The following is a 53600-nucleotide window of genomic DNA, read 5'->3' as shown; positions in this document are numbered from 1 at the left end:
TAAACCGTCTCGGTCGGGAAGGCGACGAGCTGACCGGCGGTTAGCAACTCTGCGGCTTGCGCAAGGCCTGCGGCATCCGGGGCAAGACGAAGGGCGGCGGCGGTCATGACGTGGCGTTTCGGTTGATGGGCGGCACCGGGCGGTTACCCTGCACCAAAGATTTCAATTGCATAGCCGCGGCCCGACGAATTGCCAAGCCGCGCATCAGACCAAGGACGATCCATGCCCTATCGCGCGCCTGTAGCTGATTTCCGTTTTCTGCTGGACCATGTCACCGGCTTTCCCGCTGTCGCAGAGACCGACACATTTACCGAAGCCACACCGGATATGGTGGATGCGATCCTGACCGAGGCGGGCAAGATGTGCGAAGAGGTACTGGCCCCGCTGAACCGCGCGGGCGATCTGCATCCGGCGGTGTTGGAGAACGGTGTCGTGCGAACGTCGCCGGGGTTTGGCGATGGTTATCGTGCCATTGCCGAAGGCGGCTGGATCGGGATGAGCGCCAGCCCCGAAGTTGGCGGCATGGGGCTGCCGATGACGTTGACCACGGCAGTGAACGAAATGATGTCGAGCGCGTGCCTTGCACTGCAGTTGAACCCGCTGATGACCCAGGGCCAGATCGAGGCGCTTGAGAATCACGCCGACGACGCCATCAAGGCGCTTTACATTCCCAAGCTGATTTCTGGCGAATGGCACGGCACGATGAACCTGACAGAGCCGCAAGCAGGGTCTGATGTAGGCGCGTTGCGGTCCAAGGCGGAACCGAACGGTGATGGGTCGTTCAAGATCAGTGGTCAGAAGATCTATATCAGCTGGGCCGACAATGATTTCACCGAAAACACCTGTCATCTGGTGCTGGCGCGGCTTCCCGAAGGGGGACCGGGGACCAAAGGCATCAGCCTGTTTATGGTGCCCAAGTTCATCCCCGATGCAGAGGGCAATCCGGGTGCGCGCAACAGCCTGCGGGTGGTCAGTCTGGAACACAAGTTGGGCCTGCATGGGTCACCCACGGCGGTGATGGATTATGACAACGCCACCGGCTGGCTGGTGGGGCCTGAACACGGCGGAATGGCTGCGATGTTCACCATGATGAACAACGCACGCCTGGGTGTTGGCGTGCAGGGTGTGGGTGCCGCAGAGGGCGCGTATCAACACGCGTTGAGCTATGCGCAAGAGCGCAAGCAGGGTCGCGCGAGCGGCAGTGGTGCGATCATCGAACATGCGGACGTGCGCCGGATGCTGGCCGAGATGAAGGCTGACATCTATGCCGCGCGCGCAATTGCGCTGATGAATGCGGTGGCCATTGATATGGCCGCAGCCACGGGCGATGAAGCCTGGACCGCGCGGGCGGCCTTGCTGACGCCGATCTGCAAGGCCTTTGGCACCGATACCGGGATCGCGGTCGCCAACGCGGGCGTGCAAGTACATGGCGGTATGGGTTTTGTCGAGGAAACCGGTGCCGCGCAGTTCAGCCGCGATGTACGGGTGACGGCGATTTACGAGGGCACCAACGGCATTCAGGCGATGGACCTTGTCGCGCGCAAGATGATGGATGGTGGCGAAGCTGCTTTCCGTCTGATCGAAGATATCGAACAGGGCGCAGAGATCGCCAAGGCCGCCCTGCCCGATCTGGCCGAAGCGGTCTGGGGTGCGGCGGAATCACTGCGCGAGACCACCGAATGGCTGGTTGAACAGGACATGACGGACCGCTTTGCCGGTGCGGTGCCATATCTGCGCGCCTTTGCGCGGGTGCTGGGGGCGCATGTGCATCTGACCTCTGCCATTGCGGGTGATGAGGCACGAAGGCGCCTGGCGACGTTTTATATCAATCGGCAATTGCCGGAATTCGCAGGCCTTCTGGCGCAGGTGCGCGAAGGCGCGGATGATGTCATGGCCATCACTCCCGAAGATCTTGTGGCATAAAGCAAATTTTCGACGAAGATTTGGGGGCGAAGAATTTTCGTCGAAAATTCTTGGTGCCTGAGGCAAGGTCCGACCATGATCAAAACTCCGTATCAAGACATCCCCGCAGAGGGTGCTGCAATTGAAGTGGCCCCCGGTGTACTGTGGTTGCGCCTGCCGCTGCCGATGGCACTGGATCACGTGAATATTTACGCCTTTGACGAGGGCGAAAGCTGGACCATCATCGACACTGGCTTTTCCACCAAACGCACCAAGGCGATCTGGGACAAACTGCTAGCGGGGCCTTTGCAGGGTAAGCCCATCAGCCGGGTCATTGTCACGCATTATCACCCCGATCACATCGGGTTGGCAGGCTGGTTCATGGCGCAGGGGGCGGAGCTGGTGACCACGCGCACATCTTATTTATGGGCGCGGATGCTGGTGCTGGATGAACAGGCACTGCCGTCGCCCGAGGCGCTGGCCTTTTATACCCGTGCGGGTATGGACCCGGACATGCGGGCCAAGCGCGCGACCGAGCGGCCGTTCAACTTTGCCGATTGTGTTGACCCGATCCCGCAGGGCTATACCCGCATCAAGGATGGTGATCGGATCCGTTTTGGCGGGCGGACATGGGACATACGCTGTGGCGACGGCCATGCGCCCGAGCACGCCACATTCTGGAGCCGCGATGACAATCTGGTGGTGGGCGGCGACCAGTTGCTGCTGTCGATCAGTGCCAATATCGGTGTCTATCCGACCGAGCCGGACGCCGACCCTTTGGGCGAATGGCTGGCATCCTGTGAAGCGTTCAAGGCCCATGCCACGGACGATCAACTCATCCTTGCCGGGCACAAGGCGCCCTATACCGGTTTGCCGCTGCGGTTGATCCAGATGATCGAAAACCACGAAAGCGCGTTAACCCGGCTTCTGGAGCATCTGGACAGGCCCCGCAGCGCCGGAGAGTGTTTTGTCCCGCTGTTCAAGCGCGAGATTGACGGTGGTGCCTATGGTCTGGCGCTGGTCGAGGCTGTGGCGCACCTGAACCACCTGCATCAGACCGGTCGGGTCACGCGTACAACAGGCGTAGACGGGGCGTATTTGTTTCAGGCTGTAGCGGGCAATTAACCCTTTTGGGCTAGACCGCCCGCATGACATTTCAACTCTATCTGGGTGATGGCCGCCACCGACCGTCAACGACCCTGCGGATGAGCCAGATTCTGGCCCCGCTCAGCCATGCACTGGATATGACAGAAGGCCAGCCACCCGGCCATTGTGTGCGCTGCTGCTATGTTGGTACCCGTTTGGGCCAGCAGCTGGGCATGGCGGGTGAGGCGCTTTCGGACCTCTACTACACCCTGCTGCTGAAGGATTTGGGGTGTTCGTCCAACGCGGCGCGGATTTGTGCGCTGTATCTTACCGACGACATCAGTTTCAAACGCGATTTCAAGACGATTGACGGGTCGCTGTCGTCCGCACTGCGGTTCGTCTTTTCCAAGACCGGGTTGGAATCGGGCCTGTCAGAGCGATTTCGGGCCATCGTCCACATTATGCAGAACGGCGGCGACATCAGCCGCGAACTGATCGACACGCGCTGCCAGCGCGGGGCCGAGATTGCCGCAAAGATGCGGTTTTCCAAGGCGGTACAGGCGGGGATCATGGCGCTTGATGAACATTGGGACGGTGGCGGCAAGCCAGAGGGTTTGGCGGGAACTGCGATCCCTCGGGCGGGTAACATCGCGTTGCTGGCGCAGGTGCTGGACGTCTTTCACCGCGGCGACGGGCGCGATGCGGCGATGACAGAGGTGCGGCGACGGTCGGGCACCTGGTTTGATCCCGACCTGGTCAGCGCGATGGAAAGGCTGGCGCGGGATGCGGGGTTCTGGGCCGATCTGAACGATCCACATATCGCCGACATCGTATTTCAGTTGCCACCAGCCGAAAACGAAACGCCCGTGACAGAGGGGTTTCTGGATGACGTCGCCACCGCGTTTTCAGACGTTGTTGACGCCAAGAGCCCTTATACGGCGGACCATTCGGGGCGCGTGACGCTTTATACCGATATGATCGCGGAAGAAATGGGGCTTAGCACGCGGCACCGCCGGTGGCTGCGGCGGGGGGCCTTGTTGCATGATCTGGGCAAGCTAGGGGTCAGCAATCAGGTTTTGGACAAACCCGCCAAGCTGGACGATGCGGAGTGGACGATGATCCGGCATCACCCGACCAATGGCGCGCGTGTGCTCAGCCAGATTGACGCTTATGCCGATATCGCCCCGATTGCCCATGGTCACCACGAAAAGCTGGGCGGGGGTGGCTATCCGCTGGGTCTGGGTGGCGAAGAGATCAGCCTAGAGGTGCGGATGGTCACGATCGCAGATGTGTTTGATGCGCTGTCTGCTGAACGCCCCTATCGCGGACCAATCCCGATTGCGGATGTTTTTGAAATGATGCGCAAGGAGGTGGGCAGCGCCTTTGACGGCGCATGTCTGGACGCGTTGGAATGCGGCATGGCGCGGTTCAGCCAGACCCGGCATTAGGCCGCGAGTGGCACCATCTGGCAGGCCGCACGGTCCAACCTGCACAGAGTGTCGGTTGGGATCATTGTCCAGCGATCTGCCGTGGAACACAGCGGTTCAGAGGCCATTGCGCGGCCCCCGCTATCAAGAGCGCCTGACAGATACAGTGTAGGTGCCGCCCCGGACGAGGCATGGCGAAAGCCAAAGAGTCGGTCGCCATCCGTCATGCAGCATGTCAGCTTGACCGGCGCGTCGACCTGCGGCCCGATCTGAGCCAATGTCGCGGCAAGTGCGGCCTGAGGGTCATCATCCAGCCCGTTGGCAAGCAGGGTCAGAAAGATCACCTCGCTGTCCGTGGTGCCTTGGCGCGCGGCATAGAGGTCATCAGGAAGGGCCTGTTCCATGCGACGGCGGATCTGTGCGAAATGCGGGATTTGGCCGTTGTGGCAGAATGACCAGCGCCCGTGGGTGAAAGGGTGGCAGTTCACACGGCTGGTTTCGCCGACGGTTGAGGCGCGGACATGCGCCAGAAACAGCGGGCTTTGCACCATGCGGCAGAGGTGCGCCAGGTTGCTATCGGCCCACGCAGGCAGCACATCGCGAAAGAGACCAGGTGCGGTCCCGTCGCCGTACCACGCAAGCCCAAAGCCATCACCGTTCACTGCGATCTTGGCCTCGGTCGCGTGTTGGCTTTGTTCCAGCAGCGAATGCTGCGGGGCGGTCACGATGTTTTCCAGCGGGATGGCCGGGCCGATATAGCCTGCAATGCGACACATCCTAGTGCCGGTTGCTGATACGTGCGTGCAACCGCTGCAGGATGCGGCTTGCGGTTGTTTCACAAAGCGCCGGGATAAAGGCGTGGACCAATGCAGCCCCTGCCGCTACGGCCAGCCAGAAGCTGAACCCAAAGGCAAACCGCATGTGACCAAAATAGGTCTCGTTTACCGAAGCGGGGTGATCCATAAATACACGCGCAAAAAGGCCCCTGTTGGTGGTGGTGTGAGTGGTGGCTTCGGACATCTGAACGCTCCTTGTTCCGGCATTGATGAGAAAGTATCGCATGCCGGGTGTCGGCGGGTCCCAAATAACGTTGTGCATTCGCTAACTGTTGGGATACCATCCCAAGTATGACCGATAAGATCGACGAAATTGATCGCCGTATTTTGAAATTGCTTCAGATCGACACCACATTGAGTGTGGATGAGATCAGTGAAAGGGTAGCACTTTCGCGCAATGCCTGCTGGCGGCGGATCAAGCAGATGGAAAAAGCGGGCGTTATTCGCGCGCGGGTGGCATTGGTTGATCCCGGTGCCGCGGGATGTCCCCTTACAGCGATGGTGTTGATTCGCACGAATGCCCATGAAACCGGCTGGATCGAGACGTTTCAGAACGTGTTGCGTCAAATGCCAGAAGTTGTTGGCGCGTACCGGATGACCGGTGATCTGGACTATGTGCTGCGGGTCAGGGTTGCGGATGTGCCGGCCTATGATGCGTTTTACAAACGGCTGACCTCACGGATTTCTGTATCGGATATCTCGGCCAGTTTCGTTATGGAAGAGATCAAGGAAACAACAGCGGTACCTCTATGACCAACCCGATGAACACAATCGACACCAGCGCAGAGATTGTCGAAAACGCAGCGATACCTGCCACGCAAGAGGTACATTGCGGTGGGCCGGTGCAGACACCGCTGTCGCTGCCGCCAGCGTTGAAGGAATCACCCAGCGGCAAGAGCCCCGCGCAATGGGCCTATGAGCGGCTGATCAACTATATCCGCAACTTCGAAGAGGGGCTGGATGCCGATCACGAGGTGGGCATGGGCCTTGTCGGAGGTGAAGGCGGGATGATTACCATTCAGGGCTTGGGCTATTTTGACCCAGATCTGATTACCTTTTACGGGCGCACCGATCGCGGTGCGCGCACGCAATTGGTGCAGCATGTCAGCCAGTTAAACGTCATGCTGGTGGCCGCCCCCAAGCCTGCCGATCATGCAGAGCCGAACCGGATCGGTTTCCAGTTGGCCAAAGCGCTTGAACGCGGCGGCGATGCGACCGCCTGACCCCGTGACAGGCCGCGCGTTATCGTCTAGACGATGCGCAACATCTGATTTGAGGACATGACCATGGCAGATCACAAACACGGCGAAATGGATATCAGCGTTCAGGAAAAGACGTTTGACGGGTTCATCAAGATGACCCAGCGCGCGGTTATCCTGATCATTGCTGTCCTGATCTTTATGGCGCTCGTCAACGCCTGATGCAGCGCCGGGCGTTTCTGGCCGGGGTCGCCTGCACAGGGCTGGCGGCCTGCGGCAGTGGAGAGCCCGTCTGGGCCCCTGACGATGTCGTCCGGGCCAAGGCGTTTCGCGGCACAGGCCCGAAATCGCTGACCCTCTACACGATGAAAAGCACCGATTCCGGCAGCGGTGCGCATACCGCGTTGCTGGTGGACGCCAGCCAGCGCGTGATGTTCGACCCTGCAGGCACATTCGGCCACCCCACGATCCCAGAGCGCAACGATGTGCTGTTTGGGTTCAACCCAAGGGTTGAGCAATACTACGCGTCTTATCACGCGCGCGAGACCTTCTATATCATCAGCCAAAGGGTGGTTGTGTCACCGCAGGTCGCAGAACAGGCGTTGCAACTGGTGATGAGCAATGGCCCCGTGGCCAAGGCCAATTGCACACGTGCGACCAGCGCAATTCTGCGCCGATTGCCGGGCTTTGGCGGCTTGCCGCAGACCTGGTTCCCCAACACCTTGTCCGAGGGGTTTGCGCAATTGCCGGGCGTCGAAACCGCCGAGTACCGCGAAAGCGACAGCGACGACAAAGCCCTTGCCGCGCAGCAGATCGACATGCAGATCAGAGCTGCCCAGTCGCAATAAGGCCCGCGTAGAACGCCACCGCCCCTGCCACGATCCCCCAAAGCGCATTCTTGCGCCACCAACTGACCACCAGCACGATGATGATTGCCACAAGGCGCACCGGCTCTGTCTGGCCGCCGGTTGCGTCGGGGAACAGCGCCAGCGGGGCGACCATGCCGGGCAGGACCGCCACCGGGGTAAACCGCAGCAGCTTCAACACCAGCGGCGGCATTGGGCGGTCGCCGATCAGGCCCAGAAATGAGAACCGGATCAGATAAGTACCAAGCGCCATCAGGGCGATGATAAGCCAAATCTCTGCCTGAGAATAATTCATTGGCGCTCCATCCATGTTTCGACCGCCGCACCGACGCCCATCGCACAGAACGCCGCAACGATCAGCCCCATGCCAGACGGCAGCCCCAGCAGCGCCAGCGCCACCGCGCAAGAGGTGAGCGCAGCCGCCACATGGGCCAGGGACTTGAGCATTGGTCCGACCATCGCCATGAACATGATCGGCACAACAAAATCGAGCGCCCATTCCGGCGGGATCGCCTTGCCGATCAAAGCGCCGACCACCGTTGCGATCACCCAGGCCGGCGAGATCAGAGAGGCAACGCCCAGAAAGTACCACGCCTTCAATGACGGCGAGAGGTCGGGGCGTTTTTCATATTCCATCATGCTTTGCATGTAGCTTTGATCGAAGTTGATATAGGCGACCAGCGCCCGCTGCCAAAGTGGTGCTGCCCCAAGGTGCGGCACGAGGGCGGCAGAATACATCGCCATACGCAGATTGACGGCCAGTGCGGCCAGCAGCACCAGTGCGATGGCCGCATTGTCGATCATCATTTGCAGTGCTGCGAACTGCGACGCACCGGCGATCACCAACAGCGAAAAGGCGAAGATCTGCGCCAGTTGCAATCCGGCCTCTGCCGCCGCAACACCAAAGAAGGTGGCAAAGGGCAAAGCCATCAGCAGGAACGGCGCGCCGTCGCGCAGGCCCTTTTTGTAGACGGATTTGACGGTAGCAGCGGTCACGAGATTAGCCTAGCTTGGAAGTGCTGGCACAAGCGTTACCGCGATGGGCACAGAGGTTCAATTTGGCACGTCTTGAAAACGCATCAGATTATGTGATCGCCCCCGCCCCGGGTGCTGATGGGCTGACGCGCGCGGTGCATGGTTTTGACCAGACCGGCGCGCCGGTTGATCTGCATGTGATCGAGGAACGGCCACTGACGATCTACCTCAACCGGCGCGAAATCGTCACTGCGATGACGATTGGGGATTACCCGGAATATCTTGCGCTGGGGTTTCTGCGTAATCAGGGGATGCTGCTGGACAGTGACGAAGTGACGGGCGTCGATTTTGATGCCGAGGTTGAAACAGTTGTCGTGCGCACCGCACGCGAGACGGATCACGAGGAAAAGCTGGCCAAGAAGACCCGCACAAGCGGGTGTGCGGTCGGCACGGTTTTTGGCGACATGATGGCAGGGCTGACGGGTGTCACCCTGCCTGCGACATCTGTGCGGACCTCTGATCTTTATGCGCTGGCGGCCAAGATCAACCGCACACCAAGCCTTTATCTTGAGGCGGGTGCCATCCATGGCACGGTGCTGTGTCAGGGCGCGCAACCGCTGGTCTATATGGAGGACGTGGGCCGCCACAACGCGGTCGACAAGATCGCGGGCTGGATGCACGCCGAAATGGTCAGCGCGGGTGATAAGTTGCTTTACACCACCGGGCGGCTGACGTCCGAGATGGTGATCAAGACCGCACTGATGGGCATCCCGGTGCTGGCCTCGCGATCAGGCTTTACTGCCTGGGGGGTCGAGATCGCGCGACAGGTCGGGCTGACGCTGATTGGCCGGATGAAGGGGCAACGGTTTGTGTGTCTGGCGGGCGAAGACCGGTTGATCCGCGACATCGACCCGGCAGATGTGCCCGACGAACCCCACAAATCCGCGCGAAAGGCGGCGGAATGATCGTCCTTCTTCTGGCCAAAATAATCCCGGGGGTCCGGGGGCTGGCCCCCGGTCGGTTGCCAAGATGAAACAACCCTTGGGTGTCATTCTGGCCGGTGGACAGGCCACGCGGATGGGCGGCGGCGACAAGGGGCTATTGCCACTGGGGCCGCAGCCGATCATCACCCATGTGATCGACCGGCTGGATCCACAGGTGGCGCGGCTAGCGCTGAATGCCAATGGCGATCCCGCGCGGTTTGCGCATCTGGGATTGCCTGTTGTGGCCGATAGCATCGCCGGTTTTGCCGGACCCCTGTCTGGCGTGCTGGCGGGGCTTGATTGGGCCGCGACGCAGGGCGCGGATCACATCGTCACGGCTGCGGCGGACACGCCGTTTTTGCCTGCCGATCTGGTGCCAAGGCTGTTGCTGGCGGGGGGTGACAAAGGGCTGGCGCTGGCGGCCTCGCCCTCGGGGCGGCAGCCGACCTTCGGGTTGTGGCCCGTGGCACTGCGCGATGATCTGCGCGCAGCGCTGGAGGGCGGGCTGCGCAAGGTGGTGCAATGGACCTCAGGGCACGGGGCTGGCACGGCGGAATTCCCCGACGACATCCAGTTCTTCAACGTCAACACGCCTGATGATCTAAGCAAAGCGCAGGCAATGCTATGAACGTCTTTGGCATCGTCGGGTTCAAGAATGCGGGCAAAACCGGGCTGATGGAACGCCTCGTGACAGAGATTGCCGAGCGCGGGTTCAGTGTGTCGACGTTGAAACACGCGCATCACAGCTTTGACGTCGATCAGCCAGGCAAGGACAGTCATCGGCACCGCGTGGCGGGGGCCAATCAGGTGCTCTTGGCCTCTGGTACCCGCTGGGCGCTGATGAGCGAGCTGCGTGACGCAGCTGAACCGACCTTGGCGGATCTGCTGACCCGGCTTGATCCGGTCGATCTGGTGCTGGTCGAGGGCTACAAGCGCGACGCCCACCCCAAGATCGAGGCGTATCGGCACGCGACCGGGCATCCGCTGCTTGCACCCGGTGACCCCACCGTGCGCGGCGTGGCAAGTGACGCCGCTGTCAATGTCCCCTGCCCACGATTTGATCTGGATGATACGGTGGCAATTGCGGATTTCATCCTGCAAGAGGTCGGATTGTGAGCTTTGACACCGTGATCATGGTGGATTGGTCGGCCGCTAACGGCTTTGGTCCGAAACCACGCAGCGATGCAATCTGGGCAAGTATCGCGCGAGATGGGAGCGCAGACGATCCCGTTTATCTGCGCAACAGACAGGTTGCGGAAACATGGATCAAGGATGCCATTCGTACTGAACGGGCGCAGGGACGTCGCATCCTTGTTGGTTTTGATTTGTGCTTTGCCTACCCGAGCGGTTTTGCCACGCAGATTGTCGGCTCTGAGGATGTTTTTGACCTTTGGGATTGGTTCGAGCGCGAAGTCGAAGACACTCCAAAGGCAAACAATCGGTTTGATGTCGCCGCAAAGCTGAACCGTTTCTTTGTGGGTGAAGGCCCGTTCTGGTTCAATGGGCTGAAGCGAGACATCCCTGATCTTCCAAGGAACAAGGACAACTATCAATCTCAGCCGTTCTCGGAGTTTCGGCAGGCCGACAAGGCCGCGTCTGGCGCACAGTCACCCTTCAAGCTTGGCGGGGTTGGTGCTGTTGGCGGACAGGTGATCATGGGGCTGCCGATGCTGTCGCGGTTGCGGCAGACGTTCGGCAAGGACCTGAAGGTTTGGCCGTTTGAGGCGGCGGATACACCTGTTGTACTGGCCGAAACCTATTTCTCACTGCTGGACGATCCGCTGGACGGCCATCCGATCAAGGATGCAGCACAGGTCGCGCTATATGCCGCGCGGTTTTCGGCCCTGTCGGCAGATGATTGGGCAAAAATGCTGGACCGACCCCCAGATCCAGAGGGTTGGGTCTTGGGGCTGGGGCAAGAGGCCCTGTTGGCCAGGCGTTTGACACCGCCGCCTTTGCGCAACGATTGTTTTGCGATGCCGCAGGGGGCCTATTGGACGCCGGTCGATGATGCCATGGCGCATCTGCGCAACCACCTGACACCTGTCGTTGGCACCGAAGACATTGCCGTGACGGACGCGGCTGGCCGCATTCTGGCCGCCCCTGCCAAGGCGCAGCGCAGCCATCCACCTGCGGCAAATGCAGCCGTGGATGGGTATGCTTTTGCCGGACCCGCCGCAGAGGGGCCGCAACACATGCCACTGGTCGCTGGACGGTCGGCGGCAGGCGCGCCCTATGACGGCGTGGTGCCTGCGGGGCAGGCTGTACGCATCCTGACCGGGGCAATCCTGCCCGCAGGTGTGGACAGCATTGTGCTGCAGGAAGACGTCAGCGTCACTGCACACCACATCGCCTTTCACGGGCCGCTGAAGCGCGGGGCCAACGCGCGCAAGGCGGGTGAGGATATGGCGGCGGGCGATCTGGTTTTGCCCATCGGCCGGGTGCTGACGCCTGCCGATCTGGGGACGCTGACAGCGGTGGGCATCGGCACGGTCCGCGCGCATAAGCGGCTGCGGGTCGGGGTGCTGTCAACCGGGGATGAGTTGCTGGCACCGGGCGCGCCCGCCACAGACGCGCAGGTCTACGACGCCAATGGCCCAATGCTGCGCGCGACGCTGGCCCGCTGGGGGTTCGCGGTTGTTGATCTGGGTCGTGCGCCAGATACGCGCGATGGGCTTGCCGCCCTGCTGGATGATGCAGCACAGCGCTGCGATGCGGTGCTGACCTCTGGCGGGGCGTCAGGGGGTGACGAAGACCACGTATCAGCCCTGTTGCAGGACAGCGGGTCCTTTGCGCTGTGGCGCGTCGCGGTCAAGCCGGGCCGCCCGCTGGCCATGGGGCAATGGCGGGGGATGCCGGTGCTGGGCCTGCCGGGGAACCCGGTTGCGGCACAGGTCTGCACGTTGATATTTGCGCGCCCGGCCTTGCATCGACTGGCGGGCGCGGGATGGGTGGAGCCGGTCGCCTTTGACCTGCCTGCAGGCTTTGCCAAATCCAAGAAAGCGGGCCGCCGGGAATACCTGCGCGCGCGAATCACCGAAGGGCGAGTGGAGGTTTTCCCGTCCGAAGGGTCGGGGCGAATTTCGGGGTTGAGCTGGGCCGCCGGGCTGGTTGAGCTGCCTGACGCCGCCTGCACAATCTCGCCTGGCGATCCGGTGCGTTTTCTGCCGTTCTCTGGGTTTGGCCTGTGATCCTGCAAAGCCCGGTTCCAGACGCGGATATCCCAGAGGCCGCAGCACTTTACTGGCAGGCCTTTGCAGCCAAGCTGCATATCGCCCTTGGGCCTGCGGACAAGGGACAGGCCTTTGTCACCCGCGTATTTGACCCGACCCACGGGATCAGCATCCATGCGGACGATGGCACCTTGCTGGGCGTTGCAGGGTTCAAAACTGCCAAAAGCGCGCTTGTTGGCGGTGAATTTGCCGACCTGAAGGCAATCTATGGGTTGTGGGGGGCGACGTGGCGCGCGGCGCTGTTGCACATGTTGGAACGTGACACGGAAAACAGCCGCTTTTTGATGGACGGCGTCTTTGTCGCTGAACGTGCGCGGGGCCAAGGCGTTGGCACGGCACTGCTGCGGGCGATTTGCGCTGAAGGTGCGCGGCGCGGCTATGCCGAGGTACGGCTGGACGTGATTGACAGCAACCCACGGGCGCAGGCGCTTTATGCACGCGAGGGATTTGTGGCGACCAAAACCACCGCCTTGGGCCCACTGCGCCACATCTTCGGTTTCAATGCCAGCACGACGATGGTCAAAACTCTTTAGGCGCGGCACGGCGATCCTGACAGGCCCTGACGCTTGCGAAAACTAAACTGATCGGTTTATATAGAGGCTTTCTTGGGCAGAGGTGCAAATGCCGGACGGTGGCAGCGAAATTAAGCAGGGACGCAAGTTTGATCAGGTGCTTTCAGGCGCGCGTGAGGTGTTCATGCGCGACGGGTTCGAAGGCGCATCCGTGGACGATATCGCCCGCGCGGCAGGCGTGTCCAAGGCCACGCTGTACAGCTATTTCGCCGACAAGCGCCTGTTGTTTATGGAAATTGCCCGGCGCGAGTGCAACCGACAGGCCGAACAGGCGATTGGTGCGATCGACATGGACGCGCCCTTGGCGGAAATTCTGCGCGCGGTGGGCTGGGAGTTTGTAAACATCATCACTTCTGACTTTGGACAACGCATTTTTCGGATCTGCGTGGCTGAGGCTGACCGATTCCCCGAGTTGGGCCGCGCGTTCTATGAAAGCGGGCCCAACATCATGCGCACCCGGATGATCGAGCTGCTGGAATGCGGCGTGGCGCGCGGCGAACTGGCGATCGACGATATGGAACTGGCCGCTGATCAATTCCCGGAGCTGTGCAAGGCCGATCTGTTCCCGCGCATGGTGTTCAAAGGTGTGGACAGCTTCACGGACGCGGAAAAACAGCGCGTGATCGAAGGGGCCGTTGCCACCTTCATGGCGCGGTACGGGGTCTAGTCGAGCCGTTGCACCGTCAGATGGTTGCCATTTGGGTCCTTGGTCACGGTGAAGCGCTTTGTTTCGATCAACAAGCTGCTGAGTTTGGCAGACCCAAAGGTGCGTGGGTCAAAATCCGGGTTGGACCGGGTGATGTATTGGCCGAGTTGTCCCAGCGAATAGCTGACTGCGTCAGCGTCTATGTTGTTCATCGCCTTCAACACCAGAGGAATCACATCCTTGGCTGGTTTCTTGCCTGACATCTTGGCCGAGGCCTTGGGAGCGGATTTGTCGACGTCCTTGCCTGCCTCAATCAGGTTTTCGATCAGAATGAAACGGTTGCAGACGTTGCGCAGGCTGACAGGAGCCTTGCTTTCGCCAATGCCGATCACATCGACCCCGTCTTCGCGCAAACGGTTGGCAAGGGCCGTGAAGTCGCTATCGGAGGAGACCAGCACGAAACCGTCGAACCGGCCCTTGTGCAGGATATCCATCGCATCAATCACAAGGCCGATGTCGCTGGCGTTCTTGCCCACGGTATTTGCAGTTTCCTGATTGGCGACCAGCCCCAGTTCCAGCACAACTTTGCGCCAACCGTTCAGGTTGCTGGACGACCAATCGCCATAGACCCGCCGCAGCGCGGGTTCGCCATATCGGGTGATTTCCTTGAGGATCGCACTTGCGTGTTTGGCAGGAATATTGTCCGCGTCGATCAGCACTGCCAGTAGCATCCGCTCGTTTTGGGCCATGTCATTTATCCTTTCAGCGCCGCGATTGCGGTCAAGATTTGTTTCTCGGCCGGACCGAGCGCGTCGCTTTCATCGTCCATCGCCACACCGTTCAGGGCATAGGCAAAGGCTAGGTCAGCCTCTGCATCGTACCAGACGCCGCCTTTGAAGCCGTATGCGCTGCCGAAGTGGCCGACAAGGGCGCGAGGATAGAAAGCCGGAGTGCGCAGCATTTGGACACCGGGGCCGTAACGGTCAAACAGGTGATGCGGGTCGTCCATCTGCCCCATCTCGGGCGACCAGAGCACGGGCAGTTCTGCGGTCTTGAGCGCGCGGGCCAGCCGCAGCATCCCCCTCAGGGACATGCGCAAGCCCCCCTGAGGCGAGAAAAGCGCGGGGTTGCTGCCCAGCGCGTAGCCGCCCAGATGATGGGGCTGGCCTTCGGAATCCAGAACGCCCGACGCTGCCACATGGCCGTCGATCATTGGGGCAAAGCCATCTGCGCCGCGCCGGTAGGTTGGGATGGCACGAATCCGATGCGCCGAAGAGACGCCCGACCAGTTAAACCCGCCCAGGATCGACAAAGGGGCCAATACATAGGCACGCGCGCGCAGATCAAACCGCGCCTGCCCCAGCTTTTCTACGCAGGCGGCCAGAAGGATGTACCCCAGATTGGAGTAGTCGAACCCGCTGCCGGGGCGCCCGGCATCAAAGATATCCGCATCATGCGACGCGACCCATGTGCGCAAGTCGGTTTTGGCCGAAATTGCATAACCGGCTTTATCCGACAGGCTGCTGGCATGGCTGGCCAGCATCGCAAGCGTGATTGGCTGATCAGGGTGATGGGGGTTGCGCAACGGCCAGCCCAGCACGTCAGAGGCATCTGTGTCCATGCCATGCGGCAGGTCGGCGCGGCGCAGAGTTTCGACAAACGCAAGTCCCGTCACGATCTTGGACACCGAGGCCACGCGCATCAAAGAAGTGTCTTTGCCGGGGATATTGGGGGCGGTCGCGACGTGAAAGCTGTCGTCGCCCCCCTGCGAGACGGCGATCCCGCAGAATGCAAAAGGCCCGGCAAGCGACCGGGCCAATTGATCAAGTTCGGGACGCATTAATAGGTGACAACGGCCCGAATGGATTCGCCTGAATGCATCAGATCAAAGCCTTTGTTGATGTCATCAAGCGGTAGGGTGTGGGTGATCATCGGGTCGATCTCGATCTTGCCGTCCATGTACCAGTCGACGATCTTGGGTACATCCGTGCGGCCCGATGCGCCGCCAAAGGCGGTCCCGCGCCACGACCGTCCGGTGACAAGCTGGAATGGGCGTGTTGAGATTTCGGCACCCGCTGGGGCCACACCGATGATAATCGATTCGCCCCACCCCTTGTGCGCCGCCTCAAGCGCTGTGCGCATGACCTGCACATTGCCTGTGGCGTCAAAGGTGTAGTCAGCGCCGCCGCCGGTCAGTTCGACCAGATGCGCGACCATGTCGCCGGACACATCTGATGGGTTCACGAAATCGGTCATGCCGAATTTCGTCGCCATCTCGACCTTGCCGGGGTTGAGGTCAACACCCACGATCTGATCCGCGCCCGCAAGCCGCAGACCTTGAATGACATTGAGGCCAATGCCGCCAAGACCAAAGACAACTGCGCGGCTGCCAATTTCGACCTTGGCGGTGTTGATGACTGCGCCAATACCCGTGGTCACGCCGCAACCGATGTAGCAAATCTTGTCAAATGGCGCGTCCTTGCGCACCTTGGCAAGTGCGATTTCAGGCAGAACCGTGTGGTTGGCGAAGGTCGAACAGCCCATGTAGTGCAGGATCGGTGTGCCATCGAGCATCGAGAAACGGCTGGTGCCGTCAGGCATCACGCCAGCCCCTTGGGTGGTGCGAATTTTCTGGCAAAGGTTCGTCTTGGGGTTCAGGCAGTAGTCGCATTCACGGCATTCCGGCGTGTAAAGCGGGATTACGTGATCGCCGACTTCAAGGCTGGTCACGCCCTCACCCACCTCGATCACGACGCCAGCACCTTCGTGCCCCAGGATCGCGGGGAACATGCCTTCGGGGTCCGCACCTGAAAGCGTGAATTCATCGGTATGGCAAATTCCGGTGGCTTTTATCTCGACCAGAACCTCGCCTGCTTTGGGGCCATCGAGGTTGACCTCCATCACTTCGAGGGGTTTGCCCGCTTCGAGGGCGACGGCTGCACGGGTACGCATGTCTTGGACCTTTCAAATTGTATTGCACAAAGCGTCTGCGAAATGCGCTGCAATTACAAGTATTCCGATTTGGTTGCTTGCAATGACAGCCCGACGCGCGGCAATGTGCGGACATGAAGTATGCCTTGATGATTGCCTGTGTTGCCCTTGCGGGCTGTGCCACCGCCCCCACCACACCGACACCCGGCGGGCCACCGCCCGGCGGATCATTTCCCACTGGTCTGGACAATACCTGCGACGGCGAGCGTTATGGAACGCTCGTCGGACAAGATGCCACGGTGCTGGAACGTGTCATGATCCTGGGTCAGGTGCGGGTCGTGCGCCCCGGTTCGGTCGTCACACAGGATTACCGGCCAGAGCGGATGAATTTCAACATTGGAAACGACGGACGGATTGCGTCGATTACCTGCGGTTAATTCTGTGTGGAAAAGTCCCCCGGCGCTGCACACTGGGTGGGGGCAATAAACATGCAACGCCGGGGTAGCACTTTTGCTATGGGCCCAATCTGGGCGCCCACTGTGTCCAAGTCGCGGATGACAAGCGGCAGTGCAGAGGTCATTTTGAGGCAAATCAAAGGCGGCGCTTGATTTGGCAGGCGAATGGGGCAAATCTGGGGTTATGAACATGCTGAATGGCCCCGACATGCTGACCCCCGCGCAGGGGCAGGTGTCTTTTCACCGCACAGAGCTGGCCCCTATTCTGACGCTCTACGGACGTATGGTGGCGGCAGGCGAATGGCGCGATTACGGGATATCGTCATTGCGCGATCTGGCGGTCTTTTCGGTGTTTCGGCGCACCGCAGAACATCCGCTTTATCGGATCGAAAAGCGCCCCAAACTGCGGTTGCGGCAGGGGCAATATGCGGTTGTGGGCATGGACGGGCAAATCCTGAAGCGCGGCAATGACCTGCGCGTGGTATTGCGCGTGTTGGAACGCAAGCTGATCCGGGCGGTCGATTGATCTGGGGCGCAATTTTTTTGAAAAAATTGGGGGCCAGCCCCCGTCAGCAAGCTGACTCCCCCGGCATATTTTCATTCAAAAGAAAGAGGCACGCGCTTATGGGCCAGCAGGGGGCCATCGCCCTGTGCGGCAATCCGGGTTGTTGCTGCCTGAATGGGTTCATAGGCCACGGCCATGTGGTGAGCATTGGCGTGGATCATCACGTCAGGGTCGACCATCATGCCCACGTGGCCTTTCCAGAAAAGCAAATCACCTCGCTTGTATGGGCCGGATGCATCTGCGCCCAAACTTTCACGCTGCAGATCGCTGTCGCCCGGGCAGCTTTGACCGCAGGCCAGAAGGGCCGCCTGAATCAGGCCAGAGCAGTCAATGCCACGGGTTGAATTGCCGCCCCAGAGGTAGGGCACCTGGAAGTGCAGCTGCGCGATGGTCACCGGATCGGCAAAGGGTCGATCCAGCGGGCGCAGGTGTTTCTTGGGAACAAAGCCAAGTGGCGTTTCAAAGAATGTGCGGCGTTCATCCGTCACAGTAACTTGCGCGCCAAAGGGCAGTGCTGTGGCCTCTGGCGATTTGAAGTCCTCAGCCACATAGGCGTGTGTCGCAAAGCTGGCGACGCGGTGGGTGGGTACTGGATCATCGGCGAGCGGATCAATCCCGGCGTCAACATAGCCGCAGTAGCCATCGGCCTGCGCCTGGACAAAGTGCCAGCCTGCGTGGGTTTCGAAAACGGTAACACCGGCGCCCAGCAGCAATTGCCTGTCGCGCGGACCATCGGGTGTGTGGCAAAGATCGACAACGGCCTGACTGACGCGCCCGGCCCGCCCGACGGCCCCGGGCCCCACACGGTCATTGACCGGTGTCAGCCGCCGGTCGGTCAAAGGTTCAACATCTGCGGCAGCGCATCCAGAATTGCGCGCGCGCCCATCCCCACGCCGCCTTTGGGACGGGCGGGTTTGGCACTGGGACACCAACCGTAGATGTCAAAATGCATGTAGGGGCTTTCAACAAAGCGGCGCAGGAAAAGGGCCGCGGTAATACTGCCCGCCATGCCACCCGCAGGCGCATTGTCCAGATCCGCGATACCCGGTTCGATCACCGCCTCGTAGGGCGCGTGAAACGGCATCCGCCAGACCGGGTCAGCGACCCGGGCCGCACTGGCGGTCAACGCCGCGGCGTGGGTGTCGTTGTCAGTATAAAAGGGTGCCAGGTCGGGGCCAACAGCCACGCGAGCCGCACCGGTCAACGTCGCCATCGAGATCACGAGGTCTGGGTCATCCTCGTCCGCCAACGTGAGAGCATCGGCCAGCACCAGACGCCCTTCTGCATCGGTATTGTTAATCTCGACGGTCAGACCCTTGCGGCTGGTCAGGATGTCTTGCGGGCGAAAGGCGTTGCCGTCGATGCTGTTCTCCACCGCCGGGATCAGCAGACGCAGGCGGAGCGGCAAGTTCAGCGCCATGATCATCTGCGCAAGTCCCAGCGTTGTCGCGGCCCCGCCCATGTCCTTTTTCATCAGGCCCATCGACCCGCCCGGTTTGATATTCAGCCCGCCCGTGTCAAAGCAGACCCCTTTGCCCACTAGCGTCAATTGCGGCCCTGCCTTGCCCCAGCGCAGGTCCAAAAGCCGCGGTTGCCGGGTCGAAGCGCGGCCTACCGTGTGGATCATCGGAAAGTTTGACGTGATCAGATCGTCACCGGTGATCACGTTAATGTCTGCGTCAAACTGGCGGGCAAGGGCGCGTGTCTCTTCTTCCAGCTCGAGCGGACCCATGTCAGAGGCCGGCGTGTTGATCAGATCGCGGGTCAGAGCCTCGCCGGCTGCAATGGCGGCAACCCGGTCCGCGTCGATGCCAGCGGGCGCCACCAGGCGCGCCGCATCGCGTTTGGGTTTGCGGTAGCGGTCAAAGTCGTAGGATTCCAAGAGCCAGCCCAGTGCTGCCTCTTCCAGTTCAATCTGATCCAGATCGGTAGCGATGGCATAGGTGCCGGCAGGCAGTTTGCGCGCGGCAGGTGCTGTCAGGAAACGCCCGCGCGCGCGGCTGGATGCCCCGCCCCGCCCGACGAGAGCCATCGCAATGGTGCCGTCAGCACCTGGCACCGTCAGGACAGTACCAGCGGCCCCTTTGAACCCATTTTGTTCAGCCCAGTCGCGGGCGTTGTGAGGGATCGTCGCAAGGTCATCGGCATTAATAATATGAAGCGGGGTCGCATCACCGTCAGCGGAAGCAAATGTCAGTGTCATCGGGGGCCTTTGGTCAATCAATTTGACCTTACCCTAGTCCCGCGGCCTCAAACAACAAGGCCACGCAGGTTATGACACGTGGTCAACATCCCAGATCTGGCAGATGGCAGCATCAAAGCCCCGTTCTAACCGCCGGATCGTCGCTTCAAGCGCGATCGGGTCGGATTGACCGGCGGCTGTCGCCACATGATCTGCCGCTTGCGACACCTCTGTCAGGCCGATCTGGCGGGCCACGGCCCCGATACGCATGGCAGGGCGCACCAGCTCCTTGAATTGGCAGGCGCGGCGTTGGTCCTGCAACCCATTCATCCGGCGCGCAATATCTTCGAGTACCCGGCAGATCGTATCTTCGGCCACCTCTGCCCCCATCTCTGCGTAGATGGTGCTAAGGGGGGCCGGATCGATCCGAGGCGGTGACCCGCATTCCAGCACGGTAACCTGTGATGGCGTCACGGGAGTGGACGGGGGTAATGGCATGACATGTTTCATGCCGGTGGTCTACGCGACCGATGGTTCCCAGAAGGTTAGGACCGAGGGCAGAAATCTCTCGAAATTCGTGCAAATGCGACCTATTGAGCGATGCAAAGACCAAAAGGAACACCATGAAACACGCTCGTCCTTTGCCCGCATACCTTGTCACCCGCTATCAAGGTTGGAAAGCCACCACATTTGCCGAAAATGCGACATGGTTTCACAAACTGGCCAGCGAAGGGCAGCACCCGCGCGCGATGATCATTTCGTGCTGCGACAGCCGTGTGCACGTCACGTCGCTGTTCGGTGCGGATCAGGGGGAATTCTTTATTCACCGCAATATCGCAAACCTGGTGCCGGTCTATGGTCCCGATGGGGGCAATCACGGCACCTCGGCGGCGGTGGAATACGCGGTTACTGCGCTGAAGGTGCCGCACTTGGTTGTCATGGGGCACTCAAGTTGCGGTGGGGTGAAGGGGTGTTACGACATGTGCAGCGGGCAAGCGCCCGAACTGGAAGAGGACAGCAGCTTTGTCGGGCGGTGGATGGATATTCTGCGCCCGGGCTATGAACGCCTGCCAGAAGGTGATGAGGCAACGCGCCGCGCGGCCCTGGAAAAAGAGGCGGTGCTTGTGTCGCTGGAAAACCTGATGACCTTCCCCTTTGTCAAAGCTGCCGTCGAAGAAGGCGCTCTGTCGTTGCATGGTGTCTGGAATGATATCGGGTGTGGCGCGCTAGAGGTTTACGATTCCGACAGTGGCACGTTCAACGCGCTGTGACAGGAATGACGTCGATCTTTCGCGGGCTGTCTGCTTTTCCAATCACCCCAACCGACCCCGCCGGTCGGGTGGATGTCGCCGCATTGACGGCGCTGGTGAAACGGTTGCGGGTTTCCGGAGTGTCATCGGTTGGGTTGTTAGGCAGCACAGGTGGTTACGCCTACCTAACGCAGTCAGAGCGGCAGCGCGCTGTCGTCGCTGCCCGCGACGCCATAACGGATGATCGCGCGTTGATCATCAGCGTGGGCGCATTGCGCACCGATGATGCCATTGCCCTTGCACAGGACGCTGCAGAGGCCGGGGCTGATGGGCTGTTGCTGGCACCGATGTCTTATACGCCACTAACAGGAGATGAGGTTTTTGCCCATTTCGCAGCGGTCAGTGCGGCCACATCGCTGCCTCTGTGCATCTACAACAACCCTGGCACCACACATTTCAATTTTGACGCAGCCCTGCTAGAGCGGGTCGCGGCACTGCCGACGGTCGCTGCGGTCAAGATGCCATTACCTGCGAAAAGCGATGCCGCCGCAGAGATGGCTGACTTGCGGCCCCGTCTGCCCCCTGACTTTGTCATTGGGTATAGCGGTGATTGGGGCTGTGGCGTGACCTTGCAGCAGGGTGCGGATGCCTGGTTCAGCGTGTTGGGAGGGATCTTGCCAGCGGAGGCTGTGACCTTGTTGAACGCCGCGCGAGATAGCGATGGAACCGAGTTTGCGCAAGCGCAAGCGCGGCTTGCGCCGCTGTGGGAGATGTTTCAGGCATTTGGCAGCATTCGTGTGGTCTATGCGATTGTGCAGGCTCTTGGACTGACCAGCGCGCTGCCTCCCTTGCCTATCAAGTCTTTGGATGATGCTGCGAAGACGCGCGTTGCGGCGATTTTGTCGGCATTGGGTGCGGATAATTGAACGTTTGTTCATTTATTTCCCCAAATTCCCTTGCAGCCGCCAGTGGTGACGCTAAGTAAGCGCCAAGCAGAGGGGCAATCATGACCGAAATCTTTGATCTTGCGGCCAGTAACCTTGTGTCACCGATCATCCTGAGCTTTGCGCTGGGGTTGGTTGCTGCATTGGCCCGATCCGACCTGACAATCCCGGAAGCCGTGGCAAAGGGGATGTCGATCTATCTTTTGTTCGCAATCGGCTTCAAAGGCGGGGCGGCTGTGGCCGCAAATGGTATAGATTCGACCCTGTTGATGGCGGTGGCCGCGGGGCTGGTGCTGTCGTTTGGTCTGCCGTTCATCGCTTTTGCGTTGCTCAAAATCATGACCGGCATGGACCGTGTGGATGCCGCAGCCGTAGCCGCACATTACGGGTCGATCAGCATTGTGACCTTCGTCGCAGCCACATCCGTGCTGGAAGGCAGCATGATCAGTTCCGAAGGCTATATGGTCGCCGTCGCCGCCGCGATGGAAGCGCCTGCAATCCTGTCGGCCCTGTGGCTGGTGGCGCGTGGTGGTACGGGAACCAAGATGGACGGTGATCTGATGCGCGAGATCCTGTTGAACGGTTCTATCGTTTTGCTTGTGGGTGCCTTCATCATTGGTGCGGTCACCGGACAAAAAGGGCTGGATGAAATCGCGCCCTTTATCGTGACCCCATTCAAGGGTGTGCTGTGCCTGTTCCTGCTGGATATGGGCCTGATCGCGGGGCGTGGTTTGCGCAACGTGCGGGGCACGCTGGGCATTGGCGCCATCGGCTTTGCCATTCTGATGCCGCTGATCAGCAGTGTCGCAGGGCTGATGCTGGGGATGTTGATCGGGCTTTCACTGGGCGGTGTTGTGCTGATGATGGTGCTCAGCGCCTCGGCCAGCTATATCGCGGTGCCTGCTGCGATGCGTGTGGCCCTGCCGCAGGCGAACCCGTCAATCTACCTGACCTTGTCGCTGGGCGTGACCTTCCCGTTTAACCTGACCCTTGGCATCCCGCTATATCTGGCGGTGGCCCAAATGATGAGTGGAGGCTGATATGGAAATGCATGACGCAAAGCGCGTATCCATCGTGATCGAGGCACCGTTAGAGAGCCGGCTGAGTGACGCCCTGCTTGAGGCCGGGGTGACCGGGTTTACCATCATGCCAGTCCTTGGCGGGTCTGGCCGGTCCGGACGGTGGAGCCGCGAAGGCCAGTTGGGCCGGTCGGGCATGGTCAATTTCATCTGCCTGATCCGCCCCGAACGGCTTGATGGCCTGCTGGAGGCCGCCTTTGCCGTGGTCGAACCGCAGATCGGTGTGGTCAGCGTGACCGACGCCAAAGTGCTGCGGGCCGAGCGGTTCTAAGACAAAGAGGAAAGCGCGAGCAGCAACAGAAAAGGCCCGCCGCAAACGCGACGGGCCTTTGGTATTCTTCGGACCTCAGAGGGTGTGTTCAGGCTTTCTTGCGGCGACGCTTTGCCGCTGCCAGACCACCCAGACCCGCAATCAGCATCCAGCCTGCAGCGGGCAGAGGGACATCTGTCAAGTTGCCGCCATTGGGCACCAGGTTCACGTTCACATCGCCCTGTTTGTTGTTGAACGCACTGGTGAAGTCATACTGCGCGTTCGAACACACATCACATATTGTGTAGAACCAGTTCGACATACCGAAATTGCCATTCTTGTCGTTCGCACCCGTGCCGATCTGAGCCGCCATGATGCCGTTTGAAGGCTTGCGAGTCACATCAAGCTTGATGCCGCCAAGTTTGTCACCAAACCCGGTCAGTGTCCCACCGGTCATGTTCAAGAAGAAAATGTCCGGGTTCAACGTCCCGCCCCAGACACCGTTGGTGCCGGGGACCGCGGAACCACCGGTCATGCCGCCTCCGCCATTCTTGAACGCGCCAAGGCCGGTTGTGTCGCCATCATAGTTGAAGGACACCTGAAAGCCATTCGTGCTGTCATTGGCCGAAGTCACCGTGCCAAGAAGTTGGCCCCAGCTTGTCATATCGGTGTTGAACAGACCGCTTGGATCGAAGTGGAAGTGCTTTCCCAGTGGAGCGCCCAAGCCGCTGAACCAAAGCGAGTGACCGCCCGGTGCATAGGACGTCGCATCATACGAAACGTTTCCGGCTGAAGCGGTAGATGCGGCGATTGCCAACGCCACAGCAGATGCAATTGTCTTGAGATTTTTCATAACATTATCCTCGTAAACACAAAACTTAACCGTTCTTTTACCTTAAATCGGCCGAAAACGGAACACTTTTGTGCCGCATTCAAATTGGCCACAAAAAAGGGGCATGCCGCAGCACGCCCCTTTTTGAAATCAATGGCTTAGGTTGGGTCAGCCCTTTTTCAGGCACTCGCGTCCCAGCACTTCTGCGATTTGCACGGCGTTCAGGGCCGCACCCTTGCGCAGGTTGTCCGAGACGCACCACAGGTTCAGGCCATTTTCGATAGTGCTGTCCTGACGGATGCGGCTGATAAAGGTGGCATAGTCGCCAACGCATTCGACCGGTGTGACGTAACCGCCGTCTTCGCGCTTGTCGATAACCATGATGCCGGGTGCCGTGCGTAGGATGTCGCGGGCTTCATCTTCGTCAAGGAACTCTTCGAATTCGATGTTTACGGATTCAGAGTGGCCGACCATCACAGGCACGCGTACGCAGGTGGCAGTCACCTTGATTGCCTTGTCGACGATCTTTTTGGTCTCGGCCACCATCTTCCATTCTTCCTTGGTCGAGCCATCGTCCAGGAAGACGTCGATATGCGGGATCACGTTAAAGGCGATCTGCTTGGTGAATGTCTCTGGGTCTTTTTCCTGACCGGGGACATACATGCCCTTGGTCTGGTCCCACAGCTCGTCCATGCCCGCTTTGCCGGATCCCGACACAGATTGATAGGTGCTGACCACTACGCGCTTGATCGTGGCGCGGTCGTGCAGGGGCTTGAGTGCCACAACCATCTGCGCGGTCGAGCAGTTGGGATTGGCGATGATGTTCTTCTTGGCATAGCCGTGAATCGCGTCGGCGTTCACCTCTGGCACGATCAGCGGCACGTCGGGGTCATAGCGATAAAGCGAAGAGTTATCGATGACCACGCAGCCCGCCTTGGCCGCAACCGGCGCGTATTTCTTTGTGGCTTCCGAGCCCACGGCAAACAGCGCCATGTCCCAGCCGGTAAAGTCAAAGGTATCAAGGTCTTTGGTTTTCAGGGTTTTGTCGCCAAATGTCACCTCGGTCCCCAGCGAACGGCGGCTGGCGAGCACGGCAATTTCATCCACCGGGAACGAACGTTCCGCGAGGATATTCAGCATTTCGTGGCCCACGTTGCCCGTGGCGCCGACGACGACGACTTTATAACCCATTTTGATACTCCTTGGTGAGTCCGCGCCTCTTACAATGCAGGTGCGGCATTGGGAAGGGCAGCGGGCCGTAATCCTTGTGATATGCGGCTTTGCGGTTGGTGATGGGTGCGCGGGTGCGGGTGGCCTTACGTTGTGGCGGCCATTCTGCCACAGTGTGGGGATGACAGTGACGATCCCCGAGGTCCGCGACGCGGCCCCCCGCAAGTTGTGCACCGATTGTGGCGTGTCGCGCATGGCAGACCCAAGCGCCTGCGGCACAGCCTGCCAATTCATCAAACCCGACTACCCCGCGCTGGAAAAGCAGGTGCATGGCCGCGCGGCGGCAGATGGGGTCGAGGCGTTTTTCGGCGTCAATTTGGTGATGCACCGTGCCGCGATGCGCAGACCAGCCGAAGGGGCACAGTGGACCGGGATCACCACCGCGTTGGCCGCTGATCTGCTGACGCGGGGCAAGGTGGACGCTGTGCTGTGCATGGTGCCTGACACAGCTGACCGCTGGGCACCGCGTCCGGCAATCATCACGCAGGCCAGCGACATGGCACAGGCACGCGGGATGCGCATGGGTTATGCCCCGCTGCTGGCCCTACTGGAACCGGCGGTGGCAGCGGGCCATCGGCGCATCGCATTGATCGGCATCCCCTGTCAGGTCTATGCCCTGCGCGCGCTTGAGGCCAAGCTGGGACTGGACCGGCTTTACGTGATTGGCACGCCCTGTTCGGACAACACCACGACCGAGAATTTCCACGGCTTTCTTGCGCGGTTGACCGACACACCCGATGACGTGACCTATCTGGAGTTTCGCGCGGATTACCGTGTGGAACTGCGGTTCAAGGACGGACGCAAACGGTTCATTCCATTTTTGAAGCTGCCCCTGTCGGACCTGCCACGCGATTTCTTTCCGCTGACCTGCCGCACCTGTGTCGATTACACCAACCGGCTGGCTGACATCACGGTGGGCTATATGGCGGGCGAAGGGGATCAATGGCTGATCGTGCGCAATGCGCGCGGGGCCGAGATGTTGGACGGTCTGGGGGATCAGTTGCATCTGTCCGCGCCGGGCAGCGCAGGCAATCGCACCAATGCCGTGAAAGGATTTATCGAAAACACCCGGCTGGCGGCGGGCGGTCTGCCGCTGCGGCGGATGCCGAACTGGTTGCGCCCGCTTATGGCGTGGTTGCAGCCTCGGATCGGGCCGCGCGGCACCGAATTCGCCAAGGCCCGGCTTGAGATGAAGGCCGCTGAAACCGTCCTGCATCTGCGGCGCGAAGAGCCGGCCAAGATCAAGAATATGGTTCCTGCCCATGTCTGGGCGTTAACCAAGCGCTATGGGTTGGCACCGACACCGGACGAGACAAACGACGGCTGATCGTCTCTCAACGCGCGACAATGGGCGCCAAAGGGGCTATTGTAGGAATAATTTCGGTTAATGCGAAAACGCAGCCGTTGACAACACCTTGTGCCAACCCGCTATCTTTTGACGACCGGTGGGGCTGAGAAGGTTATTTTTGACGATGGAATTTTTTGCAGTACCCCTTTTGATTATGGCAGCAATCGGGCTGCTGTTTGTAGACGATGGCAGCGCACAGGATGGCGATGACGCGGGCGGTGATGATCCAGCGCCTGATCCGCAGGAACGGCAGGGACCGCTGAAGATGCAGGCCTTTGGTGTCGGCAGCGATAACGTCATCGGCACTGACGGGCGCGACCAGCTGGAACTGGGTGATGGTGACGACATCGCAGACGGCGGCGCTGCCGACGACCGGTTGTTCGGCGAAGAGGGCAATGACCAGATCTGGGGTGGCACCGGTGATGACCGCATTTTCCTAGGCGAAGGCAACGACTTTAACTATTCGGTCGAGAACCCCCAAGCTGAACAGGTTGCGGGCAACGATTTTATTCGTGGTGGCGATGGCGAGGATTGGATCGTCGATTTTCTAGGGTCCAACACGATCTATGGCGATCTGGGCGCGGACATCGTTGACGGCGTGGATGGCAATGGCGAAGCGGAAAGCCCCGATGCGCTGTATGGCGGGTTCGGCAAGGACATTATCGCCGGTGACAACGGTGACCTGATGTCTGGCGGTGCCGACATGGACGCCTTTTTTGTGGTTTTGAATGCGGGCCCCGTCGAGCCTGCCGTGATCACTGATTATGAAAAGGGCGAAGGTCTGTTTGTGACCGTCCCGCTGGCGTTTCAGAATCAGGACGCCGAACTGGTGCAAAGTGGTGGCGGTCTTGATCTGTTACTGGGGGGCGAGGTGATCCTGCGGGTCGAAGGCGTCAGCGACCCCGACGATGTAGACCTGTTCTTCAGCGCGATGGATGTCGCGGATCAGACCATAACGCCGGGCCAGCTGGTGCTTGGCACGCAAGGCGATGACCAGGTGAGCACCGGCAATGGTGATGATGCTGTTTTTGCCGGGCGTGGCGACGACGATATCAGTACCGGCAACGGCGAGGATTACATTTCTTTGCGAACATCCTTTCCTTTTGCGCCAGAGGGTGCGTTGGGCTGGGGTGACAACACGGTCAATGCGGGCAGCGGCGATGACCGCGTGCTGGGCGGTCTGGGCGATGATCATGTGCAGGGTGGCAAAGGGAACGACCTGATCGAAGGCGGCGGCGGTGCCGATGTACTGGCGGGCGGCGACGGCAATGACTTTATCGATGCCTTTGACGTCGACAACCCGGCGGCAGACCGGCTGTTTGGCGGTCAGGGCGACGACCGGATGTTCGTCAACGACGGTGATGTAGTGACGGGCGGGTCAGGGCGCGACGTGATCGACATCGAGGAATTCCAACCCGGCGATGCGGCCGTGCGCGTGACCGACTTCAACCCTGCGCAAGACACGTTGCGGGTCGCTGTTGACGGCGGCGACACGGCTATCACCGCAGAGGCATCCGGCCAAGACACCCGCATCTTTGTCGGCAACCGAGAGGTTGCCATTCTTGAAGGATTGCGCCCCAGCCAGATTCCGGCCCGGGCGATACAAGTCAGCCGCTACGCTTAAACTGCGGCTTTGCGGCTTTCGTCCAGATAGATCTCGCGCAGGCGCGCCGCAACCGGTCCGGGTGTGCCGTTGCCAATTTCTGCGCCGTCGATTTCGACGACGGGCATCACAAAGGTGCTGGCCGAGGTAATGAATGCCTCGTCCGCCTCTTGCGCCTCTGCGATGGTGAAGGGCCGTTCTTCGACCTTCATCTGCGCCTCTTGTGCGAACCGCAGCACCGCGGCACGGGTAATGCCGTGCAGGATGTCGTGCGACAATTGCCGGGTTATGATGGTATTGCCTTTGACGATATAAGCGTTGTTAGAGGTGCCTTCGGTCACGGCGCCGTCCTCGACCATCCAGGCATCATCACAGCCTGCCGCCTTGGCCATCATCTTGCCCATCGACGGGTAAAGCAGTTGCACGGTCTTGATGTCGCGGCGGCCCCAGCGTTGATCGGCGATGCTGATCACTTTCATGCCTTTTTGCGCCGCAGGGCTGTTGGCCAGCCCCGGCTTGTTCTGGGTGAACAGCACGATGGTTGGTTCTGTGTCTTCAGGCGGGTAGGCAAAGTCGCGGTCACCCGGCGCGCCGCGGGTGATCTGGAGGTAGACCATGCCTTCGTCAATCTCATTCACGCGCACCAATTCGCGGTGCACCTCCAGCAGGTCGTCCTTGTTGATCGGGCTGCGCATGTCCAACTCATCCAGCGACCGCTGCAGGCGCACGGCATGACCGTCAAAGTCAATCAGCTTGCCGCCCAGCACGCTTGTGACCTCATAAACGCCATCGGCCATCAGAAAACCGCGATCAAAGATCGACACTTTGGCTTCGGTTTCGGGCAGGTAGTCGCCGTTCAGGTATACAGTGCGCATGGTCATCCCCATAGTGCGGCGGACGGGGCGTGCACCCCGGCGGCGTCAAAGATCAAAGGTTCCGCGCGGTCTTCGGCCAACAAGAGCGGGCCGTCAAGGTCTGTAAAGGCCGCGCCTTGCGCAAGGATGGTCGCGGGCGCCATCGCAAGCGATGATCCCACCATGCAGCCGACCATCACGGCGTAACCTGCGGCGAGCGCCTCGGCCTTGAGCGCGAGCGCCTCTGTCAGGCCGCCAGCCTTGTCCAGCTTGATATTGATCATGTCGTACTTGCCACGTAGCGCCGGCAGGCTGGCGCGGTCATGGCATGCCTCGTCCGCGCAAACCGGCAATGGGCGCGCAATCTCGCCCAACATGTCGTCGGCATCGGCTGGTAAGGGCTGTTCAACCATCTTGACACCAAGGCCAATCAGATGTGGCGCCAATTCGGCATAGATATCGGCGGTCCAGCCTTCGTTGGCATCAATGATGATCGGTGTGTCGGGCGCGCCGCGCCGTACGGCTTCCAGACGGGGCATGTCGTCTGGCGTGCCAAGCTTGATCTTGAGCAGGGGCCGATGTGCGTTCTGAGCCGCCTGCCGCTGCATCGCCTCGGCGGAAGCCAGCGACAAGGTATAGGCCGTGATTTCAGGCAGCGGTGTGGGCAAATCCAGCAAGTCCCAGACACGCTTGCCTGCCATCTTGGCCGCGTGATCCCACAGCGCACAGTCCAGTGCATTGCGCGCAGCACCAGCGGGCAGCTCGTCTTGCAAGTCGCACCACCGACCCGAAAAACCGTTGATCTGCTCCGTCACACTGTCCAGCGTTTCGCCATAACGCGCATAAGGCACACATTCGCCCTGCCCTAGATGCCCGTTGTGCTGCGCCGTCACGGTCAGCACTTCGGCCTGTGTGCGCGACCCTCGGCTGATCGTGAAAACCTGCGCCAGCTGGAACACATCGCGGGTCACATCAATTTTCATGCCCGGCCTTTCTTTTGAACTCAAATATGCCCGCCGGAGGCACGATTATTCGTCGAATAATCGCCACCCCGCTCAAGACGCGCGCAAACGTCCCTAGATCGCGTCCAGCGCATCCACCAGACGTGCCGCACCTTGACGATAAGGATCAACGGCTGGCAATCCCATACGATCTTCCACCTCTTTGAGGTAGCCCTCAAACGTCGCGTCATCCAGATGTTGCGTATTCACGGAAATGCCCGCAACAACGCAATCCGGGTTGGCAATCTTTGCAATCGGCAAGGCCGTGTCGCGCAAAGCCTCAAGCGACGGCAACCCATAGCCTGGCAGACCGCGCATATGCGTCCGCGTCGGTTCATGTGCCAGGATCAGCGCGTCGGGTTGACCGCCGTGGATAAGCGCCATCGTCACCCCGGAATAACTCACATGGAACAGACTGCCCTGCCCTTCGATGTGGTCCCAGTGATCGGCGTCATTGTCGGGCGTCAAATACTCGACTGCGCCAGCCATAAAGTCCGCAATCACGGCATCCAATGGGACGCCGCCACCCGTGATCAGAATGCCGGTCTGCCCGGTCGGGCGGAACGTCGATTTCATCCCGCGTTTCTTCATCTCGGCGTCCATGGCCAGCCCGGTATACATCTTGCCCACCGAACAATCGGTGCCGACGGCCAGACAACGCTTGCCCGTGCGCTTGATGCCATTGGCAATTGGGTATGCGACGGATGGGATGCGCACGTCAAAAAGGCTCATCCCGTTGACACGCGCGGCAGCGACCAGCGCATCTTCATCCCGCAACAGGTTGTGCAGGCCGCTGGCGATGTCAAAACCCATGTTGAGCGCCTGAACCAGCACCTCTTTCCAGGCGGCAGAGATCATGCCGCCACGGTTGGCGACACCAATCACCAACGTCTTGGCGCCCGCGTTCTTGGCCTCTTCCAATGTCAGATCAGTTAGACCCACATCAGCCCCGCAGCCGGGCATCCGGAATTGGCCGACGGCGGCCTCGGGGTTCCAGTCCTTGATCCCCTGCGCCACCTTTGCGGCCAGCTGGTCAGGCGCGTCGCCCAAGAAAAGAAGATAAGGTTTCTGGATCATGTCGCGGTCTCCGGCAAAGAATCAGGTGTCGCGCCATATTCCATCGCCATGCCGCGAATGTCCTCGCGTTTCATTCGGACTATCCCGCATCTGACGCACGAAACGTGCATCACTTCGGCGATTTCCGGGAGATTCCACGCGCTTCCCATCTGGAAACGAAAAGACCCGGGCGCGTGGTGCGCCCGGGTCTGGGAGTTGGCTAAGGGGAGGAGCTTAGCCTTTTGTGAACTCCGGATAGGCTTCCATGCCCAGCTCTGCGTTATCGAGGCCGGAGATTTCAGCCTCTTCGCTGACGCGGATGCCCATCGTCGCCTTGAGGATGAACCAGACCACGGCACTGGTGACCACCACAAAGACACCCACGATGATGATCGGCAGAAGCTGACCCATAAAGGTCGCATCAGGGTTCGTCAGCAGAACGGCCATCGTGCCCCAGATACCCGCAAAGAGGTGAACCGGGATCGCACCAACCACGTCGTCGATCTTGAGCTTGTCAAGGAACGGCACGGCGAAGACCACGATCACACCACCCACGGCACCGATCAGCGTAGCAGCGCCAAGCGACGGTGTCAGCGGTTCGGCGGTGATCGACACCAGACCGGCAAGCGCGCCGTTCAGGATCATCGTCAGGTCGGGCTTCTTGTAGAGGATCTGCGTCAGGATCAGTGCGGCAATCGCACCACCGGCTGCAGCAGCATTGGTGTTCGAGAAGATGCGGCTGATGTCAGCCACGTCGCCCACCGACCCCATAGCAAGCTGAGAGCCGCCGTTGAAGCCGAACCAGCCCATCCACAGGATGAATGTACCCAATGTCGCCATTTGCAAGTTGGAACCCATGATCGGGATCGTGCGGCCGTCCTTGTACTTGCCGATACGCGGCCCAAGGATGATGGCACCCACCAGAGCGGCCCAGCCACCCACAGAGTGGACAACAGTCGACCCAGCGAAATCAAGGAAGCCGTACTGGCTGTCAAGGAAACCGCCGCCCCACTTCCAGGAGGCCTGGATCGGGTAGATGATGCCGGTCAGAACGATCGTGAAGATCAGGAACGGCCACAGCTTGATCCGTTCGGCCAGCGCACCTGACACGATAGATGCGGTCGCCGCGCAGAACATCAACTGAAAGAAGAAGTCCGACCCGGTCGAGGCATAGCTGTAATCATCAGCGCCCTCGGCAGTCACGCCAACGGCCTCTAGAACACCGGGGCCCCAAAGTGCCGACAGATACCCGCCAGTTTCGTCCGACCCGATCATCCAGTCGCCCAACGGGTACATCAGGTTGTAACCGATCAGGTAGTAGAATATCGCGGCCAGCGAAAAGAGGCCCATGTTCTTGGTCATCTGCATGGTCACGTTCTTGGAGCGGACCAAACCCCCTTCGAGCATGGCAAAGCCTGCTGCCATCCAGAAGACCAGGAAGCCACCGATCAGGAACAGCAGCGAGTTGAGAATAAAGACCGAGTCGGTCGGCACAGCCACTGTCGCATCCTGCGCCGCGGCCAGCGTCGGTAGCAGCGCAAGCGTGGCCCCGAACATGATTGATTTTGTAAGTTTCATCGTTTTTCCCTTGTCCCGGTCACTGGTTACAGTGCGTCGTCGTTCAGCTCGCCGGTGCGAACCCGCAGGGCGCTTTCAACGTCGAGCACAAAGATTTTGCCGTCGCCGATCTTGTCGGTCTTGGCCGTCGTCGCGATTGTCGTGACAACCTGTTCGGCCACGGCATCGGGCACCACGATCTCAAGCTTGACCTTCGGCACAAAGTTCACGGCGTATTCGGCACCGCGATAGATTTCGGTATGTCCCGACTGAGAGCCAAAGCCCTTGATCTCGGACACCATCATCCCGCGCACACCTGCGGCGGTCAGCGCCTCGCGAACCTCCTCCAGCTTGAACGGTTTGATTGTTGCAATGATGAGTTTCACGTGCTGTTCCCTCGTCTTTCTTCACTTGCGACCCGCAGCCCGTTGCCGCGCGGTTGAACAGAGAAAGCGCAGCGCAGGCGCGGGTCACAAGCAATGAGAGGTGGAAAACAGGGTGTGAATCCTGATGAATTGCACAATTTTTGCACAAATTGCACCGTCTGCTTAATTATTCATCAGATCAAAAAGGGTGGCAGATGCGCATCTCGACACGGGACAAGCTGTGCGACAGCGGCTAGTATGCGACAAAACGACAAGAACGATTGAGAAGCAGATGACCGGACAAGGCGGGAAACGCGGGCCACTTGTGGCCGACAAACGTTATTCCAAAAGCACGTCTAAACCCACGCGCAAGGCAGCACCCGCACGTAAGGCCAAGCGCCGCGCGGCCCCGCGCAAGAAGACGGCCAAGCGGGGCTTGATCGGCTGGTTGTTGTTTCCGTTTGTCTGGCTGTTGCGCCTGATCTGGCGGTTGACCTGGCGGCTTGGGCTGGTTGTCAGCGTGCTCGCTGGTCTTGGCGTCTTCTATTACACCACGCAGTTACCCCCCATCGAAGAACTCGTGGACGCTCGGACGCGCGGATCAGTGATTTTGCAAGACCGTGAAGGCGCGCGCTTTGCGTCGCGGGGTGAGTTGTTTGGCGGGATGATCACGGCAAGCACAGTCAGCCCACATTTGCGCAACGCCGTCGTCGCGACCGAGGACAAGCGGTTCTACCAGTTTTGGCACATAGGTGTGGACCCTTACGCAACGGCGGCGGCGATGTACCGCAACTACAGCCAGGGACGGAACCCGCTGTCAGGCGCAGGTGGTTCTTCGATTTCCCAGCAGACCGCGAAGCTTTTATGCAATGGTGTCCCGTTTGATCCAGACAGATGGGAAACCGAGCGCGCTTATGAAACAGATTGTCGCCGCACGACCCTGTGGCGGAAGATCAAGGAAGCGGCCTTTGCAATGGCGCTGGAAGCCAAATTCTCAAAGGACGAGGTGCTGACGATCTATCTGAACCGCGTCTACATGGGCGGCGGCGCGCGCGGCGCCGAAGCAGCAGCGCAGCGGTTTTTCGGCATCTCAGCGCGCGAGGTGAACCCGGCGCAAGGCGCGATGCTGGCAGGTGTAATCCGGTCGCCGTCACGGGATAACCCCCTGTCGAACCTTGAACGCGCTCAAAGACGTGCGGCGACGGTGGTCGGCCTGATGCGCGATCAAGGTTATCTGTCCAACAGTGCCGCTGATGAGGCGCTGGCGAACCCCGCCGTACTGGGCCGCGCAGCTGCGGCCAACGCTGGTGGCTATTTTGCCGATTGGGCCTTGGGCGGAGTTCCGGATTTTCTGACCGATGGCACGACCGAAGACATCATCGTCAAGACAACATTGGATCAGGACATCCAGACCGCCGCAGAAGAGGCGTTGCTGTGGGTCTTTGAAAACAAGGTCAAGGAAGGGTCAGAGGCGCAGGCGGCGATTGTCGTGATGTCGCCCGACGGCGCGGTGCGCGCGATGGTCGGCGGGCGCGATGTGCGTGCCTCTGGCGCGTTCAACCGCGCGACGCAAGCCAACCGGCAAACCGGGTCGGCGTTCAAGCCCTTCATCTATGCCACGGCGCTGGAGCTTGGGTTTTCACCCAACGACACGATCAACGATGAACCGCTGACTATCACAGTGCCGGGGTCTGGCCCGTGGGAGCCGCAGAATTATGACCGCCAGTTCAAGGGGCCTGTAACCCTGACCCAGGCACTGGCCGAAAGCCGCAATATCCCGGCTGTTGTTCTGTCCGAAGAGGTGGGCCGAGAGCTTGTGCGGCAGGTCGCGCAGGGCTTTGGCATCGACAGCGACCTTGCGGCGGGCCCGGCGCTGGCGCTGGGTGTCTCGGAAAGCACGCTGATCGAGATGACGGGCGCTTATGCGGGGTTCCTCAATGGCGGGTCTTCGGTCACGCCTTATGGGCTGACCGATCTGCGGCTTTTGGGCGATGCAGAGCCGCTGATGACCAATGCGGGTGCTGGGATCGGCGAGCGGGTGATCAACGAAAGTGCGGCGCGGCAGTTGAACTGGATGCTGACCCAGGTGGTCGAATACGGCACCGGCACACGGGCGCAGATAGAGGGCTGGCAAATCGCAGGCAAATCCGGCACCACCAATTCGCAGCGCGACGCTTGGTTCATTGGCTATACCGGCGACTACGTGACCGGTGTCTGGATGGGTTACGACGACAACCGCCCGATGTCAGGCGTCACAGGCGGCGGTCTACCCGCTGACATCTGGCGCGAGGCAATGACCCGGATCACAGCGGGCTGGCAGCCCACGGGCCTTCCGATTGAAGCGCCCGCCAGACAATCCGGCGCGGGCATTATCTCGGGCGGGGAAATCGTGGCCGATCAGGAGATCCTGAACGTGCTGGACAATATTCTGGGCGGACTGGGGGAATAGGCGCTATTCGGGCGCTGAACAGGCCTCGTAGGCAAAGGCATATCCGTCCCACAGCATGATAATGCCGTCACCCTCTGCCGGTTTCATCATCATGGCGCGTTCGGTCCAAGCCTGATCCTCGCCAGAGCATTGCATGGTATAAAGCGTCGCGTCCATGTCGATCACGTTCACCGGTCGGGTCATGCGGCACTCGACCTCGACCCCGTAAAAGATGCCTTCACGAATCTCGAGTGCGCCACCATCAACGCCCACCAGACTGCATTCGGCATTGGCCGTTTGTTTGTAAATACCATCGTAAGGTCCAGCGGCGAGAGCACCGGGAACACACGTGGCAATGAAAATGGCCCGAACGGCAGGCAGCAACGACATAACAAACCCCAATCAACTTGCGTTAATCATGTGACCCTACAGGCTAGATTCTCAAATAACATGGATTTGCGCGTGATTGATCCCGCGATTGTCGCTAAACCGGGCACAATAACAGTCAGATAGACCCATCAGGGCAAACGGACGAACAAAGATGGCAGACCACCAGACCAACGAGGGCCGCGCAGAGCTGGCCGCCGCACGCCGCGAAAGCCGCCACCTGTATTGGATGGTCGCCGTTTTCAGCCTTGTGGTGAACCTGCTGATGCTGACCGGGCCGCTTTATATGCTCAACGTCTATGACCGGGTGCTGGGCAGCGGCAGCCTTGAGACGTTGATCGCGCTCTCGGTGCTGGTGGCGTTTCTATATGCAATGATGGGCATTCTGGATTTCGTGCGCAGCCGGGTGATGGCGCGTGTCGGCGCGCGGTTTCAGGCGCGGCTTGATCGGCGGGTCTTTTCGGCGGTTCTGAAGGCCACAACACTCAACCGCGCCCCGCAAGAAGCCGCGACTGGCCTGCGCGATCTTGAGGCGGTGCAGCGGCTGATTACCTCGCCCGCGCTGATGGCGGTGTTTGACCTGCCCTTTGCGCCCTTGTTCTTTCTGGGCATTTTCATTTTCCACCCCCTGATGGGCATTCTGGGATTGGTGGGCGGTGTGATCCTGATCATCATCGCCGTGGCCAACCAGTTGACCACGCGCAAACCGCTGGAGCGGGCCAATGCCGCATCGTTCCAATCGGAATCGCTGGGTGCGCAAATCCGCAACGAAAGCGAGATGGTGCATTCTCTGGGGATGCGCACGGCCGCCTTTGATCGCTGGCAGGTTGCGCGCGGATCGTCACTGGACGCGACCATCGGGGCGGCGGATTCCGCAGGCACGTTCACGTCTCTGACCAAGGCGTTCCGGCTGTTTTTGCAATCTGCGATGCTGGGCTTGGGCGCGTATCTGGTTTTGCAGGGCGAATTGACGCCGGGTGCGATGATCGCGGGTTCGATCCTTCTGGGCCGCGCGCTGGCCCCGATTGAACTGATCGTGGGCCAATGGGCGAATTTTCAGAAGGGCCGCGAAGGCTGGTCCCGGTTGTCCGTGCTGCTGGGCGCAGTCCCAGAGGATACGCCACGCACGGCCTTGCCTCAGCCTGCCGCTCGGCTGGTTGCTGATCAGGTGACGGTTATCCCACCCGGTGAACAGCAGGCCGCACTGCGCATGATATCTTTCGAGGTGCTGCCCGGTCAGGCCGTGGGTGTGATTGGCACATCGGGCGCGGGCAAATCCACATTGGCACGGGCGCTGACGGGGGTGTGGAAGCCTGCTGGCGGCAAGATCAGGTTGGATGGCGCGGCGCTGGATCAATACGACCCCGATGTGCTGGGGCAGCACATCGGCTATTTGCCGCAGCGGGTGCAGTTGTTTGACGGCACGATCAAGGACAACATCGCGCGGATGTCCAAGACCCCCGATGATGCTGCCGTGGTTGAAGCCGCCAAAAAGGCTGCAGCACACGAGATGATCCTGAAGCTGCCGGAAGGCTATGACACCCGTGTCTCGGCCACCGGCGGGCGGTTGTCGGGCGGGCAGATTCAGCGCGTCGGGCTGGCGCGGGCCATGTATGGTAATCCGGTCATTCTGGTGTTGGATGAACCCAATTCGAACCTTGATAACGATGGCTCTGTCGCGCTGAACAATGCCATCAGGATCGCCAAGTCCGAGGGCAAGGCCGTCTTTATCATGGCGCACCGGCCCGCGGCCATTCAGGAATGCGACATGCTGCTGGTTATCGAAAACGGCGCAAAGCGCGCGTTTGGTCCCAAGGACGAGGTGATGCGCGAGGTCGTCAAGAATGCGCAGGCCATCACCGAAAGCGCAGGCAAGGCCGGAGGTGTGTCATGACCGAAGATCACAAGAAACGCTGGTCGGCGACGCGGCCGATGACGCTGGGGCTAATTGCGCTGTTGATCCTTGTGGGCGGCTTTGGCACGTGGTCGGTGATGGCCCAGATCACCGGCGCGGTCATCACATCCGGCCAGATCGAGGTGGACCGCAACAGACAAGTGGTGCAGCACCCGGACGGTGGAGTGGTGTCCGAAATTCTAGTCGATGAAGGCGACACCGTGGCCGAAGGGGCCATGATGATCCGGCTCGATAGTTCGATCCTGACGTCCGAACTGGCGGTGATCGAGGGGCAATTGTACGAAATTCTGGCCCGCACTGCGCGGCTAAAGGCCGAACGCGACGGCGAAGGCACGCTTGATTTCGATGCCATCCTGCAAGAAGGCGGTGAAGACGCGGCGGAATTGATGGATGGGCAGTCGCGGCTGTTTGAGGCGCGCAAGGATTCCATCGCACGCGCCACTGAACAACTGACGCAACAACGCGCCCAGATCGCCAGCCAACTGTCGGGCATTGAGGCGCAGCAGGTCGCCCTGCGGACCCAACGTGACCTGATTGCCGAGGAATTGGCCGATCAGCAGTCCTTGCTGGATCGCGGTCTCGCGCAGGCCAGCCGCGTGCTGGCGTTGCAACGCGAAGAAGCAAGCCTGCTAGGCCGTGTAGGTGAATTGACCGCTGCTGCGGCACAAGCCAGCGAGCGCATGACAGAGATCGAAATTCAGGTTCTTGGCCTGACCACCACACGCCGCGAAGAAGCGATTACCGAATTGCGCGACCTGCAGTACACACAGTTGGAACTGTCGGAACGCCGCCGCACCCTGCGGACACAGCTTGAGCGGCTGGACATTCGCGCGCCGGTGGCGGGCATCGTCTATGGCATGACCGTCTTTGCCCCCAGGTCAGTGATCCGGCCTGCCGATCCAGTGCTTTATATTGTCCCTCAGGATCGCCCGCTGGTGATCGCGACGCAGGTGCAACCCAATGACATCGACCAGATCAATGTAGGTCAGGACGTGACCCTGCGGTTTTCCGCGCTCGATCAACGCCGCACACCGGAACTGAAAGGCACGGTCACGCTGGTGTCGGCAGACGCCTTTCAAGATCAGAACGCGGGCCTGTCCTATTACCGGGCGGAAGTGCAGATGAACGAAGGTGAGATCGAGAAGCTGCCAGAGGGGGCCACGCTCATCCCCGGCATGCCGGTTGAGGCCTTCGTGCGCACCGCGGATCGCAGTCCGATGAATTATCTGCTGAAACCCCTGTCAGACTATTTTGCCAAAGCGTTCCGCGAGTCCTGATTGCACCGCCAGCCCGGGCGGTCTAGCGTCTGCGCACCACAGCAAGGAGAGCGCCATGTCCGCCATCGAATCCCGCCTTTCGGAACTGGGTGTCACCCTGCCGGACGCACCTGCCCCCGCCGCAAACTACGTGCCCTTTGTCGTGACCGGTAACACGGTCTATGTCTCGGGCCAAATCTCGGCCAATGCCGATGGACTGCTAACCGGAAAGCTGGGCGACGGTGTCAGCGTAGAAGACGGGGCAGCGGCGGCCAAGACCTGTGCGATCAGCCTGTTGGCGCAGCTCAAGGCGGCCTGCGGGGGAGATATCGACCGGCTGGTGCGGGTCGTCAAATTGGTGGGCTTTGTCAATTCGACTGCCGACTTCACCGAACAACCCAAGGTCATCAACGGCGCGTCTGATTTTCTGGTCGCAGCCTTGGGCGACAAGGGGCGCCACGCGCGGTCAGCCGTCAGCGCCGCGTCGCTGCCGCTGGGTGTGACGGTCGAAATCGAAGGCATCTTTGAAATCGCATGACCCTTCCCCCTGCCTTTCTGGAACGCCCGATCGCCCATCGCGGCCTGCACGACCGCGCCGCGGGGCGCGTCGAAAACAGTCTGGCCTCGATCAAGGCTGCGGTCGACGCGGGCTATGGCATCGAAATTGATATTCAGGCGTCCCGCGATCTGGTGCCGATGGTGTTTCATGACTACGACCTGTCCCGCCTGACGGCTTTCAAAGGAGCCATCGCACAGCACAAAGCCGAAGAGCTGTGCAAGATTGGCCTGACCGACGATGCCGGGACAATCCCGACATTGAAAGAGGTCATGGAACTTGTTGCCGGGGCCGTGCCGCTGCTGATCGAGGTCAAGGACCAGGATGGCAGCCTTGGCCCGCAAATCGGCGGGTTAAAGCGCGCGATTGCCAAACTGTTGAAAGGCTATGAGGGCGATGTCGCTGTGATGTCGTTCAACCCGCATCACATCGCAGAAATGGCCGGGCTGTTGCCCGATGTACCTCGCGGTCTAGTGACCGATCCCTTCAATGCGCGCGATTGGCCGACCATCCCCGAAGGCACCCGCCGTCGGCTGGCCAGTATTCCCGATTATGACGCCGTGGATGCCTGCTTTGTCAGCCACAATGTGAATGATCTTGCGTCGCCCCGGATTGCCGAACTCAAGGCGCAGGGCGCGCAGGTGTTGTGCTGGACGGTCCGCTCAGCCGAAGTTGAGGCCGCAGCCCGAAAAGTGGCCGACAATATCACGTTTGAGGGATATGCGGCTTGACCGCCGGCGCATCGCGCACAGGTTAGGCGCATGACGGACGCACCCATCGAAGTGTCAGCCCATCCCACGCTGGACGGCATAGCTGCCCGCGACTGGGATGCCTGCGCCTGTCCCGAGGCAGGTGAGGGTCGCGCTATTGATCCGTTCACAACGTATCGCTTTCTCAAGGCGCTTGAGGACAGCGGATCGGTTGGCCCCGGCAGCGGCTGGCAGCCGCGCTATCTGGAAGCAAAGGTTGACGGGCAGGTCATCGCCGTGGCCCCGCTTTATGCCAAGGGGCACAGTCAGGGCGAATATATCTTTGATCACAACTGGGCCCATGCCTATGAAAACGCAGGCGGGCGCTATTACCCGAAATTGCAGATCGCAGTGCCGTTCACGCCCGCCACAGGCCGCAGGTTTCTGACACGTCCGGGGTTCGAAGCAGTGGGCATGGGCGCGCTGGTGCAAGGAGCAGTGCAGATCGCCAGCGACAATGAACTGTCGTCGGTCCACGCGACATTCTGCACCGAGGCAGAGGCGCTGGCGGCGTCAGAGATGGGTCTGTTGCACCGCACAGGGCAGCAGTTTCATTGGGAAAACAACGGCTATGCCGATTTCGAGGGCTTTCTGGCCGATCTGTCCAGCCGCAAGCGCAAGAACCTCCGCAAAGAACGCAGCCAGGCGCAGGGGTTTGGGGGCGAGATCGTGCAACTGACTGGCGACGCCATCCAACCGCAGCACTGGGATGACTTTTGGCAATTTTATCAGGACACCGGCAATCGGAAGTGGGGCACGCCCTATCTGACCCGCGCGTTCTTTGAAGAAGCGCATGCCCATTTGCGCGAAGACATCCTGCTGGTTCTGGCACTGGAAGACGGCGTGCCCGTCGCAGGGGCGCTGAACATGATCGGGCGCGACACGCTTTACGGGCGCTATTGGGGCTGCACCGCGCATCACCCGGCGCTGCATTTTGAGCTGTGTTATTATCAAGCCATCGACTTTGCCATCGCGCAGGGCATGCAGCGGGTCGAGGCGGGCGCGCAAGGCGAACACAAGCTGGCGCGCGGCTATTTGCCCGTGACCACGCATTCGGTGCATTGGTTCGCCGACCCCGGTTTCCGCGATGCCGTCGCGCGCTATCTTGAAGCCGAGCGCGACGCGATTGACCACGAAATCGAGGTGCTCACCAGCTACGGCCCATTTCGCAAGGACAACAGAGAGGAACAACAATGACCGACGCATTGGATGACGCGGGCCGCACGGCCCTGATGGATGCTGGCTGGACCATGGTCGAGGGGCGCGATGCGATCCAAAAAACCTTTGTCTTCAAGAACTTTGTCGAGGCGTTCGGCTTTATGACCCAATCCGCGATCTGGGCGGAAAAGCTGAACCATCACCCCGAATGGTCAAATGTTTACAAGACGGTTGAGGTGGTCTTGACCACACACGACACCGGTGGTTTGAGCGCGCTGGACGCCAAATTGGCAACGAAAATGGACGCGCTGGCCGGATAGATGAACACGTTACTGAATACAGAGATCATCGACGGCAAGTCGATCATGGACCTACTGACGCTCGAATTTCTGGTATCGTTGCTGGGCAATGTGCTGGCCGCGATTGCGATCCTGTTCGTGGGCTTTGTCATTGGTGGATGGCTGAGCCGCAGGGTGCGGGGTTTGGGTGAAAAGCACGATCACCTTGATCCGACGCTCTTTAACTTTCTGGGCAATATCATCCGCTATGTGGTGATCGGCTTTGCATTTTTGTTTGTGCTGAACACCTTTGGCATTCAGACGACATCCATCGTTGCAGTCATCGGTGCGGCAGGTCTTGCGATTGGTCTGGCCTTGCAAGGAACGCTGTCGAATGTGGCAGCGGGTGTGATGATCATCTTCTTCCGCCCGATCAAGCTGGGCGACTTTGTTGCTGTCAACGGCGAGATGGGGACGATCAAGGATATCACACTGAATTTCACCGAACTGGCCAGCATCGACAACGTGCAGATCATCATCCCCAACGCACAGGTCTGGGGCAATACGATCACCAATTATTCGATCTATGACACGCGCCGCGCGGAATGGACATTTGGTGTCGGATACGGCGCAAACCTTGCCACTGCCGAACAGGTTATCCGCGATACGATTATGGCCGATCCGCGCAGTAAAACCGACCCAGAGCCGTTCATTCAGGTCAACAACCTCAATGCCAGCTCTGTCGATTTTCTGGTGCGGGTCTGGTGTGCGCGCAGCGACTATTTTGCCTATCAAGCGGATATGAAACGGCAGGTGAAAGAGGCGCTGGATCAGGCCGGGGTCGACATTCCGTTCCCGACGCGCACCATCGTCAACGTGAACGCCGAATGATCAAAAGGCCGGGATTTACCCCGGCCTTTTCAGTTTCAGATTTGGGCCAGCAGGGTTTCGCCTGCAGAGATCTCGCATTCGCCGGGGTTGCTTTCAGCGTTCAGCACCTTGACCACCCCGTCTTCGGCATAAAGCGCAAAGCGCTTGGACCGATCCACAAAGCCGACGGGTCCGGCTGAAAAGTTCATGCCGATGGCTTTGGTGAAGGCGCTTTCAGCGTCCCCTAGCATGGTGATACCCGCCGCCGCTGCACCCGTGGCATCGGCCCAGGCTTTCATCACGAAGGGGTCGTTGACGGCGATACAGATCACCTCGTCCACGCCTTTGGCGGCAAATTGGTCGCGCGTGCGCATGAAGCTGGGGACATGCGCGGTTGTGCAGGTGCCGGTAAAGGCACCGGGCAAGCCAAAGATCACAACTTTGCGGCCCTTGAGTTTCTCGGCCATTTGCACGGCTTCTGGCCCCTCTGCACCCATGTGCAAGACGGTGGCATCGGGCAGTGTGTCGCCAATGGTGATTGTCATGTCGTGGTTCCTTTTAGACATTTGCATCCATTCCCCGCGAGAATATAGGGTCCGCCAAGACAAGGGAAAGACACCATGCAACATGTCGTCGTCATTGGGGCCGGTCAGGCCGGTGCATCGCTGACAGCCAAGCTGCGCAGCGAAGGGTTTGCGGGCAAGATTACGCTGATCGGTGGCGAGGCTGTACCACCCTACCAGCGCCCGCCACTGTCCAAGGCCTATCTGCTGGGCGAGATGGCCGAAGAGCGTCTGTATTTGCGGCCTGAAAGTTATTATGCCGAGCAAGACATTGATCTGCGGCTCGCGACGCGCGCAGTGGCCATTGATACCGCCAACCGGCAAATCACGCTGAGCGACGACAGCGTTGTGGCTTATGATGCGCTGGCCCTGACCACAGGCGCCCATCCACGCACACTGCCCGCCAGCATTGGTGGGATGCTGGACAATGTGTTCACTGTGCGTGATTTGAAAGATGCCGACGCGATGGCCCCGGCGTTCCGCGATGGCGCGCGGGCGCTGATCATCGGCGGTGGCTATATCGGGCTTGAGGCCGCTGCCGTGGCCGCCAAGCGTGGCGTTCAAGTGACGCTGGTCGAAATGGCGGACCGCATTCTGCAACGTGTCGCAGCGCCTCAAACCTCGGCCTATTTCCGCGCCTTGCATCAAGCACATGGCGTGGACGTCCGCGAAGGCGTTGGCCTGACCCGCCTGATTGGGACTGATGCACTGACCGGGGCAGAACTGTCAGACGGCACGATACTGGACCTCGACTTTGCCATCGTCGGCGTCGGCATTAACCCTGCGGTCACACTGGCAGAGGCGGCTGGTCTGACCATTGACAACGGAATTTCTTGCGATGCGCATAGCCGCACCAGCGATCCGCATATCTGGGCTGCGGGCGATTGTGCGTCCTGCTTGTTTGACGGCACGCGCGTGCGCGTTGAAAGCGTCGGCAACGCGATTGATCAGGCCGAGAATGCTGCGCTGAATATCCTTGGGCGCGCTATCCCTTATCAGCCCAAACCGTGGTTCTGGTCGGATCAATACGACTGCAAACTGCAGATCGCCGGGCTGAACATTGGCTATACCGACGTCGTGGTGCGCAAGGGTGAGGCGGCGGGCAGTCAGAGCCATTGGTATTACAAGGGGGATCAGCTGATCGCCGTGGATGCCATGAACGATCCGCGCAATTACATGGTCGGCAAGCGCCTGATCGAAGGCGGTAGGTCGCCCGCGGCGTCGGTCATTGCCGACCCCGCCACCGATATGAAGGCGCTGTTGCGCGCGTGAGGATCATCGCAGGCACACATCGCGGCACGGCGCTGACGCCTGTGGGCAAAGGCGACGCGGCGGCCCATTTGCGGCCCACAACGGACCGTGTCCGCGAGAGCCTGTTCAACGTTTTGCAGGGTGGACGGTTTCGCGACCCGATCAGCGGCGCGCGTGTGCTTGATCTGTTTGCAGGCACTGGCGCGCTGGGGCTTGAAGCGCTGTCCCGCGGGGCGGCGCATGTGACATTTGTCGACAACGGGCGCGCGGCGCAAAAGCTGATCCACGCCAATATCGCCAAGTTGCGCCGGGCGGATGCGTGCACGGTGTTAAGCGTCATCGCCGATGGCCTGCCACCCGCAGATGCGCCTTGTGATCTGATCTTTCTTGATCCGCCATATGGGCAAGACCTGGGGGCCAAGGCGCTGCTGGCTGCGCGTGGTTGGATCGCCTCGGGCGCGTTGATTGTCTGGGAAGAGGCTTCGCCGCAGTTGGCCCCGAGCGGGTTCGAGATGCTGGATCAGCGCCGCTATGGCGATACCCATATGACTTTCTTAAGGGCAGAAACATGACCCCGAAACTGGTGATTTTTGACTGCGACGGTGTGCTTGTGGACACAGAGCCGGTGACGGATCGCATCCTGTCGGATGAGTTGCAGCAACGCGGATTGGATGTGGCCGCATCGGATGTTCACAAGCTGTTTGCGGGCGGCACGATGCAGGGTGTGATGGACACCGCCATTCAGATGGGTGCCGATTTACCGGGCGACTGGCTGGATCACGTCTATGACCGGGTCTTTGCTGCGCTTCGGGCGGGCGTGCCGGTGATCCCCGGTGTGATCGACCTGCTGGACCTGCTAGAGGCGCGCGGGATCGCTGTTGCTGTCGCCTCGAACGGACCAATGGCCAAGATGGAGATCTCTTTGGGGCCATCGGGCCTGTGGGACCGGCTGCATGGCCGCATCTACAGCCGCGAGCAGCACGAGGCGAAGCCAAAGCCGGGCATGTTGCTGCATGCAATGCGGATTGTCGGCGCGGACCCGGCGCAGACCGTGATGATCGACGACATGCCCGCCGGGTGGTTAGCTGCGCAGGCCGCAAAGGTGCGCGCGCTGGCCTATGTGGCGGATGGCGGGCTGGCGCGGGCCAAGGGCGAAGTCACCGGGTTCACGGACATGGCACAGGTGCCGGGGTTGATCGGGTTGGACTGACAGCGCTAGGCTGATCCCATGACCGATGCCAGCCTGCAGGGCCCCTGGGCCAAACCCAAAGCAGAAACAGAAGCGCTACATCTGCCCGCGCCGGTTGCCTTTGATGCGCCGGTGTTGATTGGCGATTGCACCACGCCTTTGGCGGGCGAGACGCTGTTGTCACTGCTGTGGAAACGTCTGGATGACACAAACGAAGAGGGCCGCGATGAACGCGGCCCCTCCGACAGGTCACTGGTTACGCGGCAAAACAAGCCTACTCGTTAACAAACGTTCCTGCCGTATTCAGATGGGCGGCCACGGCGGTCTGCGCACGTTCAACCAATGCGGCACCGTCAAAGCCCTTGGCGTCCATCTCGGCAATCCATTCGGCAGTGACCTCTGCCCCCAGCGCCTTCATGGCGTCCGTTTGGTCTGCGCTGATTTCGGCAATGGCATTGCCATCCGCGGCCATCGCCTCGCGGCCGACCACGTCGCCCAGATCATGGGCACGCCCAGCCCAGCGGCTGGCCATCATGCCGGAATTGGCATCAATCACCGCCTTGAGGTTATCAGGCAGCGCGGCATAGCTGTCCTTGTTCATCGCCCAGATGAAATAGAGGTTATACAGCGCGCGATCGCCTGCCACATCCGTGTGACTATCCGTCAATTCGTTCAGCTTCAGCGAGGGCGACATTTCCCATGTGATGACACCACCGTCCACGACACCTTTTGACAGCGCCTCTGGAAAGGCGGGCACGGGCATGCCCACGGGGTTGGCACCAAGTTTGTCCAGCAGCAAAGTCGCCGGGCGCGATGGGCCGCGCAGGTTCAGACCGGCGAAATCTGCAACCTCTGCAATCGGATCGCCCTTTTTGTGCACGATGCCGGGGCCGTGCATGTGGGCGGCGATCAAGTGGATGTCAGCAAAATCATCCATCAGATAGTCTTGCGTAAATTCCCACGCGGCAGCGGATGCTTCTTCGCCGGATTTGGTCGTCAGGAACGGCAGTTCCATCGCCTCGGCCTCGGGGAAGCGGTTGGGCTGATAGGCCGGGATTACCCAGCCGCCGTCAATCACGCCGTCAGCGATCAGGTCGTATTGGCTGGGCGCGGCACCGCCCAATTGCATGAAGGGATAAAGTTCAACCTTGATGCGGCCATTTGATTGTTCTTCGATCGCATCGGCCCAGGGCTGCATGAAATATGTCGGGTTGGCGCTGGCAGGCGAGACGAAGTGCTGAAAGCGCAACGTAACCTCTTGCGCGGCAAGCGGCGCTGCGGACAAAGCGAGGGTGGCCGCAAGGACGGCCGAAAAACGGGTCTGCATAGGGTGCATCCTTTGATGTCGTGGTATTGGGAGTGGCGTCACCGCTAGCGACAAGGCTCATATAGGCCCCAAACCCGCCAGTTGCAAGTCATTCGCAAGAGGGGAAAAGGCCAGACCCTTTCCCATGCAAATCAGAAATCAATAAGTGGGGTGAAACTTGTCAGCGGGGGAAAGTGTAAAGATTTCAGCACCTTGCGCCGTCACGCCAACAGAATGTTCGAACTGCGCAGACAGCGATTTATCCCGTGTCACCGCGGTCCAATCATCGGCCAGAACCTTAGTTTCAGGGCGACCAAGGTTAATCATCGGCTCGATGGTAAAGAACATGCCCTCTTCCAACACCGCACCGGTACCGGGGCGGCCATAGTGCAGCACATTGGGTGGGGCGTGAAACACACGGCCCAGCCCGTGGCCGCAGAAATCACGTACAACGGACATGCGGTGGCCTTCGGCGTATTGCTGGATGGCATAGCCGATGTCGCCAAAGGTATTGCCGGGTTTGACTGCTTCGATCCCCTTCATCAGGGCATCATGGGTGACCTGGATCAAACGTTCTGCCTTGCGGCTGAGGTTGCCTGCAACATACATGCGGCTGGTGTCGCCAAACCAGCCATCCACGATCACGGTAACGTCGATATTCAGGATATCGCCGTCTTTGAGAACCTTGTCGCCGGGGATGCCATGGCAGACCACATGATTGACGCTGATGCAGCTGGCGTGCTGATACCCCTTGTAGCCAATAGTGGCCGATGTCGCACCCGCCGCATTGACCCAATCTGTAATCAGCTGGTCAAGAACACCGGTTGTCTGGCCGGGAAAGACGTGTTCCGCGATGTCATCCAGAATCTGCGCCGCCAGACGGCCTGCCTTGTTCATGCCCGCGAAATCGCCCGGCTCGTAAAGACGGATGCCATCCTTGGTCAGTCGGCTGGTATTGGTGGTCACGGTGTCTACCCTTTTTGCGTGAACACCACATAGGCGATCTATGCGCCCCTTGCCAGAGGGTCAGGCGGGCGGTGTGAAAGGAATGGGGGATCCCAGTGAAATCCCCAGAGGCGAGATCGCGCAGGACAGCGCGATCACCTCGACCCCTTTTGCCGCCTGAAACGCCGACGCATAGGCCGGATCAAGGTCAGCGGCGAGTTGCATCAGTTCGCAATCGGTGCGTTGCACCAGATACAGCATCACCGCACGATGCCCATTTGCAGCTACGTGGGCCAGTTCGTTCAGATGTTTGGCCCCGCGCGCTGTCACGCTATCGGGAAACTCTGCCAGCCCCGGCGTGCGGCACAGCGTAACGCTCTTAACCTCGACATAGGTGTCGGGCCCAGCCCCGGTCAGCAGAAAGTCGATGCGGCTGTTGGTGCCGTATTTTACCTCTGGCCGGACAAGATCATAGCCGGAAAGGCCCGGCACCTGACCCGCCATCAGCGCGGCCTTGAGCACCCGGTTGGGCAGGCTGGTATCAACGCCGGTAAAGTGGCCGTTTTCATGATCGACCAGCCGCCAGCCGAATTTCAGCTTTTTCTTGGGATCATCATTAGGTTCCAGCCAGACCTTGGTACCCGGTTCAGCCAGCCCCATCATGCTGCCGGGGTTGGCGCAATGGGCGGTCACCTCTCGCCCGTCAGGCAAGGTGACATCGGCCAGAAAGCGCTTGTAGCGGCGGATCAGACGGGCGGGGATCAGGGGCGTGGCAAAGTCCATATCCCGCGCTATACCCAACATGAACCGACAGGAGAACCCAGATGCCCAACCCCACCGCCGCAATGTGCGTGATCGGCGACGAAATCCTGTCAGGCCGCACCCGCGACGCCAATATGCACCATCTGGCGGGCGTTCTGTCGGCGGCGGGCGTTGATCTCAAAGAGGTCCGCGTGGTCAGCGATGACGCGCCTGCGATCATTGCCGCCGTCAAGGCACTGTCAACGGCCTATGATCACGTCTTTACCTCAGGCGGGATCGGGCCGACCCATGACGATATCACCGCCGATTGCATCGCGGCGGTGTTTGACGCGCCCATCGACGTGCGCGATGACGCCCGCGCGCTGTTGCAGGCACATTACGACCGGTCCGGGCAAGAGCTGAACGCAGCCCGCTTGCGCATGGCGCGCATTCCCGACGGGGCCACGCTGATCGACAACCCGGTCAGCACGGCACCGGGGTTCACATTGGGCAATGTGCATGTGATGGCCGGTGTTCCTTCGGTCTTTCGCGCAATGGTGGACAGTGTGATGGCGACCATTGGCGGTGGCGTGCCGTTGCAATCGGTGTCTGTGCGGGTAATGCGCGGCGAAGGCGATATCGCCGGACCCTTGGGCGAAATTGACGCGCGCTTTGCCGCTGTTTCCGTAGGTTCCTATCCGTTTCAAAAGGACGGCATCTATGGGTCCAACATCGTGCTGCGCGGGCAGGACCCTGACCACTTGCAGGCGGCAGAGGCCGCGGTGCGGGCCGCCTTTGACGCATGACGCTGCCGGATATTCACAGGCTTTATGACGTGGTGGCGGCCACCTGGCCCGCCGCCAATGTCGCGCCGCACGGCCCCTGGCAGATTCGCACCGGCAAGGGCGGCGGCCGCCGGGTCAGCGCCGCCACGGCCAGCGGTCCGATCACCCGCGCGAACCTCGCCCAAGCCGAAGCGGCCATGCACGCGCTTTCGCAGACCCCGCTGTTCATGATCCGTGAAGGCGAGGATGCGCTGGACGCATTGCTGGCCGATGCGGGATACGTGGTCAAAGACCCCTCCGTGCTTTACGCAGCCCCCGCCGCCGCCATCGCGACCGAGCGCCCGCCGCCGGTGACCGCCTTCACCGTCTGGCCACCGCTTGCGGTGCAGCGGGATATCTGGGCCGCCGGGGGCATCGGTGACGGACGATTGGCAGTCATGTCCCGCGCGCCACAGCCCAAGACCTCGTTTCTGGGACGCATCAATGACCGCCCGGCCGCCACCGTGTTTGTCGGCGTGGATGGTGATTGCGCGATGATCCACGCGCTTGAGGTGGCCGTGGCCCATCGCAAACAAGGGCTGGCCCGGCATCTGACCCGTGCCGCCGCCTTTTGGGCGCTGGAACAGGGCTGCACCTTCCTGACTTTGGTCACGACAGAGGCGAACGCAGCAGCCAACCACCTGTATTCTTCGCTTGGGATGACGCTTGTGGGGCGCTATCACTACCGCACGTTGCCAAAGGACGATGCCAAGTGACCGACAAACCCACCGCCCTTGACCTGCCAATGGTCGACCCGCTGCCGCCGGAGACGCAGAAGTATTTTGACGTTTGTCAGGACAAGCTGGGCATGGTGCCCAATGTGTTGCAGGCCTATGCCTTTGACATCGACAAGCTGAATACCTTCACGGCGATGTATAACGATCTGATGCTGGCCGACAGCGGGCTGAGCAAGCTGGAACGCGAGATGATTGCGGTTGTCGTGTCGTCCATCAACAAGTGCTATTATTGCCTGACAGCCCACGGTGCCGCCGTGCGTGCGCTGTCAGATGACCCGATGCTGGGCGAGGCGCTGGTGATGAACTGGCGCGCCGCAAGACTGGATGCCCGGCAATCCGCCATGTGTTTGTTCGCAGAAAAGATGACCCGCGCCAGCGCCGAAATTGTCGAGGCTGATCGTCAGGCCCTGCGCGACGCAGGCTTTAGCGACCGGGACATCTGGGACATCGCGGGGGTTGCGGGGTTTTTCAACATGACGAACCGGGTCGCCTCTGCCACCGATATGCGACCCAACGACGGCTATCACGCTCAGGCGCGATGATCCTGCGTCTGGCCATCCTTTCTGCGTTCGCCGCAGGGCCACTCGTGGCGCAGGATTTGTCGTTTCCGGCGAATGCCACCCTGACGGCAGAGGTGGTCAGCACCGACAGCAGCTACGATTTGCCGAATGGTGCCTGGGCCGATGACGTCCTGCCCACCACGCGCATCGAAGGCGATATGACCCAGCAGGCCTGGCGCATCGACGCCACCGGTTTGAGCAGCCTGCAATTGCTGCGCCCCCTGCGAGAGCAGCTGTCAAACGCAGGGTATCGCGTCAGCTTCGAATGCGAGACGAACGCCTGCGGCGGTTTCGACTTTCGATTTGCCACACCGGTGCTTCTGCCGCCTGCGATGACTGTCAATCTGGGGGACTTCCGGTTCCTGTCAGCGACGGGCCCGGACGGTGCAGTCAGCCTTTTGTCCAGCGTGACGGCGGATGCGGGGTTTGTGCAGGTTACGCTGGTCGGCCCGCGCGAAACCACGCCTCAGGTGCAGGCCGATGCGCCCCGCCTCAGTACCCGCACGGTACAGGCGCAATCGGCCAATCTGGAAACCGCGCTTGAAGAGGCCGGGCGCTTTGTGCTGCCCGGATTGGCCTTTGCCACCGGTTCCGCCCAGCTTGAGGCGGGTGACGTGCCGGTGCTGGATACGCTGGCGGCCTATCTGACCGATAATCCCGACCGCACGGTCGCACTTGTCGGCCACACGGACAGCGCGGGGTCACTCGATGGAAACATCGCCCTGTCTCGCCGTCGCGCAGGCGCTGTGCTGGAACGGTTGGTTGCGGACTACGGCGTGCCGCGCCGCCAACTTGAGGCGCAGGGCATGGGATACCTCGCCCCGTTGGCCAGCAACCTGACCGAGGATGGCCGCGGGCTGAACCGCCGTGTTGAGGTCATCATCACCTCGACCAGCGAATAAAAAAGCGGCCCCCGAAGGGACCGCATAAAGTCGGGTGTCTTCACACCTCGGGAAACTGGATTACCAAGCGTCCGGGCCTTTTTCGGCAAAGGCATGGACCAGAAAATCAATGAAGGCGCGGACCTTGGGCTGGGTAAAGCGGCCCGGCGGATAGACCGCATAGATGCCTTGGGTTTCGACCGGTAGATCGGGGATCGCCTCTTCAACAAGGCCCTGTTTCAGCGCGTCGGCATAAAGGAAGCTGGGCAGATAGGCGATGCCAAGACCGCCGATGCAGGCATTCAGCAGCGATTGACCATCATTCACAGTCAGCCAGCCTGCGGTACGGACCTGACGACGCTCGCCCGAAGGTGCGGTCAGCTTCCAGACGGCGGAATTGGCCTGGTTGGAATAGTGCAGCAGCTTGTGTTCGTTCAGATCGTCGATCTTTTCGGGACGGCCATATTGCTTGAAGTAGTCCGGGCTGGCGATCATGCGACGGGTGGTGTCGGTTAGTTTGCGGGCGCGCAGGGTGCTGTCTTCCAGCTCTCCGATCCGAACGGCCATGTCGAAGCCTTCGGAAATCAGTTCCACATAGCGGTTGTTCAGCACCATGTTCACAGTGATGTCGGGAAATTCTGCAAGGAAATCGCCCAGCACAGGCGACAGGTGGTTCACACCAAAGTCGGTCGCCACCGAGATACGCAGCAAACCGGAGGGTGCAGATTGCATGGACGTGACAAGCGCATCTGCCTCTCCTGCGTCGTTCAGCACCCGGCGTGCGCGGTCGTAATAGGCCAAGCCAATCTCGGTCGGGGACACCCGGCGCGTAGTGCGGTTCAGCAGTCTTGCGCCCAACCGCGCCTCAAGCGAGGAGACGTGCTTGGAGACGGCGGATTTTGAAATCCCCATCTTTTTTGCTGCATCGGTAAAGCCGCCCTGATCCACCACGGTGGCAAAGGCTTCCATTTCAGTCAGGCGATCCATACCGTTTCCTTGCACTTCATTCGTTGGAGTGCAGTTTTGTCGCTCAATCCCGGCAGGAATGGGGCATATGCCTGACAATATCGGGGTTATGTCGGGACTGGTGCGGGAAAAGAAACAGAAAAGCCCGGATTTTGGGCCATCCCGTTAACCTTTATTAACAAATTGCGAACAGAATGGCCGCTGTTCTTACAGCGTCGCGGCCAAGCGAGTGCCCTGATCAATGGCGCGTTTTGCGTCCAGTTCGGCGGCCACATCGGCGCCGCCGATGATATGACAGGGCTTACCCGCTGCGGCCAACGCATCTGCAAGGCTGCGTTCGGGCAATTGCCCCGCACACAAGACAATCGTGTCGGCGGCAATCACGCGTGGGTTCTCGCGCGCTTCACCGTCGCTAACGTGCAGGCCCTCTGCGTCGATCCGGTCATAGTTCACGCCGCCGACCATTTGCACATTCTTCATCTGTAGTGCTGCGCGATGAATCCAGCCCGTCGTCTTGCCCAGGTTCTTGCCCAACTTTTGCGCCTTGCGTTGCAGCAGCGTGACCTGACGGGTCGGCGCATCAGGTTGCGGCCCTTCCGGCCGCAACCCACCGCGCGTCACGGCAGGATCGCCCACGCCCCATTCGCGCAACCATTCATCCAGATCCTCAGTCGGGCTATCATCTGTCACCAGATATTCAGCCACATCAAAGCCAATGCCCCCGGCCCCGATGATTGCGACACGGTCACCCACCGGCTTTTTGCCGCGCAACACGTCGATATAGGACAGCACATTGGGGCCGTCCTGCCCCGG

General features: G+C 60.5%; 62 protein-coding genes (2 of these 62 cut by a window edge). 37 read left to right on the top strand and 25 right to left on the bottom strand.

The annotated features are described in order from the left end of the window. Positions 1–107, bottom strand: partial view of an L-threonylcarbamoyladenylate synthase gene (locus AB3Y40_RS17835; protein ID WP_369440224.1) — the 5' end (the start) only. It extends 838 nt beyond the left edge of the window; only the first 107 of its 945 coding nucleotides appear in the window; it begins with the start codon at positions 105–107; the stop codon falls past the left edge of the window. Between the two features lie 115 nt (positions 108–222). Here AB3Y40_RS17835 and AB3Y40_RS17830 point away from each other — a divergent pair, with 115 nt between their 5' ends. The 3 genes from AB3Y40_RS17830 (at position 223) to AB3Y40_RS17820 (ending at position 4436) form a co-directional block, all read left to right on the top strand. Beyond that, complete coding sequence (locus tag AB3Y40_RS17830; RefSeq protein WP_369440223.1) at positions 223–1923, top strand: acyl-CoA dehydrogenase; 1701 nt, start codon at positions 223–225, stop codon at positions 1921–1923. 75 nt (positions 1924–1998) lie between these two features. Beyond that, positions 1999–3027 carry an MBL fold metallo-hydrolase gene (locus AB3Y40_RS17825; protein ID WP_369440222.1) on the top strand — a complete coding sequence of 343 codons (1029 nt, stop codon included), beginning with the start codon at positions 1999–2001 and terminating at the stop codon, positions 3025–3027. Between the two features lie 23 nt (positions 3028–3050). Then, positions 3051–4436: an HD-GYP domain-containing protein gene (locus tag AB3Y40_RS17820; RefSeq protein ID WP_369440221.1), complete on the top strand. Its 1386-nt coding sequence runs from the start codon at positions 3051–3053 to the stop codon at positions 4434–4436. On the opposite strand, the gene AB3Y40_RS17815 is transcribed toward AB3Y40_RS17820, so the two are convergent. Both AB3Y40_RS17815 and AB3Y40_RS17810 read right to left on the bottom strand, forming a co-directional pair. After that, the gene (locus tag AB3Y40_RS17815) at positions 4433–5191 is read right to left on the bottom strand and encodes a class II glutamine amidotransferase (protein WP_369440220.1); all 759 of its coding nucleotides are present in this window, start codon (positions 5189–5191) and stop codon (positions 4433–4435) included. The two genes, AB3Y40_RS17820 and AB3Y40_RS17815, sit on opposite strands and share 4 nt — an antisense overlap. A 1-nt stretch (position 5192) precedes the next feature. Beyond that, entirely contained in the window at positions 5193–5435 is a 243-nt protein-coding gene (locus AB3Y40_RS17810) for a DUF6356 family protein (protein ID WP_369440219.1), read from the bottom strand. A gap of 107 nt (positions 5436–5542) precedes the next feature. Here AB3Y40_RS17810 and AB3Y40_RS17805 point away from each other — a divergent pair, with 107 nt between their 5' ends. The 4 genes from AB3Y40_RS17805 (at position 5543) to AB3Y40_RS17790 (ending at position 7298) form a co-directional block, all read left to right on the top strand. Next, positions 5543–6004 carry an Lrp/AsnC family transcriptional regulator gene (locus AB3Y40_RS17805; RefSeq protein WP_369440218.1) on the top strand — a complete coding sequence of 154 codons (462 nt, stop codon included), beginning with the start codon at positions 5543–5545 and terminating at the stop codon, positions 6002–6004. After that, positions 6001–6474, top strand: a complete 474-nt coding sequence (locus AB3Y40_RS17800) for a DUF6173 family protein (RefSeq protein WP_369440217.1) — start codon at positions 6001–6003, stop codon at positions 6472–6474. The genes AB3Y40_RS17805 and AB3Y40_RS17800 overlap by 4 nt, the downstream gene beginning before the upstream one ends. Before the next feature lie 63 nt (positions 6475–6537). Next, positions 6538–6672 carry an aa3-type cytochrome c oxidase subunit IV gene (locus tag AB3Y40_RS17795; RefSeq protein ID WP_369440216.1) on the top strand — a complete coding sequence of 45 codons (135 nt, stop codon included), beginning with the start codon at positions 6538–6540 and terminating at the stop codon, positions 6670–6672. Beyond that, a complete protein-coding gene (locus tag AB3Y40_RS17790) occupies positions 6672–7298 on the top strand; it encodes a hypothetical protein (RefSeq protein ID WP_369440215.1) in 627 nt (208 codons plus the stop codon). Before AB3Y40_RS17795 ends, AB3Y40_RS17790 begins: the two co-directional genes overlap by 1 nt. Here the strand turns inward: AB3Y40_RS17790 and AB3Y40_RS17785 are convergent. Both AB3Y40_RS17785 and AB3Y40_RS17780 read right to left on the bottom strand, forming a co-directional pair. Continuing rightward, positions 7276–7611: an AzlD domain-containing protein gene (locus AB3Y40_RS17785; RefSeq protein ID WP_369440214.1), complete on the bottom strand. Its 336-nt coding sequence runs from the start codon at positions 7609–7611 to the stop codon at positions 7276–7278. The two genes, AB3Y40_RS17790 and AB3Y40_RS17785, sit on opposite strands and share 23 nt — an antisense overlap. Then, complete coding sequence (locus AB3Y40_RS17780; protein WP_369440213.1) at positions 7608–8312, bottom strand: AzlC family ABC transporter permease; 705 nt, start codon at positions 8310–8312, stop codon at positions 7608–7610. The genes AB3Y40_RS17785 and AB3Y40_RS17780 overlap by 4 nt, the downstream gene beginning before the upstream one ends. 62 nt (positions 8313–8374) lie before the next feature. Between AB3Y40_RS17780 and AB3Y40_RS17775 the strand changes: the two genes are divergently transcribed. From AB3Y40_RS17775 to AB3Y40_RS17750, 6 genes are all read left to right on the top strand, one after another. Beyond that, a complete protein-coding gene (locus tag AB3Y40_RS17775; protein ID WP_369440212.1) occupies positions 8375–9256 on the top strand; it encodes a formate dehydrogenase accessory sulfurtransferase FdhD in 882 nt (293 codons plus the stop codon). A gap of 64 nt (positions 9257–9320) precedes the next feature. Beyond that, positions 9321–9902 carry a molybdenum cofactor guanylyltransferase MobA gene (gene mobA, locus AB3Y40_RS17770; protein WP_369440211.1) on the top strand — a complete coding sequence of 194 codons (582 nt, stop codon included), beginning with the start codon at positions 9321–9323 and terminating at the stop codon, positions 9900–9902. After that, entirely contained in the window at positions 9899–10390 is a 492-nt protein-coding gene (gene mobB, locus AB3Y40_RS17765) for a molybdopterin-guanine dinucleotide biosynthesis protein B (protein WP_369440210.1), read from the top strand. The genes mobA and mobB overlap by 4 nt, the downstream gene beginning before the upstream one ends. 17 nt (positions 10391–10407) lie before the next feature. Continuing rightward, a complete protein-coding gene (locus AB3Y40_RS17760) occupies positions 10408–12465 on the top strand; it encodes a molybdopterin-binding protein (RefSeq protein ID WP_459554006.1) in 2058 nt (685 codons plus the stop codon). Beyond that, positions 12462–13040, top strand: coding sequence for a GNAT family N-acetyltransferase (locus tag AB3Y40_RS17755; RefSeq protein WP_369440208.1), 579 nt, complete (start codon positions 12462–12464; stop codon positions 13038–13040). The genes AB3Y40_RS17760 and AB3Y40_RS17755 overlap by 4 nt, the downstream gene beginning before the upstream one ends. Before the next feature lie 88 nt (positions 13041–13128). Further along, positions 13129–13746 (top strand): TetR/AcrR family transcriptional regulator, encoded by a 618-nt coding sequence (locus tag AB3Y40_RS17750; protein WP_369440207.1) that lies wholly within the window; start codon positions 13129–13131, stop codon positions 13744–13746. Here the strand turns inward: AB3Y40_RS17750 and AB3Y40_RS17745 are convergent. The 3 genes from AB3Y40_RS17745 to AB3Y40_RS17735 are packed head-to-tail and all read right to left on the bottom strand — an operon-like array spanning position 13743 to position 16677. Next, the gene (locus AB3Y40_RS17745; protein WP_369440206.1) at positions 13743–14474 is read right to left on the bottom strand and encodes an NYN domain-containing protein; all 732 of its coding nucleotides are present in this window, start codon (positions 14472–14474) and stop codon (positions 13743–13745) included. The genes AB3Y40_RS17750 and AB3Y40_RS17745 overlap by 4 nt on opposite strands. 5 nt (positions 14475–14479) lie before the next feature. Beyond that, on the bottom strand, positions 14480–15565 hold the full coding sequence (locus tag AB3Y40_RS17740; protein WP_369440205.1) for a serine hydrolase domain-containing protein: 1086 nt from the start codon (positions 15563–15565) through the stop codon (positions 14480–14482). After that, on the bottom strand, positions 15565–16677 hold the full coding sequence (locus AB3Y40_RS17735) for an S-(hydroxymethyl)glutathione dehydrogenase/class III alcohol dehydrogenase (protein ID WP_369440204.1): 1113 nt from the start codon (positions 16675–16677) through the stop codon (positions 15565–15567). The genes AB3Y40_RS17740 and AB3Y40_RS17735 overlap by 1 nt, the downstream gene beginning before the upstream one ends. A gap of 113 nt (positions 16678–16790) precedes the next feature. On the opposite strand from AB3Y40_RS17735, the gene AB3Y40_RS17730 reads away from it, so the two are divergent. After that, the gene (locus AB3Y40_RS17730; RefSeq protein ID WP_369440203.1) at positions 16791–17093 is read left to right on the top strand and encodes an I78 family peptidase inhibitor; all 303 of its coding nucleotides are present in this window, start codon (positions 16791–16793) and stop codon (positions 17091–17093) included. A 202-nt stretch (positions 17094–17295) separates the two neighbouring features. Beyond that, entirely contained in the window at positions 17296–17637 is a 342-nt protein-coding gene (locus tag AB3Y40_RS17725; RefSeq protein WP_369440202.1) for a DUF2794 domain-containing protein, read from the top strand. A gap of 71 nt (positions 17638–17708) precedes the next feature. Here AB3Y40_RS17725 and AB3Y40_RS17720 read toward each other — a convergent pair whose 3' ends face one another. The 3 genes from AB3Y40_RS17720 to AB3Y40_RS17710 form a co-directional block, all read right to left on the bottom strand. Continuing rightward, positions 17709–18515, bottom strand: a complete 807-nt coding sequence (locus AB3Y40_RS17720; protein WP_369440201.1) for a C40 family peptidase — start codon at positions 18513–18515, stop codon at positions 17709–17711. After that, complete coding sequence (locus AB3Y40_RS17715) at positions 18512–19879, bottom strand: leucyl aminopeptidase family protein (RefSeq protein ID WP_369440200.1); 1368 nt, start codon at positions 19877–19879, stop codon at positions 18512–18514. Before AB3Y40_RS17715 ends, AB3Y40_RS17720 begins: the two co-directional genes overlap by 4 nt. Before the next feature lie 69 nt (positions 19880–19948). Further along, positions 19949–20356 carry a hypothetical protein gene (locus AB3Y40_RS17710; protein ID WP_369440199.1) on the bottom strand — a complete coding sequence of 136 codons (408 nt, stop codon included), beginning with the start codon at positions 20354–20356 and terminating at the stop codon, positions 19949–19951. A 125-nt stretch (positions 20357–20481) separates the two neighbouring features. On the opposite strand from AB3Y40_RS17710, the gene AB3Y40_RS17705 reads away from it, so the two are divergent. The 4 genes from AB3Y40_RS17705 to AB3Y40_RS17690 all read left to right on the top strand — a co-directional run bounded on the left by AB3Y40_RS17705 (position 20482) and on the right by AB3Y40_RS17690 (position 23402). Continuing rightward, a complete protein-coding gene (locus tag AB3Y40_RS17705; protein ID WP_369440198.1) occupies positions 20482–21129 on the top strand; it encodes a carbonic anhydrase in 648 nt (215 codons plus the stop codon). A 5-nt stretch (positions 21130–21134) separates the two neighbouring features. Continuing rightward, positions 21135–22034 (top strand): dihydrodipicolinate synthase family protein, encoded by a 900-nt coding sequence (locus AB3Y40_RS17700; RefSeq protein ID WP_369440197.1) that lies wholly within the window; start codon positions 21135–21137, stop codon positions 22032–22034. A gap of 80 nt (positions 22035–22114) precedes the next feature. After that, positions 22115–23092 (top strand): sodium-dependent bicarbonate transport family permease, encoded by a 978-nt coding sequence (locus tag AB3Y40_RS17695; protein WP_369440196.1) that lies wholly within the window; start codon positions 22115–22117, stop codon positions 23090–23092. A gap of 1 nt (position 23093) precedes the next feature. After that, positions 23094–23402: a P-II family nitrogen regulator gene (locus AB3Y40_RS17690; protein ID WP_369440195.1), complete on the top strand. Its 309-nt coding sequence runs from the start codon at positions 23094–23096 to the stop codon at positions 23400–23402. An 88-nt stretch (positions 23403–23490) separates the two neighbouring features. Here the strand turns inward: AB3Y40_RS17690 and AB3Y40_RS17685 are convergent, their stop codons facing one another. Further along, a complete protein-coding gene (locus tag AB3Y40_RS17685) occupies positions 23491–24234 on the bottom strand; it encodes a VPLPA-CTERM sorting domain-containing protein (protein WP_369440194.1) in 744 nt (247 codons plus the stop codon). Positions 24235–24381: 147 nt separating this feature from the next. Then, positions 24382–25404 (bottom strand): aspartate-semialdehyde dehydrogenase, encoded by a 1023-nt coding sequence (locus AB3Y40_RS17680; protein ID WP_369440193.1) that lies wholly within the window; start codon positions 25402–25404, stop codon positions 24382–24384. Between the two features lie 160 nt (positions 25405–25564). Here AB3Y40_RS17680 and AB3Y40_RS17675 point away from each other — a divergent pair, with 160 nt between their 5' ends. Both AB3Y40_RS17675 and AB3Y40_RS17670 read left to right on the top strand, forming a co-directional pair. Next, entirely contained in the window at positions 25565–26770 is a 1206-nt protein-coding gene (locus tag AB3Y40_RS17675) for a Coenzyme F420 hydrogenase/dehydrogenase, beta subunit C-terminal domain (protein WP_369440192.1), read from the top strand. Between the two features lie 175 nt (positions 26771–26945). Further along, positions 26946–28415 carry a calcium-binding protein gene (locus tag AB3Y40_RS17670; protein WP_369440191.1) on the top strand — a complete coding sequence of 490 codons (1470 nt, stop codon included), beginning with the start codon at positions 26946–26948 and terminating at the stop codon, positions 28413–28415. Here AB3Y40_RS17670 and AB3Y40_RS17665 read toward each other — a convergent pair. From AB3Y40_RS17665 to AB3Y40_RS17645, 5 genes are all read right to left on the bottom strand, one after another. Next, on the bottom strand, positions 28412–29269 hold the full coding sequence (locus tag AB3Y40_RS17665; protein WP_459554003.1) for a D-amino-acid transaminase: 858 nt from the start codon (positions 29267–29269) through the stop codon (positions 28412–28414). The two genes, AB3Y40_RS17670 and AB3Y40_RS17665, sit on opposite strands and share 4 nt — an antisense overlap. 2 nt (positions 29270–29271) lie before the next feature. Then, the gene (gene dgcA, locus AB3Y40_RS17660) at positions 29272–30231 is read right to left on the bottom strand and encodes an N-acetyl-D-Glu racemase DgcA (RefSeq protein ID WP_369440189.1); all 960 of its coding nucleotides are present in this window, start codon (positions 30229–30231) and stop codon (positions 29272–29274) included. Between the two features lie 93 nt (positions 30232–30324). Next, positions 30325–31326 carry an N-acetyltransferase DgcN gene (gene dgcN / locus AB3Y40_RS17655; protein WP_369440188.1) on the bottom strand — a complete coding sequence of 334 codons (1002 nt, stop codon included), beginning with the start codon at positions 31324–31326 and terminating at the stop codon, positions 30325–30327. 213 nt (positions 31327–31539) lie between these two features. Beyond that, positions 31540–32883 (bottom strand): ammonium transporter family protein, encoded by a 1344-nt coding sequence (locus AB3Y40_RS17650; RefSeq protein ID WP_369440187.1) that lies wholly within the window; start codon positions 32881–32883, stop codon positions 31540–31542. 26 nt (positions 32884–32909) lie between these two features. Beyond that, positions 32910–33248, bottom strand: coding sequence for a P-II family nitrogen regulator (locus AB3Y40_RS17645; RefSeq protein WP_369440186.1), 339 nt, complete (start codon positions 33246–33248; stop codon positions 32910–32912). 271 nt (positions 33249–33519) lie between these two features. Here AB3Y40_RS17645 and AB3Y40_RS17640 point away from each other — a divergent pair, with 271 nt between their 5' ends. Beyond that, entirely contained in the window at positions 33520–35676 is a 2157-nt protein-coding gene (locus tag AB3Y40_RS17640; RefSeq protein WP_369440185.1) for a transglycosylase domain-containing protein, read from the top strand. A 3-nt stretch (positions 35677–35679) separates the two neighbouring features. Here AB3Y40_RS17640 and AB3Y40_RS17635 read toward each other — a convergent pair whose 3' ends face one another. Further along, positions 35680–36045 (bottom strand): hypothetical protein, encoded by a 366-nt coding sequence (locus AB3Y40_RS17635; RefSeq protein ID WP_369440184.1) that lies wholly within the window; start codon positions 36043–36045, stop codon positions 35680–35682. 151 nt (positions 36046–36196) lie between these two features. On the opposite strand from AB3Y40_RS17635, the gene AB3Y40_RS17630 reads away from it, so the two are divergent. From AB3Y40_RS17630 to AB3Y40_RS17600, 7 genes are read left to right on the top strand one after another with little or no spacing between them, the layout of a single operon-like run. Then, positions 36197–37936, top strand: coding sequence for a type I secretion system permease/ATPase (locus AB3Y40_RS17630; protein WP_369440183.1), 1740 nt, complete (start codon positions 36197–36199; stop codon positions 37934–37936). Then, the gene (locus AB3Y40_RS17625; protein WP_369440182.1) at positions 37933–39234 is read left to right on the top strand and encodes an HlyD family type I secretion periplasmic adaptor subunit; all 1302 of its coding nucleotides are present in this window, start codon (positions 37933–37935) and stop codon (positions 39232–39234) included. The genes AB3Y40_RS17630 and AB3Y40_RS17625 overlap by 4 nt, the downstream gene beginning before the upstream one ends. A gap of 55 nt (positions 39235–39289) precedes the next feature. Beyond that, positions 39290–39751 carry a RidA family protein gene (locus tag AB3Y40_RS17620; RefSeq protein ID WP_369440181.1) on the top strand — a complete coding sequence of 154 codons (462 nt, stop codon included), beginning with the start codon at positions 39290–39292 and terminating at the stop codon, positions 39749–39751. Continuing rightward, the gene (locus AB3Y40_RS17615) at positions 39748–40500 is read left to right on the top strand and encodes a glycerophosphodiester phosphodiesterase family protein (protein WP_369440180.1); all 753 of its coding nucleotides are present in this window, start codon (positions 39748–39750) and stop codon (positions 40498–40500) included. Before AB3Y40_RS17620 ends, AB3Y40_RS17615 begins: the two co-directional genes overlap by 4 nt. Before the next feature lie 30 nt (positions 40501–40530). Then, positions 40531–41715 carry a GNAT family N-acetyltransferase gene (locus AB3Y40_RS17610; protein WP_369440179.1) on the top strand — a complete coding sequence of 395 codons (1185 nt, stop codon included), beginning with the start codon at positions 40531–40533 and terminating at the stop codon, positions 41713–41715. Continuing rightward, complete coding sequence (locus AB3Y40_RS17605) at positions 41712–41996, top strand: 4a-hydroxytetrahydrobiopterin dehydratase (protein ID WP_369440178.1); 285 nt, start codon at positions 41712–41714, stop codon at positions 41994–41996. Before AB3Y40_RS17610 ends, AB3Y40_RS17605 begins: the two co-directional genes overlap by 4 nt. Next, on the top strand, positions 41997–42845 hold the full coding sequence (locus AB3Y40_RS17600) for a mechanosensitive ion channel family protein (protein WP_369440177.1): 849 nt from the start codon (positions 41997–41999) through the stop codon (positions 42843–42845). 35 nt (positions 42846–42880) lie between these two features. Here AB3Y40_RS17600 and AB3Y40_RS17595 read toward each other — a convergent pair whose 3' ends face one another. After that, the gene (locus tag AB3Y40_RS17595; protein WP_369440176.1) at positions 42881–43369 is read right to left on the bottom strand and encodes a peroxiredoxin; all 489 of its coding nucleotides are present in this window, start codon (positions 43367–43369) and stop codon (positions 42881–42883) included. Positions 43370–43444: 75 nt separating this feature from the next. Here AB3Y40_RS17595 and AB3Y40_RS17590 point away from each other — a divergent pair, with 75 nt between their 5' ends. From AB3Y40_RS17590 to AB3Y40_RS17575, 4 genes are read left to right on the top strand one after another with little or no spacing between them, the layout of a single operon-like run. Continuing rightward, the gene (locus AB3Y40_RS17590; RefSeq protein ID WP_369440175.1) at positions 43445–44659 is read left to right on the top strand and encodes an NAD(P)/FAD-dependent oxidoreductase; all 1215 of its coding nucleotides are present in this window, start codon (positions 43445–43447) and stop codon (positions 44657–44659) included. After that, positions 44656–45210: a 16S rRNA (guanine(966)-N(2))-methyltransferase RsmD gene (gene rsmD, locus AB3Y40_RS17585; protein ID WP_369440174.1), complete on the top strand. Its 555-nt coding sequence runs from the start codon at positions 44656–44658 to the stop codon at positions 45208–45210. The genes AB3Y40_RS17590 and rsmD overlap by 4 nt, the downstream gene beginning before the upstream one ends. Next, entirely contained in the window at positions 45207–45848 is a 642-nt protein-coding gene (locus AB3Y40_RS17580) for an HAD family hydrolase (protein WP_369440173.1), read from the top strand. Before rsmD ends, AB3Y40_RS17580 begins: the two co-directional genes overlap by 4 nt. An 18-nt stretch (positions 45849–45866) precedes the next feature. Continuing rightward, a complete protein-coding gene (locus AB3Y40_RS17575; protein WP_369440172.1) occupies positions 45867–46112 on the top strand; it encodes a hypothetical protein in 246 nt (81 codons plus the stop codon). Here the strand turns inward: AB3Y40_RS17575 and AB3Y40_RS17570 are convergent. The 3 genes from AB3Y40_RS17570 to sfsA form a co-directional block, all read right to left on the bottom strand. Next, the gene (locus AB3Y40_RS17570; RefSeq protein ID WP_369440171.1) at positions 46102–47154 is read right to left on the bottom strand and encodes a TRAP transporter substrate-binding protein; all 1053 of its coding nucleotides are present in this window, start codon (positions 47152–47154) and stop codon (positions 46102–46104) included. The two genes, AB3Y40_RS17575 and AB3Y40_RS17570, sit on opposite strands and share 11 nt — an antisense overlap. A gap of 138 nt (positions 47155–47292) precedes the next feature. Continuing rightward, complete coding sequence (gene map, locus AB3Y40_RS17565; RefSeq protein WP_369440170.1) at positions 47293–48099, bottom strand: type I methionyl aminopeptidase; 807 nt, start codon at positions 48097–48099, stop codon at positions 47293–47295. Between the two features lie 60 nt (positions 48100–48159). Next, a complete protein-coding gene (sfsA, locus tag AB3Y40_RS17560; RefSeq protein WP_369440169.1) occupies positions 48160–48861 on the bottom strand; it encodes a DNA/RNA nuclease SfsA in 702 nt (233 codons plus the stop codon). A 41-nt stretch (positions 48862–48902) separates the two neighbouring features. On the opposite strand from sfsA, the gene AB3Y40_RS17555 reads away from it, so the two are divergent. Genes AB3Y40_RS17555 through AB3Y40_RS17540 form a run of 4 tightly spaced genes read left to right on the top strand, consistent with a single transcriptional unit; the run spans position 48903 to position 51842 of the window. Then, complete coding sequence (locus AB3Y40_RS17555) at positions 48903–49625, top strand: competence/damage-inducible protein A (RefSeq protein WP_369440168.1); 723 nt, start codon at positions 48903–48905, stop codon at positions 49623–49625. Beyond that, a complete protein-coding gene (locus AB3Y40_RS17550; protein WP_369440167.1) occupies positions 49622–50359 on the top strand; it encodes a GNAT family N-acetyltransferase in 738 nt (245 codons plus the stop codon). The genes AB3Y40_RS17555 and AB3Y40_RS17550 overlap by 4 nt, the downstream gene beginning before the upstream one ends. A gap of 29 nt (positions 50360–50388) precedes the next feature. Next, entirely contained in the window at positions 50389–50922 is a 534-nt protein-coding gene (locus AB3Y40_RS17545) for a peroxidase-related enzyme (protein WP_459554005.1), read from the top strand. Further along, on the top strand, positions 50919–51842 hold the full coding sequence (locus AB3Y40_RS17540; protein ID WP_369440165.1) for an OmpA family protein: 924 nt from the start codon (positions 50919–50921) through the stop codon (positions 51840–51842). Before AB3Y40_RS17545 ends, AB3Y40_RS17540 begins: the two co-directional genes overlap by 4 nt. 60 nt (positions 51843–51902) lie before the next feature. On the opposite strand, the gene AB3Y40_RS17535 is transcribed toward AB3Y40_RS17540, so the two are convergent. Both AB3Y40_RS17535 and AB3Y40_RS17530 read right to left on the bottom strand, forming a co-directional pair. Further along, positions 51903–52808 (bottom strand): LysR family transcriptional regulator, encoded by a 906-nt coding sequence (locus tag AB3Y40_RS17535; protein WP_369440164.1) that lies wholly within the window; start codon positions 52806–52808, stop codon positions 51903–51905. A gap of 186 nt (positions 52809–52994) precedes the next feature. Next, positions 52995–53600 carry the 3' portion of an oxidoreductase gene (locus AB3Y40_RS17530; RefSeq protein WP_369440163.1) on the bottom strand. It continues 1422 nt past the right edge of the window, so the window shows 606 of its 2028 coding nt (coding positions 1423–2028); the start codon falls outside the window, past its right edge; its stop codon occupies positions 52995–52997.

The sequence above is a fragment of the Yoonia sp. R2331 genome (genome assembly GCF_041103235.1).
GTDB lineage: Bacteria > Pseudomonadota > Alphaproteobacteria > Rhodobacterales > Rhodobacteraceae > CANMYO01.
The sequence above is the reverse complement of the archived record's forward strand: the minus strand, read 5'-3'. Positions and strand labels throughout refer to the sequence as shown.

Excerpts from the sequence above, each read along its gene's own strand:
- AB3Y40_RS17825 (WP_369440222.1), top strand. The coding sequence starts at position 1,999 with ATGATCAAAACTCCGTATCAAGACATCCCCGCAGAGGGTGCTGCAATT.
- mobB (WP_369440210.1), top strand. The coding sequence starts at position 9,899 with ATGAACGTCTTTGGCATCGTCGGGTTCAAGAATGCGGGCAAAACCGGG.
- AB3Y40_RS17730 (WP_369440203.1), top strand. The coding sequence starts at position 16,791 with ATGAAGTATGCCTTGATGATTGCCTGTGTTGCCCTTGCGGGCTGTGCC.
- AB3Y40_RS17650 (WP_369440187.1), bottom strand. The coding sequence starts at position 32,883 with ATGAAACTTACAAAATCAATCATGTTCGGGGCCACGCTTGCGCTGCTA.
- AB3Y40_RS17595 (WP_369440176.1), bottom strand. The coding sequence starts at position 43,369 with ATGACAATCACCATTGGCGACACACTGCCCGATGCCACCGTCTTGCAC.
- dgcA (WP_369440189.1), bottom strand. The coding sequence starts at position 30,231 with ATGAAAATTGATGTGACCCGCGATGTGTTCCAGCTGGCGCAGGTTTTC.
- AB3Y40_RS17685 (WP_369440194.1), bottom strand. The coding sequence starts at position 24,234 with ATGAAAAATCTCAAGACAATTGCATCTGCTGTGGCGTTGGCAATCGCC.
- AB3Y40_RS17605 (WP_369440178.1), top strand. The coding sequence starts at position 41,712 with ATGACCGACGCATTGGATGACGCGGGCCGCACGGCCCTGATGGATGCT.
- AB3Y40_RS17740 (WP_369440205.1), bottom strand. The coding sequence starts at position 15,565 with ATGCGTCCCGAACTTGATCAATTGGCCCGGTCGCTTGCCGGGCCTTTT.
- sfsA (WP_369440169.1), bottom strand. The coding sequence starts at position 48,861 with ATGGACTTTGCCACGCCCCTGATCCCCGCCCGTCTGATCCGCCGCTAC.
- AB3Y40_RS17545 (WP_459554005.1), top strand. The coding sequence starts at position 50,389 with ATGGTCGACCCGCTGCCGCCGGAGACGCAGAAGTATTTTGACGTTTGT.
- AB3Y40_RS17625 (WP_369440182.1), top strand. The coding sequence starts at position 37,933 with ATGACCGAAGATCACAAGAAACGCTGGTCGGCGACGCGGCCGATGACG.
- AB3Y40_RS17725 (WP_369440202.1), top strand. The coding sequence starts at position 17,296 with ATGAACATGCTGAATGGCCCCGACATGCTGACCCCCGCGCAGGGGCAG.
- AB3Y40_RS17785 (WP_369440214.1), bottom strand. The coding sequence starts at position 7,611 with ATGAATTATTCTCAGGCAGAGATTTGGCTTATCATCGCCCTGATGGCG.
- AB3Y40_RS17735 (WP_369440204.1), bottom strand. The coding sequence starts at position 16,677 with ATGCGTACCCGTGCAGCCGTCGCCCTCGAAGCGGGCAAACCCCTCGAA.
- AB3Y40_RS17705 (WP_369440198.1), top strand. The coding sequence starts at position 20,482 with ATGAAACACGCTCGTCCTTTGCCCGCATACCTTGTCACCCGCTATCAA.
- AB3Y40_RS17580 (WP_369440173.1), top strand. The coding sequence starts at position 45,207 with ATGACCCCGAAACTGGTGATTTTTGACTGCGACGGTGTGCTTGTGGAC.
- AB3Y40_RS17600 (WP_369440177.1), top strand. The coding sequence starts at position 41,997 with ATGAACACGTTACTGAATACAGAGATCATCGACGGCAAGTCGATCATG.
- AB3Y40_RS17590 (WP_369440175.1), top strand. The coding sequence starts at position 43,445 with ATGCAACATGTCGTCGTCATTGGGGCCGGTCAGGCCGGTGCATCGCTG.
- AB3Y40_RS17665 (WP_459554003.1), bottom strand. The coding sequence starts at position 29,269 with ATGCGCACTGTATACCTGAACGGCGACTACCTGCCCGAAACCGAAGCC.
- AB3Y40_RS17575 (WP_369440172.1), top strand. The coding sequence starts at position 45,867 with ATGACCGATGCCAGCCTGCAGGGCCCCTGGGCCAAACCCAAAGCAGAA.
- mobA (WP_369440211.1), top strand. The coding sequence starts at position 9,321 with ATGAAACAACCCTTGGGTGTCATTCTGGCCGGTGGACAGGCCACGCGG.
- AB3Y40_RS17795 (WP_369440216.1), top strand. The coding sequence starts at position 6,538 with ATGGCAGATCACAAACACGGCGAAATGGATATCAGCGTTCAGGAAAAG.
- AB3Y40_RS17745 (WP_369440206.1), bottom strand. The coding sequence starts at position 14,474 with ATGGCCCAAAACGAGCGGATGCTACTGGCAGTGCTGATCGACGCGGAC.
- AB3Y40_RS17540 (WP_369440165.1), top strand. The coding sequence starts at position 50,919 with ATGATCCTGCGTCTGGCCATCCTTTCTGCGTTCGCCGCAGGGCCACTC.
- AB3Y40_RS17640 (WP_369440185.1), top strand. The coding sequence starts at position 33,520 with ATGACCGGACAAGGCGGGAAACGCGGGCCACTTGTGGCCGACAAACGT.
- AB3Y40_RS17750 (WP_369440207.1), top strand. The coding sequence starts at position 13,129 with ATGCCGGACGGTGGCAGCGAAATTAAGCAGGGACGCAAGTTTGATCAG.
- AB3Y40_RS17715 (WP_369440200.1), bottom strand. The coding sequence starts at position 19,879 with ATGACACTGACATTTGCTTCCGCTGACGGTGATGCGACCCCGCTTCAT.
- AB3Y40_RS17675 (WP_369440192.1), top strand. The coding sequence starts at position 25,565 with ATGACAGTGACGATCCCCGAGGTCCGCGACGCGGCCCCCCGCAAGTTG.
- AB3Y40_RS17790 (WP_369440215.1), top strand. The coding sequence starts at position 6,672 with ATGCAGCGCCGGGCGTTTCTGGCCGGGGTCGCCTGCACAGGGCTGGCG.
- AB3Y40_RS17615 (WP_369440180.1), top strand. The coding sequence starts at position 39,748 with ATGACCCTTCCCCCTGCCTTTCTGGAACGCCCGATCGCCCATCGCGGC.
- AB3Y40_RS17690 (WP_369440195.1), top strand. The coding sequence starts at position 23,094 with ATGGAAATGCATGACGCAAAGCGCGTATCCATCGTGATCGAGGCACCG.
- AB3Y40_RS17810 (WP_369440219.1), bottom strand. The coding sequence starts at position 5,435 with ATGTCCGAAGCCACCACTCACACCACCACCAACAGGGGCCTTTTTGCG.
- AB3Y40_RS17670 (WP_369440191.1), top strand. The coding sequence starts at position 26,946 with ATGGCAGCAATCGGGCTGCTGTTTGTAGACGATGGCAGCGCACAGGAT.
- AB3Y40_RS17535 (WP_369440164.1), bottom strand. The coding sequence starts at position 52,808 with ATGGATCGCCTGACTGAAATGGAAGCCTTTGCCACCGTGGTGGATCAG.
- AB3Y40_RS17830 (WP_369440223.1), top strand. The coding sequence starts at position 223 with ATGCCCTATCGCGCGCCTGTAGCTGATTTCCGTTTTCTGCTGGACCAT.
- AB3Y40_RS17610 (WP_369440179.1), top strand. The coding sequence starts at position 40,531 with ATGACGGACGCACCCATCGAAGTGTCAGCCCATCCCACGCTGGACGGC.
- AB3Y40_RS17695 (WP_369440196.1), top strand. The coding sequence starts at position 22,115 with ATGACCGAAATCTTTGATCTTGCGGCCAGTAACCTTGTGTCACCGATC.
- AB3Y40_RS17710 (WP_369440199.1), bottom strand. The coding sequence starts at position 20,356 with ATGCCATTACCCCCGTCCACTCCCGTGACGCCATCACAGGTTACCGTG.
- AB3Y40_RS17620 (WP_369440181.1), top strand. The coding sequence starts at position 39,290 with ATGTCCGCCATCGAATCCCGCCTTTCGGAACTGGGTGTCACCCTGCCG.
- AB3Y40_RS17815 (WP_369440220.1), bottom strand. The coding sequence starts at position 5,191 with ATGTGTCGCATTGCAGGCTATATCGGCCCGGCCATCCCGCTGGAAAAC.
- AB3Y40_RS17570 (WP_369440171.1), bottom strand. The coding sequence starts at position 47,154 with ATGCAGACCCGTTTTTCGGCCGTCCTTGCGGCCACCCTCGCTTTGTCC.
- dgcN (WP_369440188.1), bottom strand. The coding sequence starts at position 31,326 with ATGATCCAGAAACCTTATCTTCTTTTCTTGGGCGACGCGCCTGACCAG.
- AB3Y40_RS17800 (WP_369440217.1), top strand. The coding sequence starts at position 6,001 with ATGACCAACCCGATGAACACAATCGACACCAGCGCAGAGATTGTCGAA.
- AB3Y40_RS17760 (WP_459554006.1), top strand. The coding sequence starts at position 10,408 with ATGGTGGATTGGTCGGCCGCTAACGGCTTTGGTCCGAAACCACGCAGC.
- AB3Y40_RS17550 (WP_369440167.1), top strand. The coding sequence starts at position 49,622 with ATGACGCTGCCGGATATTCACAGGCTTTATGACGTGGTGGCGGCCACC.
- AB3Y40_RS17555 (WP_369440168.1), top strand. The coding sequence starts at position 48,903 with ATGCCCAACCCCACCGCCGCAATGTGCGTGATCGGCGACGAAATCCTG.
- AB3Y40_RS17820 (WP_369440221.1), top strand. The coding sequence starts at position 3,051 with ATGACATTTCAACTCTATCTGGGTGATGGCCGCCACCGACCGTCAACG.
- AB3Y40_RS17635 (WP_369440184.1), bottom strand. The coding sequence starts at position 36,045 with ATGTCGTTGCTGCCTGCCGTTCGGGCCATTTTCATTGCCACGTGTGTT.
- AB3Y40_RS17700 (WP_369440197.1), top strand. The coding sequence starts at position 21,135 with ATGACGTCGATCTTTCGCGGGCTGTCTGCTTTTCCAATCACCCCAACC.
- AB3Y40_RS17630 (WP_369440183.1), top strand. The coding sequence starts at position 36,197 with ATGGCAGACCACCAGACCAACGAGGGCCGCGCAGAGCTGGCCGCCGCA.
- AB3Y40_RS17805 (WP_369440218.1), top strand. The coding sequence starts at position 5,543 with ATGACCGATAAGATCGACGAAATTGATCGCCGTATTTTGAAATTGCTT.
- AB3Y40_RS17680 (WP_369440193.1), bottom strand. The coding sequence starts at position 25,404 with ATGGGTTATAAAGTCGTCGTCGTCGGCGCCACGGGCAACGTGGGCCAC.